Source organism: Scytonema sp. HK-05 (genome assembly GCF_963872035.1).
GTDB lineage: Bacteria > Cyanobacteriota > Cyanobacteriia > Cyanobacteriales > Nostocaceae > Kalymmatonema.
Window position 1 is genome coordinate 1 of sequence record NZ_CAWMYC010000115.1, and the last position, 57,671, is coordinate 57,671.

Annotated in this window: 43 protein-coding genes and 1 pseudogene (1 of these 44 running past the window's edge); 16 read left to right on the plus strand and 28 right to left on the minus strand. The window is 43.2% G+C overall.

The genetic code is table 11. From position 1 onward, the window contains the following. The first annotated feature begins 700 nt into the window (after positions 1 to 700). On the plus strand, positions 701 to 1,906 hold the full coding sequence (locus AACT52_RS23600; RefSeq protein WP_073633507.1) for an HhoA/HhoB/HtrA family serine endopeptidase: 1,206 nt from the start codon (positions 701 to 703) through the stop codon (positions 1,904 to 1,906). 73 nt (positions 1,907 to 1,979) lie between these two features. Here AACT52_RS23600 and AACT52_RS23605 read toward each other — a convergent pair whose 3' ends face one another. The 3 genes from AACT52_RS23605 to ispD all read right to left on the minus strand — a co-directional run bounded on the left by AACT52_RS23605 (position 1,980) and on the right by ispD (position 3,936). Next, positions 1,980 to 2,327 carry a DUF760 domain-containing protein gene (locus AACT52_RS23605; protein ID WP_073633508.1) on the minus strand — a complete coding sequence of 116 codons (348 nt, stop codon included), beginning with the start codon at positions 2,325 to 2,327 and terminating at the stop codon, positions 1,980 to 1,982. A 109-nt stretch (positions 2,328 to 2,436) separates the two neighbouring features. Next, on the minus strand, positions 2,437 to 2,967 hold the full coding sequence (gene scpB, locus AACT52_RS23610; protein ID WP_073633509.1) for an SMC-Scp complex subunit ScpB: 531 nt from the start codon (positions 2,965 to 2,967) through the stop codon (positions 2,437 to 2,439). Between the two features lie 279 nt (positions 2,968 to 3,246). Continuing rightward, positions 3,247 to 3,936, minus strand: a complete 690-nt coding sequence (gene ispD, locus AACT52_RS23615; RefSeq protein ID WP_073633510.1) for a 2-C-methyl-D-erythritol 4-phosphate cytidylyltransferase — start codon at positions 3,934 to 3,936, stop codon at positions 3,247 to 3,249. A 218-nt stretch (positions 3,937 to 4,154) separates the two neighbouring features. On the opposite strand from ispD, the gene AACT52_RS23620 reads away from it, so the two are divergent. The 3 genes from AACT52_RS23620 (at position 4,155) to AACT52_RS23630 (ending at position 7,194) form a co-directional block, all read left to right on the plus strand. Beyond that, entirely contained in the window at positions 4,155 to 5,114 is a 960-nt protein-coding gene (locus tag AACT52_RS23620) for a glycosyltransferase family 9 protein (protein ID WP_073633511.1), read from the plus strand. Beyond that, complete coding sequence (locus tag AACT52_RS23625) at positions 5,107 to 5,694, plus strand: D-glycero-alpha-D-manno-heptose-1,7-bisphosphate 7-phosphatase (RefSeq protein WP_073633512.1); 588 nt, start codon at positions 5,107 to 5,109, stop codon at positions 5,692 to 5,694. The genes AACT52_RS23620 and AACT52_RS23625 overlap by 8 nt, the downstream gene beginning before the upstream one ends. A gap of 732 nt (positions 5,695 to 6,426) precedes the next feature. Continuing rightward, positions 6,427 to 7,194, plus strand: a complete 768-nt coding sequence (locus AACT52_RS23630) for a hypothetical protein (protein WP_073633513.1) — start codon at positions 6,427 to 6,429, stop codon at positions 7,192 to 7,194. Between the two features lie 315 nt (positions 7,195 to 7,509). Here the strand turns inward: AACT52_RS23630 and AACT52_RS23635 are convergent, their stop codons facing one another. Then, entirely contained in the window at positions 7,510 to 7,983 is a 474-nt protein-coding gene (locus tag AACT52_RS23635; RefSeq protein ID WP_073633514.1) for a CRR6 family NdhI maturation factor, read from the minus strand. Between the two features lie 438 nt (positions 7,984 to 8,421). On the opposite strand from AACT52_RS23635, the gene AACT52_RS23640 reads away from it, so the two are divergent. Then, positions 8,422 to 8,871, plus strand: a complete 450-nt coding sequence (locus tag AACT52_RS23640; protein WP_073633515.1) for a Fur family transcriptional regulator — start codon at positions 8,422 to 8,424, stop codon at positions 8,869 to 8,871. On the opposite strand, the gene AACT52_RS23645 is transcribed toward AACT52_RS23640, so the two are convergent. Together AACT52_RS23645 and AACT52_RS23650 are read right to left on the minus strand one after the other, a co-directional pair. Then, on the minus strand, positions 8,831 to 9,613 hold the full coding sequence (locus AACT52_RS23645) for a hypothetical protein (RefSeq protein ID WP_073633516.1): 783 nt from the start codon (positions 9,611 to 9,613) through the stop codon (positions 8,831 to 8,833). The two genes, AACT52_RS23640 and AACT52_RS23645, sit on opposite strands and share 41 nt — an antisense overlap. A 292-nt stretch (positions 9,614 to 9,905) precedes the next feature. Then, on the minus strand, positions 9,906 to 10,076 hold the full coding sequence (locus AACT52_RS23650; RefSeq protein ID WP_158054750.1) for a hypothetical protein: 171 nt from the start codon (positions 10,074 to 10,076) through the stop codon (positions 9,906 to 9,908). 143 nt (positions 10,077 to 10,219) lie between these two features. Here AACT52_RS23650 and AACT52_RS23655 point away from each other — a divergent pair, with 143 nt between their 5' ends. Continuing rightward, positions 10,220 to 12,028, plus strand: a complete 1,809-nt coding sequence (locus AACT52_RS23655; protein WP_073633517.1) for a DUF3685 domain-containing protein — start codon at positions 10,220 to 10,222, stop codon at positions 12,026 to 12,028. Between the two features lie 352 nt (positions 12,029 to 12,380). Here the strand turns inward: AACT52_RS23655 and AACT52_RS23660 are convergent, their stop codons facing one another. The 10 genes from AACT52_RS23660 to htpG all read right to left on the minus strand — a co-directional run bounded on the left by AACT52_RS23660 (position 12,381) and on the right by htpG (position 24,357). Continuing rightward, positions 12,381 to 13,262 carry a glycosyltransferase family 2 protein gene (locus AACT52_RS23660; protein ID WP_073633518.1) on the minus strand — a complete coding sequence of 294 codons (882 nt, stop codon included), beginning with the start codon at positions 13,260 to 13,262 and terminating at the stop codon, positions 12,381 to 12,383. Positions 13,263 to 13,444: 182 nt separating this feature from the next. After that, positions 13,445 to 13,594: a ribbon-helix-helix protein, CopG family gene (locus AACT52_RS23665; protein WP_143172862.1), complete on the minus strand. Its 150-nt coding sequence runs from the start codon at positions 13,592 to 13,594 to the stop codon at positions 13,445 to 13,447. Between the two features lie 402 nt (positions 13,595 to 13,996). Then, positions 13,997 to 14,833, minus strand: a complete 837-nt coding sequence (hpsJ-B, locus tag AACT52_RS23670) for a hormogonium polysaccharide biosynthesis protein HpsJ (protein WP_073633519.1) — start codon at positions 14,831 to 14,833, stop codon at positions 13,997 to 13,999. Positions 14,834 to 15,160: 327 nt separating this feature from the next. Beyond that, positions 15,161 to 15,802 (minus strand): TIGR04282 family arsenosugar biosynthesis glycosyltransferase, encoded by a 642-nt coding sequence (locus AACT52_RS23675; protein ID WP_073633520.1) that lies wholly within the window; start codon positions 15,800 to 15,802, stop codon positions 15,161 to 15,163. Positions 15,803 to 15,834: 32 nt separating this feature from the next. Then, the gene (locus AACT52_RS23680) at positions 15,835 to 16,422 is read right to left on the minus strand and encodes a GspH/FimT family pseudopilin (RefSeq protein WP_083630495.1); all 588 of its coding nucleotides are present in this window, start codon (positions 16,420 to 16,422) and stop codon (positions 15,835 to 15,837) included. Then, complete coding sequence (gene hpsC / locus AACT52_RS23685; protein ID WP_073633521.1) at positions 16,349 to 17,317, minus strand: hormogonium polysaccharide secretion pseudopilin HpsC; 969 nt, start codon at positions 17,315 to 17,317, stop codon at positions 16,349 to 16,351. The genes AACT52_RS23680 and hpsC overlap by 74 nt, the downstream gene beginning before the upstream one ends. Before the next feature lie 32 nt (positions 17,318 to 17,349). Continuing rightward, complete coding sequence (hpsB, locus tag AACT52_RS23690; protein ID WP_073633522.1) at positions 17,350 to 18,024, minus strand: hormogonium polysaccharide secretion pseudopilin HpsB; 675 nt, start codon at positions 18,022 to 18,024, stop codon at positions 17,350 to 17,352. 49 nt (positions 18,025 to 18,073) lie between these two features. Further along, positions 18,074 to 21,721, minus strand: coding sequence for a hormogonium polysaccharide biosynthesis protein HpsA (gene hpsA, locus AACT52_RS23695; RefSeq protein WP_073633523.1), 3,648 nt, complete (start codon positions 21,719 to 21,721; stop codon positions 18,074 to 18,076). A 218-nt stretch (positions 21,722 to 21,939) separates the two neighbouring features. Continuing rightward, a complete protein-coding gene (gene rpmB / locus AACT52_RS23700; protein WP_073633524.1) occupies positions 21,940 to 22,176 on the minus strand; it encodes a 50S ribosomal protein L28 in 237 nt (78 codons plus the stop codon). A gap of 198 nt (positions 22,177 to 22,374) precedes the next feature. Next, a complete protein-coding gene (gene htpG, locus AACT52_RS23705; RefSeq protein WP_073633525.1) occupies positions 22,375 to 24,357 on the minus strand; it encodes a molecular chaperone HtpG in 1,983 nt (660 codons plus the stop codon). 125 nt (positions 24,358 to 24,482) lie between these two features. Between htpG and AACT52_RS23710 the strand changes: the two genes are divergently transcribed. Further along, positions 24,483 to 24,620 (plus strand): hypothetical protein, encoded by a 138-nt coding sequence (locus tag AACT52_RS23710; protein ID WP_158054752.1) that lies wholly within the window; start codon positions 24,483 to 24,485, stop codon positions 24,618 to 24,620. 126 nt (positions 24,621 to 24,746) lie between these two features. Here the strand turns inward: AACT52_RS23710 and AACT52_RS23715 are convergent, their stop codons facing one another. The 6 genes from AACT52_RS23715 to AACT52_RS23740 all read right to left on the minus strand — a co-directional run bounded on the left by AACT52_RS23715 (position 24,747) and on the right by AACT52_RS23740 (position 31,650). Further along, positions 24,747 to 25,082: a XisI protein gene (locus AACT52_RS23715; RefSeq protein ID WP_073633526.1), complete on the minus strand. Its 336-nt coding sequence runs from the start codon at positions 25,080 to 25,082 to the stop codon at positions 24,747 to 24,749. Continuing rightward, positions 25,070 to 25,489: an element excision factor XisH family protein gene (locus tag AACT52_RS23720; protein WP_073633527.1), complete on the minus strand. Its 420-nt coding sequence runs from the start codon at positions 25,487 to 25,489 to the stop codon at positions 25,070 to 25,072. Before AACT52_RS23720 ends, AACT52_RS23715 begins: the two co-directional genes overlap by 13 nt. A 111-nt stretch (positions 25,490 to 25,600) precedes the next feature. Then, positions 25,601 to 28,270: an ATP-dependent chaperone ClpB gene (gene clpB, locus AACT52_RS23725; RefSeq protein WP_073633528.1), complete on the minus strand. Its 2,670-nt coding sequence runs from the start codon at positions 28,268 to 28,270 to the stop codon at positions 25,601 to 25,603. A gap of 176 nt (positions 28,271 to 28,446) precedes the next feature. Next, positions 28,447 to 30,408, minus strand: coding sequence for an iron uptake porin (locus AACT52_RS23730; protein ID WP_233154054.1), 1,962 nt, complete (start codon positions 30,406 to 30,408; stop codon positions 28,447 to 28,449). A gap of 23 nt (positions 30,409 to 30,431) precedes the next feature. Then, a complete protein-coding gene (gene gloA / locus AACT52_RS23735; protein WP_073633529.1) occupies positions 30,432 to 30,866 on the minus strand; it encodes a lactoylglutathione lyase in 435 nt (144 codons plus the stop codon). A 154-nt stretch (positions 30,867 to 31,020) separates the two neighbouring features. Next, complete coding sequence (locus AACT52_RS23740; RefSeq protein WP_073633530.1) at positions 31,021 to 31,650, minus strand: 4Fe-4S single cluster domain-containing protein; 630 nt, start codon at positions 31,648 to 31,650, stop codon at positions 31,021 to 31,023. A gap of 501 nt (positions 31,651 to 32,151) precedes the next feature. On the opposite strand from AACT52_RS23740, the gene eno reads away from it, so the two are divergent. Beyond that, entirely contained in the window at positions 32,152 to 33,432 is a 1,281-nt protein-coding gene (eno, locus tag AACT52_RS23745) for a phosphopyruvate hydratase (RefSeq protein ID WP_096549544.1), read from the plus strand. A 193-nt stretch (positions 33,433 to 33,625) separates the two neighbouring features. Here eno and AACT52_RS23750 read toward each other — a convergent pair whose 3' ends face one another. Both AACT52_RS23750 and argC read right to left on the minus strand, forming a co-directional pair. Continuing rightward, entirely contained in the window at positions 33,626 to 34,204 is a 579-nt protein-coding gene (locus tag AACT52_RS23750; RefSeq protein WP_073633532.1) for a Uma2 family endonuclease, read from the minus strand. 352 nt (positions 34,205 to 34,556) lie between these two features. Then, positions 34,557 to 35,615, minus strand: coding sequence for an N-acetyl-gamma-glutamyl-phosphate reductase (gene argC, locus AACT52_RS23755; RefSeq protein ID WP_073633533.1), 1,059 nt, complete (start codon positions 35,613 to 35,615; stop codon positions 34,557 to 34,559). A gap of 238 nt (positions 35,616 to 35,853) precedes the next feature. Between argC and ribBA the strand changes: the two genes are divergently transcribed. After that, positions 35,854 to 37,542: a bifunctional 3,4-dihydroxy-2-butanone-4-phosphate synthase/GTP cyclohydrolase II gene (gene ribBA / locus AACT52_RS23760; protein WP_073633534.1), complete on the plus strand. Its 1,689-nt coding sequence runs from the start codon at positions 35,854 to 35,856 to the stop codon at positions 37,540 to 37,542. Positions 37,543 to 38,334: 792 nt separating this feature from the next. Here ribBA and AACT52_RS23765 read toward each other — a convergent pair. Continuing rightward, the gene (locus AACT52_RS23765) at positions 38,335 to 39,090 is read right to left on the minus strand and encodes a DUF928 domain-containing protein (protein ID WP_073633535.1); all 756 of its coding nucleotides are present in this window, start codon (positions 39,088 to 39,090) and stop codon (positions 38,335 to 38,337) included. 435 nt (positions 39,091 to 39,525) lie between these two features. On the opposite strand from AACT52_RS23765, the gene AACT52_RS23770 reads away from it, so the two are divergent. The 3 genes from AACT52_RS23770 (at position 39,526) to AACT52_RS23780 (ending at position 46,905) form a co-directional block, all read left to right on the plus strand. Continuing rightward, the gene (locus AACT52_RS23770; protein ID WP_073633536.1) at positions 39,526 to 42,813 is read left to right on the plus strand and encodes an FHA domain-containing protein; all 3,288 of its coding nucleotides are present in this window, start codon (positions 39,526 to 39,528) and stop codon (positions 42,811 to 42,813) included. A 159-nt stretch (positions 42,814 to 42,972) separates the two neighbouring features. Next, positions 42,973 to 44,640 carry an FAD-binding oxidoreductase gene (locus AACT52_RS23775; RefSeq protein WP_073633537.1) on the plus strand — a complete coding sequence of 556 codons (1,668 nt, stop codon included), beginning with the start codon at positions 42,973 to 42,975 and terminating at the stop codon, positions 44,638 to 44,640. A gap of 144 nt (positions 44,641 to 44,784) precedes the next feature. Beyond that, positions 44,785 to 46,905 (plus strand): CHASE2 domain-containing serine/threonine-protein kinase, encoded by a 2,121-nt coding sequence (locus tag AACT52_RS23780; protein ID WP_073633538.1) that lies wholly within the window; start codon positions 44,785 to 44,787, stop codon positions 46,903 to 46,905. Positions 46,906 to 47,043: 138 nt separating this feature from the next. Here the strand turns inward: AACT52_RS23780 and AACT52_RS23785 are convergent, their stop codons facing one another. From AACT52_RS23785 to AACT52_RS23795, 3 genes are all read right to left on the minus strand, one after another. Next, positions 47,044 to 49,854, minus strand: a complete 2,811-nt coding sequence (locus AACT52_RS23785) for a CHAT domain-containing protein (protein WP_073633539.1) — start codon at positions 49,852 to 49,854, stop codon at positions 47,044 to 47,046. A 465-nt stretch (positions 49,855 to 50,319) separates the two neighbouring features. Next, positions 50,320 to 52,074 carry a ShlB/FhaC/HecB family hemolysin secretion/activation protein gene (locus AACT52_RS23790; protein WP_096549367.1) on the minus strand — a complete coding sequence of 585 codons (1,755 nt, stop codon included), beginning with the start codon at positions 52,072 to 52,074 and terminating at the stop codon, positions 50,320 to 50,322. Positions 52,075 to 53,165: 1,091 nt separating this feature from the next. Then, entirely contained in the window at positions 53,166 to 53,867 is a 702-nt protein-coding gene (locus AACT52_RS23795; RefSeq protein ID WP_073633542.1) for a tetratricopeptide repeat protein, read from the minus strand. 573 nt (positions 53,868 to 54,440) lie between these two features. Here AACT52_RS23795 and AACT52_RS23805 point away from each other — a divergent pair. The 4 genes and pseudogenes from AACT52_RS23805 to AACT52_RS23820 all read left to right on the plus strand — a co-directional run. Then, positions 54,441 to 54,868, plus strand: a pseudogene (locus AACT52_RS23805) (hypothetical protein); the annotation flags it as partial. A gap of 227 nt (positions 54,869 to 55,095) precedes the next feature. After that, positions 55,096 to 55,257, plus strand: a complete 162-nt coding sequence (locus AACT52_RS23810) for a hypothetical protein (protein WP_158054754.1) — start codon at positions 55,096 to 55,098, stop codon at positions 55,255 to 55,257. A gap of 23 nt (positions 55,258 to 55,280) precedes the next feature. Continuing rightward, positions 55,281 to 55,988: a hypothetical protein gene (locus AACT52_RS23815; RefSeq protein ID WP_073633544.1), complete on the plus strand. Its 708-nt coding sequence runs from the start codon at positions 55,281 to 55,283 to the stop codon at positions 55,986 to 55,988. Positions 55,989 to 56,000: 12 nt separating this feature from the next. Then, positions 56,001 to 57,671: the 5' portion of a zinc ribbon domain-containing protein gene (locus AACT52_RS23820; RefSeq protein ID WP_073633545.1), read on the plus strand. 87 nt of this gene lie beyond the right edge of the window; 1,671 of the gene's 1,758 nt are visible here — the first part of the coding sequence; it begins with the start codon at positions 56,001 to 56,003; its stop codon lies off the right edge, out of view.

Genomic DNA, 57,671 nt, shown 5'->3' on the forward strand with positions numbered 1-57,671 from the left:
GTTCGTTTGTGGACTCTTCAAGAATCCCCCGGCTTTTAGCCGTGGGGAGTATCAAAACTAACAACTCACAATTAAGAACTAAACAACTGACTGATGAGTAATTCATATGTCAGGTTTCGACTTGCTTGACTAAACTTATAAATTAGGCATCTGCATTGCTGACCTTGAGCGTCATGATTGTCAACAACCCAGGTCTAAAGACACTGGGCTTCTAGCCTAAGTTTTAGACAGTAGTTGACCAGCCTCAGTATCTTCGGATACTACGTTAACGGCAAGTGTTAAAGTTCCTACCTTGGGATGCTTTCGCTAGTTCCAAGCTCTAGAAATCTAGGATTAAACAGATTTATTGGGTTAAGTCAGTGTCCTAAATATAGTTACCGACCGTTAACATTGTCGTTCGCGCAGCGTCTCCCCTTGGGAGAAGCTAACTTTACTCCCTTTTGGGAAGGCACATCGAGTGCAAAACCATTATGCGTACAGGTGAGTCCAGTCCTGAAGGCGGGTTTCCCGCCGTAGGGAACTGGCTCTCCCGTTGGGGTGAAAGGTATCAGTTCGTAATTGCCCGAACGAAAGTAGATTGCAAAACTACACGGTATTGAGTAACCCCAAGGCGGTAATGGAGCAAGGTGACTAAAGTCACTCGTGTCGTTTTCCTCTCAGGTCTAAAGACGCGCTCGTTTCCCACATCCCGCGAAGTTTTATGAAATTATCATTAAAGCAACTGATTATTTATCTATCGTTATTGGTTATTGGCGGCGGTGCAGGCTTGTTGGGTAGTCGCTATCTCCCGACACAAAATCGCTTGTTTCGCGAGTTAAGAAGTGTAACAGCGTCTTCGCCCCCAGAAATTGCACCTGCAAATCCGGTTGGTGGACAAGTTGCAGCTCCTAGTGCCGATAATATGAATTTTATTGCTACTGCTGTTCAAAGAACTGGACCTGCGGTCGTGCGAATTAATGCAACCCGCAAAGTGGCTAATCCTATTTCTGATGCGTTGAAAAATCCCCTTTTACGGCGATTTTTTGGAGAGGAAGAGCAGCCATTCCCCAAAGAACGGATAGAGCGTGGTACAGGGTCTGGATTTATTTTGAGTGAAAATGGACAAATACTAACAAACGCTCATGTTGTCGCGGATACAGATACAGTACAAGTGACCCTCAAAGATGGTCGGACTTTTGACGGTCGGGTCGTTGGAGTTGATTCAGTGACAGATGTGGCTGTTGTAAAAATTTCAGATTATGATCTGCCAACAGTGAAACTAGGCACTTCACAAAACTTAATACCAGGTCAATGGGCGATCGCTATTGGCAATCCCTTAGGTTTAGATAATACCGTGACAATCGGCATTATCAGCGCGACAGACCGTACCAGCGCTCAAGTTGGTGTTCCAGATAAGCGAGTCAGCTTTATCCAAACCGACGCGGCTATTAATCCGGGTAACTCAGGCGGACCTTTATTAAACGCCCAAGGCGAGGTGATTGGCGTTAACACTGCTATCCGCGCCGATGCTCAAGGGCTGGGTTTTGCCATCCCCATTGAAACAGCAGCCCGCATTGCTAATGAGCTTTTTACCAAAGGGCGTGTGCGACACCCGTTTTTAGGGGTTGAAATGTCGGACTTATCTTCTAGCAAGAAACAGCAGATCAATCAAGACAAGAATCTCAACATTAAACAGGATGTTGGGATAGCCATTACAGGAGTCCTGGAAAATTCTCCAGCACAACGAGGAGGACTCCTTGCTGGCGACTTGATTCAAAAAGTTAACGGTAAGCAAGTAAAAACATCTGCTCAAGTACAGAAGCAGGTGGAGTCTAGCACCGTAGGTGACATATTGGAAATCGAAGTCAACCGCAACGGGAAAATTCAAACATTTAAAGTACAATCAGGGGCTTATCCCCAGAAGTAGTGATTAGTCCTTTGTCGTTTGTTCTTTGTCCTTTGTAACTAATGACTCATGACAAATGACTAATAACTGTTAACTAATGATTGTTACTCAAATGATCTAACTGCATCCGTTGTTCCATTTGGCGGAGAAAATAACCTGTCATCATAGCCGAGGCTAAAAGACCAGCGAGATTGTCTCGGTCTGTGGTAATTTGCACGTTAAAATTTTCTGAAGGTAACATCCCGACAAGCCCTTGGACGTTTTGCGAAATAATTTGTTTAATTTCGGGGCTGACAGATTGGGCGACGCGGGCTAGGACTTCAGGTGGCTGGTGCTGTAGATACTTGAGTAACTGATTAGGAAGTTCCTCGAAGCTATCATTCAGGATCTGATTCGGGTGTTCCTCAGGGTAGTCATTCAAAAAATTAGGATCAAACACCATTGGCTGTTTTTTTAGCTGAGTTGCTTATTCTACTCTAAACCATAGTAGAAGGGTGAGACATATCACTACCTCTTTCTGGAGTACTAGCATTCCTCAAAAGCAGCAGTACTCAATCTGGTTGTGGTTGTGCTGTGAGTTCTAGCTCTAGCTGTTTTTGCTCTTGGCTATTGGATAATAATTGGGGAAGTTGCTCAATTTGGAAATATTGCTGAAATTTAGGGGTGACTTGTAACGAATACGAGCGAGACTCACTATCTCGGCGTTTTTTGACAAAACCGAGTTCGACGAGTTCGGAAACGTGTTGATACGCACCAGAACCCCGCAAGTTGATCAAGTCGCTTTGCAGTATTGGACTATTTAGGGCAATGGCTGCCAAAGTCCGCAATGCTCCCAGACCCAATTCTACTGGAATCAGAGTTTGTACCAAGTCATGAAAGTCTGACCTAAGTTGCAAACTATAACCATCTGAAGTTTCTACGACTTCTAAGGCGCTATCGCGGCGGGCATACTCATCAATCAGTTCGATTATGCCTTCCTGAACTGTGGTGCGATCGCAAAGGGCATACTCGGCAATTTCACTTATGGACAGGGGTTTACCCTTCAAATACAGAATTGCTTCTATCTTCGTCGATGCATTCATCACGGCATTATTCATCAGTCATCAGTCATTAGTTATTGGGAGGCAGTGCGGTGGTGAACCAGTGCTGCGGGAGGGTTTCCCTCCGCAGGCAACTGGTGAAAGGGTTTCCCGGCATAAAGCACCTGCCGTTCATTAGTCACTTGTATAAATAAAAAATGATGAATGAAGGATAATTACAAGTGTTTGGCACCTTAACATAATTTTTACCAAAAGTCAATAATTATGTTGAAAATACCAAAGGTGAGCCTTCGGGATCTTCAAGAATTGTTATAACCCACCTCAGTGCTGATCCAGTCTAGTTTTTAGGATGAATTCAGCGATCGCCAAATCTTGTGGAGTGGTCAACTTCAGATTGGTCTCTTCTCCCTCAACAATTCGCACACTATAGCCGCATTTTTCAAACAAAGCAGCATCATCAGTCACTTCCCAGCCCTGACGGACTCCTTCGGCGTGGCACTTTTTCAATAATTTAACATCAAAACCTTGAGGAGTTTGTGCCGCCCACAATTGCCGTCGGTCGGGTGTGCTTTGAATTATGCCATTTTCATCTACGACTTTGATAGTATCCTTAACTGGTACGGCGGCAATTAAACCAGGACAATGTCGAATAGCTTCAGCACAAGAGTTGAATAAATTTGGTGTGGCGAGGCATCTGGCTCCATCATGAATTAACACTTGCTGTGCGGAGCTTGGCAGTGCTTGCAATCCATTGTAAACCGATTCTTGACGGGTAGAACCCCCTTGAATCAGTTCCACTGGCTTAGTTAGCTTTAGAGAGGCAAGAATGGTCTTGAAATCTTCCCAGTCATAAGGTTGCGAGATAATGCCTATCCAACTGATTTGACTTGCTGCTTGAGCGGCAAGAAGAGTCCAAGCGATAATAGGCTGTTCGCGTACCACAAGCAGGAGTTTATTGCGGTGACTCCCCATTCTTCTGCCTGTTCCAGCCGCTGGAATTAATAAATGCACAGAATTCCTCAAGTTTGATAGATATTAGGGACTGGAGACTAGAGACTGGGGACTGGGGACAGTTATCAGTTATCAGTTACCAGTTACCAGTTATCAAGTACCATGCTGGTACTGTTCACTGTTCACTGTTCACTGTTGACTATCCCTAATCCTCAATCTCTAATTTCCAATCCCTATCTTCCCCTAAAATAATGAGCGAGTAAGCGTGAAGATATATTATGCGAATAGTAGCCCTTGTTCCTGGCGGAATTGGTGACCAAATTCTCTTCTTCCCGACCCTAGATGACCTGAAGCGCTATTACCCCAATGCTCAGGTAGATGTTGTTGTCGAACCCCGTTCAAAGGCTGCTTACCGGGTGAGTAAGTCAGTTAATGAGGTACTGGCGTTTGACTACAAAGACCGTAACAGTATGGCAGATTGGGGCAACTTGGTAGGCTCGATACGCGATCGCGAGTACGATATTGCCATTGCCCTAGGGCAAAGCGCTTTAGTGGGTCTTTTCCTCTGGTTAACCGGAATCCCCACACGAATTGGCTATAGGAGCAAAGGAGCTGCTTTTCTCACCAATCCAGTTCCTCTGAGAACAGAACAGTATGCTGCTAGTATGTACCATGACTTGCTGCAAGGGTTGGGTATTAACTCCTCTTGTCCAGAGTTAGCAATCAATGTGCCAAAACCAGATATTGACTGTGCAATTGTGGAACAACAACGGTTGGGGATAAAGGAAACTGGTTACATTTTGATTCACGGTGGTTCTAGCAAGCTAGCCCAAACCAAAGGTCTAGATAAAATTTACCCTGTCAGGAATTGGCAGCAAATTATTCAAGACATCCAGCAAAAGCAGCCGGAAATGCCTGTGGTGGTTATCCAAGGACCAGAAGATGAACAGTTTGTGCGTAGTCTCAAAGAGTCCACACCCAATATCAAAGTCACTTCTCCTGATGATATTGGCAAGTTGGCGGCGATGATTGCTGGGGCAAATTTAATGCTGTGTACCGACAGCGCCCCCATGCACTTGAGTGTGGCGGTACAGACTTATACCATTGCCTTATTTGGTCCAACAGACCCAGCGAAGTTATTGCCCAGAAGCGATAAATTCCTTGCCATCAAATCCCCCACAGGTAAGATGGCAGATATCGCGCCTAACACTGTGTTGGAGAAAATTTGGGGTGGCTAAACCTGCTGTATTCCTTGACCGCGATGGCGTGTTAAATGTTGAGGCTGGCTACATTCGCGACCTAGAAGATTTACATTTAATTCCCGGTGTTGCACTTTCGGTGCGCCAGCTCAATGACCAAGGTATTTTTTGCTGTCTTGTTTCCAATCAATCTGGACCAGCTAGAGGTTATTATCCAGACACTCACGTACAAGCGTTACATGACCGACTTTGCCAATTATTGGCACAGGAGGCTGAGGCAAAATTAGACGCTTTGTATTATTGTCCCTACCTCAGTCCACCAGAAGGCGGTAAAGACCCAGCATACACTCGCTGGTCTACCTGGCGCAAACCAAACACAGGAATGTTGGTCGCGGCGGCTTGGGAACACGATTTGGATCTCAGGCACAGTTTTATGGTGGGAGATAAAGCGACTGATGTTGATATGGCACACAATGCTGGTTGTGTGGGAATTTTGGTGCAAACAGGGTTTGGCGATCGCGTTTTGGCTGGTGATTACCAGCACCACACAAAACCCGATTACATTGCCAAAGATTTGGCTGTAGCTGTTAAATGGATTTTGCACCAGCTACAAATTTAAAAAAAATACAACAAATCAAGCGCTACTGAGCTTCACCTCGGTACCACTTGTAGCAAAACTTTTGCGATCGCCTCTTGGGGCGATCGCTATTTAAAATCTGAATCAGGCAATCCTAAATTATTTCTGAACAACAAAATTCCCAACTACTTCAAAAAGTCAGGAATTTGAGCGAATTGATTTTCACAAGTCTTGACTTTTAGCTCCCCTTACCGGTTCTGTATACAAATTAAATATCTAACAGGTGAGGAATTTAGAAAAAAAAAGATTTTTTGCTAAAGGCTAATATAAATCAAACTTTTATGTAAAATTTTGTAAATAACAAATCACTATGTGTAGCCTACTACACATTAGTTGTGTCCTATGATAATTAGGTATAGGTTGGAAGTTAAGCTTGGGCGCAACTTCGAGCCTAATTTTTGAAGGTAACACTGAGTTATTGAATAGAAAACTTGACAATAGCTCTTGAAAATCAAAGAAACAGGGAGTTTAAAGCTTTGTTACCAAACTGATCAACTGCAACTAAAAATTTACGTTAGAACAAAGATTAGTAACCTCAGTGCAGCAGGCTGAGGATTCTCGGCTACTTGGCAGCTACTTGTTGCCATTATTATTAGGTGTGAATAGCTTACGGCTGGATCTAGCACGCCATATTATGTGTTCCTTCACTTCCCTCTTGCTGTCAGGCTGGTGCATCAAAAAAAGAATGTGAAGAAAGATTATAAGGAAAAACAGATGGCGATTCGATTACATAGCTTTGTGAGCAGTGGAAAACGTTACATCCAAGTAGAAAGCCAACCTCACCACATTACTGGCATTTTTAGAACGCTCATGCGCTTTTCAAAAAATATGCATCACTGTACGTTAACAGATGTAGAAAGTGCATATTTTAGGTGTGAAGAAGATGGAACAATGACCTTCTACCAAGCTGAAAGTTCCGATGTTGGTAATTCAGGAGGAATTTGGACGTATCTTGTCTATGAATGTCCAGAAGGTGAGGAAAAAGTTTTCCCTGACTCATGTATTGATACAAGTGCAAATTCTTTAAAGCAATTGTTTGCTGGTTACAAAATAGTTCAAGTCGCTGTAGATATAAAGGAGTATCTTAAATATCAATACGTCGAAGATGAATATCTGGATGTTCAACTACCCTGTGATTGGAATACTCTAGAAGGAAGAAAAATCGCCAACCTTCTGTTAGAAGAATTTCAGGCGTTAAAATCATCTCCTGTGTTTGCAGAACGTGCTGGTAGAGAATACATGAAAGCCGTTTTGAATGGCTTTATTAAAGCTGGACAAGAAGTATTGGAAAATGGTGGGTTCCTGAGAGATTTTGAATCGGCTCAATACGATGTCCTAAAAAAGACCAAAATTGATGAGATGGCAAATTTGATTCTTGAATATAATGATTATCGTATCTGGAAGGCGGCATTACCGAGTAAATCGAAAGCAGTTGAATACGCTTTTAGTACAGCATTAAAACTTATATGCCGTATTAAGTGATATTAAGTTGAAAAATTGGTAATTAGAGACGCGCCATGGCGCGTCTGTATATTGTTGGTTGTGTAGAGGCGCTCTCATGAAAGCGTCTCTACACAAGAAGCACCACTTACCACTAACTAATAACTATTACCAATTAAGTAGGTCGGTACAAATAAAGTTAACAAGTTTTGGCAGTCAGCAGTCATTAGTCATTAAAAGCCAGTACTTGATGAAGGTTTCCCCAGGTAGGTATCTGGCGTTTATTGGTAAAGGTTTGAGAGGCTTTTACCTTTTTTAACGTGAGTTCTGTTTATTTCTACTTATCTACTTACCTTTTCAAAACATCTCAAATAAGGCATCATCTAACTCATAACCCAGAAGTTGCGCCATCGACTGGAGGCGAGATTTACTTGGAATGCCTTGCTGTTGTAACCAGTCGTTTAAAACAAACAGCTTGTGCATCAAAAAGATTTCTAAAGCTTCAGGATTATACTGAATACCTTCTCTGGTGCTGAACTGGTGGGGTACGAGCATAGCTGCATAACGAGCGAATTCCCCAGCCTTCCAATCTAGTAGAAATGGCAACCAGGGATAGCGAGTATCCAGGCGGATGAACCACAGGCGCACTTCTGGGATTTCTGACAGTTCCCGTGGATCGCCTGGTTCCAAGACATAATCTATATCAAAACGCAGCTGCTGCTCTTCGGATGCGATCGTCCCCTCTTGCAACAGTTTTTTAATCTCTGTGACTACAGGGGACAGATCCAAGGAGTTAATGTGGTCAGTATTGATTGCGATGGTGATTGTCATCGAGTCAAAAAATAGCCTCGACAATTCATACTACTCTTTTCCTGCATACAAATCACAAAATCAGTCGGCACGTATGCTTGGAACCAGGGCTAAGCACTCAAGGCTTGTGGAACTGGGGAGTCATGGGGGGAATAACTCAAGGCTCCTAACTAAAAGCAAATGAATCATAAATCGTGGCTCTTGACAAGACAAAAGCCTTCAGGTAGACGTTGGCAACCATTTTAAGCTAAAGTTGTAATGAGTTTGTTTTAGAAGAGAGTGTGTGAGAGCAGTAAAAAATCATAACCACCCCTTACACCAACCTGTGATTTCCCCAAGCAAAAAAGCAAAAACACAGCCAAAGCGGAACGTGTAGGGTGCAAAACCTTTGGATATATAAAATAACAAACAAACATTCAAAAGGGAAAATTAGCCCATAAGTTAAGAAACTTATAAAATATGCAAAAGCAAGAGATATCTACAAAACCAATTCGTTCACTGGAAGATGCTCTTGAGCAGTGTCAGGCACTAGGTATGCGCGTGAGTCGTCAGCGCCGCTTTATTCTGGAACTGCTTTGGGACGCAAGAGAGCATCTTTCCGCTAGAGAGATTTATGATCGCCTGAACCAGCAAGGCAAAGAGATCGGACATACTTCTGTTTATCAAAATTTAGAAGCGTTATCCAGTCAGGGCATCATTGAATGTATTGAACGCTGTGATGGACGTTTATACGGCAATATTAGTGATTCCCACAGTCATGTTAACTGTTTGGATACAAATCAAATCTTGGATGTTCACCTAGAACTACCAGAAGAATTTCTCCGCCAAGTTGAAGAACAAACAGGGGTGCGGATTACTGACTACAGTATTAACTTTTACGGTTACCGTAACTCACAAGAAAGCAAATGATGGTTGTAATCAGTTGCGCTGCTGACGGGATTCGGCGATGGCGCTTTTCTCTGGCTGAGTCCAGAGGGCACGCACTCGCGTTGGCTGCGCCTGCGCGAGTGCCCATCGCTTCTTGCGTGCGGTGAATATGAGCCACTCCCCACCGCATAAGCATTGTTTTGATGCTACCAGTTTGAGCATAACCTAACAGCCATCGACTCAGGCGATGGTAAATTTCCCACAGCAAAGAGGCATTTCTAGTGTGCTGATTTCTAGCTGTGAACTGCAATATTTCCTTATGTAGCAGTTCATCACGGTGCAGAACACTTAACAAATAGAGCATAAAAGGTTGGCGGACAAGAGCGGAGATTTCCGGGAGCTTAGATTTTGCGGAAAATACCCCTGCCTGTTTTAAGAATATAAAGAAATTTTGAGATATGGGCAAAGATTGCACTTTTGCCCACTGCTGAAACCATTGTTTCAACTCTTGCTTATCCCACGGCTCGATAGCAATTCGTTTTAATTGCTGTGGGAGTTCTTGGGCGATATTTTGCAATGCTGTTGACCGACTGGTCAGGAAAATTTTATGTTGGCTGAGAGATTGAAATTTCAGCAGTTGGTGAAGAAAAATTGCTTGTATCCTTTTGCCCTGACGCGAAGGCGTTGTATAGGCATTTATGAAAAATAAAGCATTAAATTTAAGAATTTCGGAACGCAAATTAAATAAGCTGCGTTTATACTCAGCCTGGAAAGATAAAACCATGACTCAAATCTTGAGGACTTCATTGACTCGTTGCCCATGCCGGAGATAGACAAAAACTCCTTTCCGTTGCCCTCTCTCCCGCGCTGATCGACGGTCAACATAGGTCGGGGCGGGGGTACTACACGCGCGAAAATAGTCCAGCCTTATTACTACGAATACTCGTCATCACCCACAGATCAACCTTCACATTGGCTGGCCTATCTTAGGGGGACAATGCGTCGGGTGTACCTCGTTTTTGTCCCCTCTTTCCTTCCACACCTCCTGAAGGGTAGGAGGTGGGGCTTCTCGCGGGTTAAGCTAAAATTTCTGCTAAGGTACAAATATCAAAAGGCATAAGGCTTTTGACTTCCATATCCTGAATAATACGGAATGCCAAGCCTGCTATCTCCCCTGGTGAAAACTCTCTTATTTGCGGTATTTCAATGTAGTGTTCTGCTAAGGTGTGCCGAATACTCAAAGTCATTGAATTAAAGGGTAAATGCCTGCCTATGGCAATTATGATTCATTTATCTGTTTACGGAAACAACTCCTAATGAGGTAACAAAGCTAATTTGTCAAGCTTATTTGTTACCAAAGGAAAAAAAAGCCTGCGTTTTTAAGCTGATTATGAGCGATCGCCCTTTAAAACTATTGTTAGTAGACCAGGACCCCATCTTCCGGCTAGGGCTACGAGTGGCTTTGGAAGAATTTCCTAATGTACAAGTGGTATCGGAGGCTCAAACAGATACTGCTGCATTGCAGATTTTAGCCAAAGCACAACAAAACCCTAACCAAGTTAATTTAGTGGTTTTGGAATTGGGGAATGGTCGCTCTCTCTCTAGCCAGCAGCTCGGTTTACAACTTTGTCGCCATTTGAAAACCCAGTACCCCAATCTGCCATTATTGCTCCTGAGTTCTCCCCAAGAACAAGGGCTGCTTTTAGCAGCAAGAGCTGCTGGGGTTAATGGTTACTGTCCCAAAGGTACGCCTGTTTCTGAATTAGTTACCGCCATGCACGAGATAGTAGCAGGTGGCTCATACTGGGATGGGCAGATGGGAAAAGAGGACACGGGGATGCAAAGACGCCCAAATGCGGGGAATGTTATTGAAAACCTCTCCGCCTCTTCTCGACTTCCTTTCGCTCAACTGCGGAAGCATCTACGCTTATCAGGAATTGGTTACATTGACGCCACCTTGGCAGAAGTGACGGCACAATTACAAGTCCCCGGCTTACCTTTACTTGATAAAGCAGTTTTAGCTGGGCAAAGACGAGAATTGCTAGCAGCTCGTTGGCTGCTGAATCGATTATTAGCTTCAGCAGTGGAAAGGCGGGAGGTACCACGTTGGCGTAGCGTTCCTGGAGGGAATAATTTCGCGTCTGCACAATTGCAGCCTCCTGCAAATCCCGCACTCAGTACTTCTATTTCCAAATCTGACTCACCAAACAAGCAAAATACTCCTTCTCTACTCAGCCCGCGATCGCTGCAAGCGGCATTATTTGCATCTTGTATTACCAAACTTCAGCTTCCTTTACAAAACTTGACAGCTACCCCTCTGGAAATTGATATTTTACGTGAAGACAAAAAACGTGATTTACTTTATCTTGTTCTCCAAAAAGTTGCTGATACCCTAGATGAAATACGAGCTTCTCGGGTAGAAATCAACCAATTATCCGAAATAAAAAATACCTTACTTATTGATGCTTGGGAAGCTGCAACTACAGAGTTTTTTGGAAAATTTACAAGGGTAAGAGTTGGCAATAACAATTTAGAAATCGTTAATTTTCTACTGCAAAGTTCTGCAATTGTGCAAGTAGAGATTTTTCAGAAAATTCCTCTCGTAGAGGAGTTATTTTCTTATCTGTTATTTCAAACAGATTTGCATATTGACAATGCCTCATATCCAGCAGGTGGCTCTGAAGCAAAAGAGTACGCAGAAATGCTGCTAGAGAATTTGTTGATTCAGATAGCAAATGGTGTAGTACAACCGCTGCTCAACTCTTTAGCTGATGTCGAAGAAATTAAACAAGGTTTTTATGATCGCCAATTGATTTCTACGCGGGAAATCGAACGGTTTAGAAATAATTTGTCGTGGAGATATCGCCTGAGGAATTATGTCAATGAGCCTCAGGCAATTTTTGAAAGCCGCTATGAGCTATTTGTTTTTGCACCTCGTGGTATTGCCACAATTTCCATTTATGCGCCGCGTGGACAAGAGTTAGCTCAACTTTCTGGTATCCCGCTAGTGATCACCCTAGCGATAGAATTTCGTGATGCGATCGCTCCTCGGGTACAATCATTATTATCTTTTTTAGGAAGTGGTGTTGTTTTTGTTCTGACGCAAGTTATTGGACGTGGTATAGGTTTGATTGGTCGTGGGATTCTTCAAGGAATTGGCAGTGTTTCTTTAACCGAAAAAAAGAATAAAAAGTTATGATTTGGGTATCAGTAAAAATAAAATTCTTGTAGGGTGTGTTAGGCGCACCGTTTCGATGTGATTTGTAACGAAAAACATATGAAAAGCGCCTAACGCACCGGCATATAACATGGTGCGTGATAGCAAAGCCGTAAGGCACCCTGCTTAAGATTTACTTTATAAATCAACTCTTACAAAAGCCATAACATGATATTTGAAACCACAGATGGACACAGATTAACACAGATGCACACAGGTAAATCATCTTTGTTAATCTGTGGTTTCATTTTCATCAAATTAACTTTTGCCAGAGGCTTAGCCACCATACGCGCACTTTTTTTGTATGGTCAGTTGAAGAAAATTTTGGCTATCACTAATCAACAGAATTTGAGATTAAATGCGTAGCTTCGCTTGCAGGTACTTTTGCATCCAAGTTGGGTGCAGGGATATGCTTCATTTCCCAAACTTTTAGCAGAATCAGGTATTCGTAGAAAGCTTGCAAGGTACACCAAGCAAAACCAGCGCGTCCGTCTAAGCAGCCGCCTAAAAGAAAATACATATACAAAAAACGTGTGAGTGGTCTGGCTGGTAAGCGTAAGGACAAATCTTTTAAAGCGCGGCGTCGTTCGACTTCTGACTTGCCAAAAAATAAGCTGCGCCAGCTGACTGTTCCATTCTCTAATTGATGCAGAGTTTCTTTGGCTTCATCTGTGGAGTAACGATTGTGCTTTTCAATCCAGCGGCTTAAACCCTTGCTAGAAGTGTAATGGGGATATGTTTCTTTTAAAAAGCCTGTTGAACCGTCACAAACTTCTCGTTCTGTGTGACCGTAGTCTGTAAACCAAACTTTACCGTGGCGGAAAAGGCGCAATTGGTAACGGGGATACTGGGTACTGCGGCGAATCCAACTATTCATGAAAATCACTCGTTCAGCGACGTAGTAACCGATGTAGTCTGGATTCTGACTTGCTTTTTCACATTCTGCGAACAGTTCTGGCGTCATGCGTTCGTCAGCTTCTAGAATGTAAACCCATTCATGCTTGGGTGGTATATTTTCTAGCATCCAAGTACGCTGACGACCGTGGCTTTCAAAAGGGTGCTGAACGACCCGAACTGGGTAGCGACTGGCGATTTCGACGGTGCGATCGCTACTACATGAGTCCACAACAATAATGTCATCCGATAGCATCGCCGACTCAATACAAGCCGCAATATCTATTTCTTCGTTATAAGTCAATATGTAAATTGAAAACATTCCCAACGTTAGTCATATAAGTTCTCTTGTGCCAGATTATACTTTTTTATCGTGAATACCTGCAAGAGATACGAAATGATTTTCATCAAGGAATGAGTCAAAGTGGCAGTATGAGCTGCGTTAAATTTTTAACGAATTCCGCGAAATTCTCCATCCGCCATGCGGTGGAGATGGATAGCGGGCTAAAATTGGGGGTTCGATGCCCCCAATTTTAGCAAGTACTCTCTGACGGCTTCACGAACCAATTCATTGATAGAACGTTCTAATTGCTGGCTCGCTTGTTGTAAGTCTTTGTGTTCTTTATCAGAAAACCGAACGTTGAGTGCCTTCATGTTGACATTAGTACTATTTTGATACTATTATAGTACTGGTTGCGACCCACCCACTCGACTCATAACAAACGGTCACAGTAGTGGTCATACGCTTACCAAGAATAAGAGCGAGAGAAAAGGGGAAAGATCCCGGTCACTGGTTAGCCCATAGGCTGTAAAAGATAAGCCACACAGGGATGTACGAGAGAACAATTACTGCCTGCGGGAGGCGGGCGGCTGCCTGTGGACGCTGTGTAAGACCAAACTATACACGGGTATGGAGAGGCAACGGCGGTTGAGACGGGAAACTCCGAAGACGAATAAGACCGTCCTTGTTCTAAATCTGAATTTGGGAAGCCCCATCTTCAGCCGAATGCAAGATGGGGTACTTCACTGCGTCGTACTGCCTTTGAGGATAATGAACTAGCGTGCAGGTACTTTGGGTTTTGCACTTTGGAAAGCACCCATACTTCTTAATCCTGACCAGCCGATAATGATGTAAGCAACAGACAACAGCAAACTATTCACGACAATCCTTAAACCAGGCTTCCAATTTTCTTGAGCTTGTTTTTCCAGTTCTTCCCGGCGAGTGCGAATTTGGGCTAGTCTTTGATTGGCAAGTTGCTGTGGATCTGTTTGTTGGGCGATAAATTTGTCAAGCTCCTGAGGATTTGCCTTAAACTTCTTAAGTAAATCTTTTGTAGCTTGGGGAACATTTGGGTTATTCAGTGCTTGGTTGTAACGCTGCTCATCTTGAAGCAGTTCACTGTACTGAGTTTTGACTTGAGCTCTCTGCTTTTCTACAGCTGCTTTGACTTGATCATTACCCAGTTGAGCTTGCACTTGGTTGAGCTGGGTTTTCAATTGGTTTTCTGCTACTTGCGCATCTTTGCTGATTTGGTCCACCACTTGAGTTCTTTGGTTAATAACATTCATAGCGTGGACAGGAGCAATAATCAAAAAGAGTAACCCCAAGATACTTGATATGATCAGAGCCGGCATTCTAAAGTCTAGGGGCTGGGATTGATTGCCATCATCAAAACTGTCAATCCAATACCCAGCCAATAGCATACCTAAGCCAACCAATGGCACGACTCCCCGCTCAACCATACTTGCTGCCCATCTAAGTTGCAACTGTTTATCGGTAGGGCTGAAGTCAAGGCTGAGAATGATAAAGTCAATCAAAAAGGACAATATTAAGATTACGCCAATTACTTTAAGTGTACGGGCGGCGATCGCAGCAGCAAAACGGTTATTCATAGTTTTTTGTCTCGTAGTTAATCAGAGTGAATATTCTATATAAAGGTACTGGAATATTGTTTCCATGACGCTATCTATTGTTTATGATTCCAAGATTCTTTTTTGGGTGATATATTTTCTACCCTTTTGGTTGAGCTACACCACGGTAGCATCTGTATTCTAGCTTGTCTTCCGGAAATCCTTGTGTTAGAAAATACCAGATATAGATTGACACCATTGATAGCCGTAGTAAATACTCCATTAGAGGGGTTTCGTATGCATTTTTATCCTGTATGAGGTAGGGTGTGAGCAAAGAAATGATTACACACCCAGCTACCACACACAAGTTTAGTGCGTAAGTCCGAGAAGCTTTTCCCAAATTGGCAAATCCTCCGGACGATCAATATCAGCCAACAAAGGCAAGTAATTTACCAATAAATTAAGCGTCTGGGCAGTATCTATAGTCTGTTGCAATACTTGAGAGGTTCCCCAATCTATATTGATAAATAATTCTGGGACGGAACGCTGCAAACCAATCAAGTAATAGCCACCGTCTACCGCTGGACCAAGTACAAGGTCGCACTGCTGAAGTTGCTCAAAAGCTTCTGCTAAAATTTGGTCATTGACATCAGGGCAGTCAGTACCGATAGTCAGGACTTTTTCTGCACCTGATTGAAAAGCATTGTAGAAAGATTGTGCCATCCGCGAACCCAAATCTCCCTCACCTTGAGGTTGGTAAGCGATGTCATATCCCAGCCAGTCTTGCATCAGTTGCAAATGACCGCCCGCAAACCGCACCTCAAAAGAGATGGCAGAAGTCTTTTGCAACTGTTTCACTTGAGATAAGGTGTGTTCCGTCATTTGACGCTGAAGATTTGCCGCGCCTTCAGTTCCCAAAGCAGGTATGAGTCGGGTTTTCGTTTTACCTGGTTCTGGATAGCGGGTGAAAATAATGAGATGCTGTTTTGCTGTTTCTGGTAGATTTAGCACAGGATACCTTATTTAAATTAACCAGAAATATATTAATAGCAATATTTACCTTCTTTGTCAGGTGTATCCTGTTCTTTTGCGGTTCGCATTGCGCCTAAAATTGTAGAAATATAGACGCAACGCTTAGCTTTACCACCAGACTTACTAGATAAAGTTATTCGTCCCAACGGCAGTTTCCTAATATTACCTCTATCATCAAATTGGATTTGCCTAAAGCCATCCTTTGACTGTTCTAAGGTTGTTTCCGTATCTAAGCGCACATTTGGATCTAAGCTATTCCAGATAGATGGCTTTATTCTTTCAGAATGAACCGCCCATTGTACAATGCCATTTTCTTCGCGAAAACTAACTTGCCAGGTTAATTTGTTTTTGATGGCTTGGCTTTGAGCCTGGCGCATAGCAAGATAAACTTCTTGTTGTGCAGTGTTGAGGCGCACAGTATTAACAAAACCTAGCCAACTTGGAACTGTGATAGCAGCTAAGATACCAATGATTATAATAGTCACCAAAACCTCTAGCAGCGTGAAGCCACTGCTAGAACGATTATTAATTCGTAAATAAGAATCGATTTCCTTGGACTCGTGTGCTTGCTTGAGGAAAATATGTTTTATTACTGCCATTGAAATTTATATTATTGTTTTGAAGACGAGCAAGAGCATTACCACGCAAATAAATTTCTGCGACAACGTTTTGTGAATCTACACAAACGTAAAAACCTCGGCTTTTTACCAGAATAGTGGCAACAGAATCTCCACTCTCCGAAAAAATTGGCACCTGTTGACCTATTTTGCAATTAGGAGGTGCTGGATTTGTATCATTGTTTATTAGAGTTTTATCAATGTAATCAACTAAAGGTACAATATCTTGTGTGTAAGACTCGCCACTCCTTTTTGTCCATTGATTCATCTTACTTTTCAGATTACCTAAATTTTGCAGGTTAAACATCTGAAAACCTTTGTCTCGTTGAATTTTTTTATCACTGGTTTCAGTCAATTCATAGCCATTGCTTATTTTAAATCTACCAATTCGAGCAGCTTTAGACCATACAGAGTCTTTATCATCATCTTTAATTAAATAATAGGCAACTAAAGAGTAGACGAAGGTATCATCTTTCAGTTGTCTATTTTTAGAACTATAAATAATAAGTCCATCGGAAACAAACTGCCGCTTCCAAAATACAAGAACAGGAAAGAAATTATTTTTATCTTTATCATCGTATTTTGGTAGTTGCTGTCTAATTGCCTGAATACCCTCAGCATCATATATATAGATTGCCTGCTGCAAGTCTCGTGCAATATAATCAAGTGCTGCTTTAATTTCTTGCTCAGTGGTTGCCTTGGCTTGCTCTTGTCGGTCAGTTGTCATAATATTGAGCATAAATCCTAGCAAAGGTGTGACAACAAGGGTAGCGATGACGATACCTACCAGTAACTCAACTAAGGTAAAGCCATCATATTTCTGTTTCACCCTAAAGAGTTTTAACAGCTTCATGAAAAGCCATTTGAGCGGACTCATAAGATTGATTTGCCGAGAAAATTTGTGTAAATTTAGCAATTAGATTGAGGATTAGGATTACTGGCGGTCGGTTTCAGACGCGCACAGAAATCACTAAATGTCGTTACTTTACTTGATATTTCTGTAGTTGTTTCTAGTAAAGGCGCTTTGCGATCGCCCACTCTTCCAGTAAAAATCAATTGTTTATTTGGTGCTTTTTCTAGTAGGTTTGTGCCGTCACTAGCAAACCCATCTGCCCTGTAGATACGTATTCCTAACTCGTAGTCGTCTTGAGGAGCAGTAGAGCTTATGTTACGCCGAAAAGCTTGAATAACTAAGTCTCTGACGCTGCTAATTGTACAGCCACTTCCATCAGCATCACCATCGACACAGTATAAATTAGTTGCTGGTGCCGAGCAGTAAGTATTTGCGGTGTTACAGGTCAAATTTCCTACTGTAGGAGCAGGGTAATTTCCTGAGCTGTCAGTAGTGTCGGTGATAGGAGGAGGTGGAATTGTTCTTGATCTAACGCCATCAATATAAGTTTTAGCAGCGTCAGTTGCCAACTCAACGCGCCTTGCTTGCACACGTGTGGCGACAGATAAGACAATGACAGGAGCGATCGCTGCTAGTAAAATGCCAACAACAACGATTGCTACCAATGACTCAATAATGGTAAAACCTGACTGACTGGATTGGATGAATGGTTGTTGCTTTTGATGAATCATATTTTAGCAATCAGATGTAAGCTTCTTACAGAAGAGGAACTCAATCAAATCAAGGGCATGTACCGCGCTGGTCGGAACTGATAGCATAGTTACCATTAGCTTCTTGAGCACATAGCAAAGTTTTCACCCAAGCATCGTCTCGCCCGACTTCCCTGTAAAACTCACTCGGCTGTTTTGTGGATGGTGTACTGAAGCGTTGAGTAAATAAGTCAGGTGGCTGACTTAGCAACGCTACATCATAACTCCAGAAACGGTTAGGCGTAGTGTCATTATCAGAAGGAGCTATGGCATAGTTACTGTGTTTAAACTGGATGAAAGAACCAGCGACTGTGTGACTTTTGCCTTCCCAGCGTTCTAAGTAACGCACAAAATTTTCTAAACCACCATTTGTTTTATTAGGGCGTCCTGGTGTGTTACCTTGAGCGAATATGAGGTTTGTTTCTGTGTCTTCTGTGGCGATCTGTATGTTGTATGGTTTCTCGTCACGGAAACTGAAGCGGAAATTTTTAGATAAAACTGTAATTGCATCAGCAATAACTACTGCTGAACGCCAAGTTTCACCAACGTTGCAATCAGTAAATTGACCTGGGCGACAGCCAAAGTTGGGATTCAGTGATTGACGTGCATAAAATTTATTACTCCAATCTTTTTCTCTTTTTAAGGAGTTGTCTAGAAACTCTTCTTGCGTGTGAAGGTTGAAATCCCCTTTGATGTAAACTGGCAGATTAGATACCAAAATGAGTCCCTTCTCTTCTGGCTTGTAGGTAGTGTTACGGCTTAAGTCCCTGCCATTAATTAGCACGATGGCATTAGGTCGCCGAGTTGGGTCTAATTTGAAGTCAGTAGCACTAACATCTAAATTGTTTAATTCACTTTTGTCGGGTAGTGCATCATCACGAGTGGCGTAAATAATCCCACTATTTGGAAATAGAAAGTCTCCATTAGTTTTTGATTTTCTTCGTAACAAATCTAGATCCAAAATAGTGGCACGAATTTCTAGAGTCTGAGGCAGTTCAACATCTAAATCGGAGCTTCTTGCAGTTGATGCAGGTTTGTCAATTTCTTTAATATCCCTTGCATCCAGAAGAGCGGTTTCCATGATAGCGCCATGAGGAATGACGGTATCAGTAGGAGCGCCAATAGAGCCATCCCATATTTTCAAGGCGCACATGGCAGAATCAACTGCTGATTGATCTGCAAGGCTAAGAGGCTTGCTATCTGTGATTTTTTTCAAAGCATTTTGAAGTGGTTTATTTACTGGTCGTCCGTTAGGGTATTTCAGCTTTGCTTGGTACTTAAGTGGTTCTTGATAACCTGTGGTTGACAAAGACAAAGCCGAATAAACGACACCATTAATAGAATTTCCTGGATTATTAATAATATTGGGTAGCCCAGTTAAATTTCTATTGGGGTTAGTTAATTTTGTATCTCTTAAACTAATATCTGGAAGATTATTAAGACCGAAGTCTTGTGTTCTATTCCTAGGTGTTGTTGCGTTTGTGGGATCATAGTAGCTGGCAATACAGGCAATTGGTCTTTGGTAGTTGGTTGGGATTTTTGGATCGTAGGAATAATCTTGGTAGTGATACACCACTGTAGCCCGCATTCGTAGATAAGGTGTATTGTCATCAGGTAAGCCCTGGCTCTTACTAGTAACACCTATTGGCATCGAATCCGCCCAGACTGTTTCTGAATCTGTGATTGCAGGAGCAAATTGAGAAGTTCCGCCACTGGGAGTATAACGGCTAGACAAGTAAATTCCTGCACCGGTGACGACTCGCAAACCCCCAACGATATCCAGAGGACTTTGAGGTTTTTGTGCTGCTGACTTTTCCCAAAAGCCGTCTCGGTTGGCTCCTAAATCTTCTAATTGATATGCTTGCGAAAAGCGCTCACGAGTGACAGTGCTATTATTTCCATTCTTATCAACATCCCATTGCTTACCAACAATGGTCTGTCCTTGTGGCGAACTCACAAATCTGTCTTTGGTTGTGTCAAACCACAATTGCGGTAAATTATTGCCAACCAATATGCGATCGCCAATTTTTTGTTCTCTACCTGCTTTTGCTTGTTCTACTGGTTCTGTAGCAGATAGATAAAGTTTACTACCATTTTCTTTAATGTCTATCTTGGCATAATTAGTAGCAGTTTTTCCATCAGCAGGATCATAAGGAAATATCCATGCATCTACTGGTCTTAGTGAGTTACCGCTTCCTTGCAGAGGGCTGTTTGTCTTAAAGTCATAACTTCCATAGACAAGAGGTTCATCACCAGATACGATTTCAGGAACTTCAGCGTATGGAACGCGGCGTGTTCGCTTTCTAAAGTAAATTCTTAACTTTTCATTACGAACATCATCAGGATTTAAAGTGGAGTCAGCATCTAAATCTCGGTTTATTTGCTGTTGAACCTCATCTGGGAGATATGCAATATTTGTTGCTTGCACTAACCGGTCAATTCGTTTTGCATATGCCTCATCGTTATAAGCTGCTGTATTTCCATAAACAGATGTAGGTACAGTTTTATTTGTGTTATTTATAAATTCACTTCTAATTATGCTGCTAGGCGTATAAGATTGGTCAAATAAATCTATCTGTACATTATTACCCCCATAAGTTCCTGTAATCCTACTATCTATTACATTTCCAGCGACAATAATCTTGCTGTTTTCTTCTTTGAAATAGCAAGAGTTAGGACTACTGATTAGATAATACCTAATAGGATTTCTTCCCGCTTTTGTTAGCAAATTACCATTAGTGAAGACGCGACCATTGAGATTGATACCTTCTTGCGAAGCAATTTCTAAATCATCTTCATAGACAACGGCATTATTAATAAGAGGTATTCTTGCTCGGTCTTGCTGATATTCTAGAGCTATAAAACCGTTGTTACCTGTAAATTTTTCATATTTAGAAGTATCTAGCCCTGTTAAATCTGTAATTGGTACAGTTGTGGTAAAAACAAAAATGCTTTTTTTTAGCTTATCACCGACTTTGTACCAACCTTGAGTACTGACCAAGTTTCCACTAGTGGTAAACAAGCTCTGACATTGAGTACTAAAACTACTCTCGTCCATCGGTGGTGTTCTTGCTTGTAAAACAGTTCTGGCTCTGTTAGTAGTTGGAGTCCGAAAGTAAATGCCATAGAGAGTGTAACTATCAATTTTACTGTTATTATCCGTATCTACGGGATATTTCCAAGCACTTTTTAAAGTCTCTTCATCTTCTTGAATATTCGTTTTACCGTTAAATTCTTTAACAATTTTTAACTGTATTTCATCGCCAAAAGTGAACTGGTTAAGATTTTTGTTGATGACTTGAGCGAGTAAATCGTCTGAGGGGGTTGTGCTTGGTAATCTCGGGTCTCTAAATAACTGTTCTATTTTTGCTTTTGCTCTTTCAAGGGCTGGTGATGCTGCGTTTAAAACAGCCTCATTCACTCGGACATTACTAGCATTTTTTGCACGTTCAAAAGACCGAAATAAAATAGCAGTTGTCAGTAGCACAACTACGAGTGCTACCATTGCCACAGTCGGTAAGACAAAACCAGCATTCGCACTTGCTCGTCGTCTTCTTTTAGTGACCAACAAAGTCCTTAACAGCCAAATAATTTGCTTTTTAATTGCAGATACATTTTTTTTTATAATTTCTCTATAAATTTTATCTATCTTGTTTAATATCCGACAGTGGTGAGACATAGTTGCTTCCCTGGCAAGTTTTATAATGATAAAACAAGAGATAAACACAGATGGTCAACTTATAGTACCCACTTGTTAGATAAAACGTATCAATCACAAATTAATATTAGGTAAATAAAAACCTCCCTGGAATCGGGAGGCGTAAGAGAAAATGAAAATTTGAAACAATAACAAAGCCCATCTCCTACTAGGAGATGGGTTGGGGAGAGATTACAGTGTTAGTAATGATTCAGGTTAATTCCAGCTTCTTTCGCCATTGCTTCTAACCCTTTAAGTTGTAGGGTTTTGATTGCTTTAGTAGATATGCGCAGTTTGACCCAACGCTTTCCACTTTCCCACCAAATGCGCTTAGTTTGCAGGTTCACTTGCTGAAGACGCTTGGTGCGGCGGTGGGAGTGGGAAATTGCAAAGGCGTTATTTGCCTTTTTGCCTGTTAATTCACAACGACGAGACATTATTTGAAACTCCTATTTTTTTCTTTAGCACAATCTCTCATTATATAAAATTGCCTTCCAAGCGGGATGCAATTTATCCTTTTGCTAGGCTGAGCCGCCGCAATGCATTTTCAGAGGCTTTGCCTCCTGTTAAGATGAGGGGGAGCCTCAGTGTAGGCATTCCCCGGCGGAGCCAGGGAACGAGAGAGTATGGTTCTTTTACTTTGTAGCCTCTTGGGTTAGCTTGGTGAGTACCTCATTGGAACGCTCAACGAATGATTTCATTCCTTCAGCGTCAAAACCTTTTTGAGACATCAACGCCAAATCATATATATGTTGGCAAACCAAGTTCACGAGCTGTCCGCTTGGCGATTGAACATCACCTTGAATAATACTACCTTGACTCAGATCCGCTAAATTTTGAATCAGTGGGTGAGCAGTATTGACTAGGAAAATGTGGTCTTCGGGAAAGTCTGCTGTTTGCTGCTGCATTAAAGCGTTCATTTCCCGCAGGCGGCGCAAAATCTCTGGTAAAAGCACCATTGCAGGCGGTGTTCCTTGCGGATCGTCGGCTTTCAAAGCTTCGGTGCGGATATTCAGCTTGGGTTTGTTGAGGGCTTTCTCAAATAGCTCTTTGATCACCTCAGTTCTGGTTTTATTCGTCTTGGGATCAACAATTTCCCCAGCTTTGTCTTGATCCAGCAGAGTGCTGTCTAAGTCGGAGTCTACCCGGGTAAATTTGACATCCTGATGTTCCCTCTCCAAGAAGTTGATGAAGTGGGTGTCAATAAAGGAGTCTAGAAACAGGACTTCTAAACCTTGATTTTTGTGCAGTTCTATGTATGGAGCTTGCGCTGCTTCATCGGTGGCGTAGAAGACACGGTTTTCGTGACGTTCTTTATTGCGTTCTAGGTACTCCTTCAGGGTTGTGTAGGGCAATTTTGGAGTGTCTTCGTTTGCTGAAGTTACATCTTGCCAAACATCCCCCTCTTGAGATTGTACCTCAACTGCTGGGGTAGCCGTTGACTGCGGAGTGCTGCTCGGTTGATAGGTGCTGCGGAAGACGATGATATCTTCGACTTGTTTTTTGAATTTCTCGTCGTTGAGAACGCCGAATTTTACGAAGGTACCCAAGTCTTTCCAAGCGCTGATGTATTGTTCGCGGTTGTCGCGGTAAAGTTCTTTGAGGCGATCGCCCACTTTCTTGGCAATGTAGTCACCAATTTTCCGCACAGTGCGATCAGTTTGCAAGGCACTCCGCGATACGTTGAGGGGGATATCTGTGCTATCAATCACACCCCGCATGGGTAGAAGAAATTGTGGGATAATTTCCTCGCAGTGGTCACTCACAAAAACTTGGTTGGAGAAGAGCTTGATTTGCCCCTTGGTGACATCGACATCCGGTCGCATTTTGGGGAAATACAGAATACCGTTGATGATAAAGGGATAGTCAGTATTCAGATGCACCCAAAGCAACGGCTCTTCTTGGAAAGGATAGAGGTAGCGGTAAAACTCTAGATAATCTTCTTGACTCAGGCTATTAGGAGTCTCTCGCCATACTGCTCTTTGCTTATTTAACACCTCGCCATCAAGTTTGATGGGTACTGGCATGAAGTCGCAGTATGTTTTAATAAGCTGCTTAATACGTGCTGCTTCTAAATACTCCTGTTCTTCCTCTTGCAGAGTCAGGGTAATCGTAGTACCACGAGTTGTACGAGAAGAATCTTCTAGGGTGAACTCTGGAGAACCGTCGCAACTCCAGTGAACCGCTTGCGCACCTTCTTTGTAGGACAAGGTATCGATTTCTACCTTTTGTGCCACCATGAAGGAGGAGTAGAACCCAAGACCAAAGTGACCGATAATCGGTTGGTCTGATTTGCCTTCGTACTTATGTATAAATTCCTCAGCACTAGAGAACGCTACCTGGTTAATGTATTTCTTGACCTCCTCTGCCGTTAGTCCGATACCATTGTCGGTAATTGAGAGGGTCTTTTTGTCTTTGTCTATAGCAATTTGAATTTCCGGTTCGCCGATTTCACCGGAATACTCTCCAGCGCGAGATACCATTTTCAACTTTTGGATAGCATCTACAGCGTTGGAAACCAGTTCCCGCAAGAAGATTTCATGGTCGGAGTAGAGGGACTTCTTGATAATCGGGAAAATATTCTCAGTATGAATACTGATTGTGCCTTGTTCTAGCATAACTGATAATCTTCAATGCAAGTATCTGAATGATAACTGAGGCAAAACCCCGTAGCACCCCTATCTACACCTAAAGCCTAATTTAGGTGGTTGGTTAATAACTACCCTCATCTGAAAGGGCAGATATGGGATTCTACCCATTAGGATTTTATGGTGCGTCTAAGGGCGATCGCTCATACTTTACAGCATTGATTACCCGATATCAGCGATTCGGATTTCCCTACCAATTTGCTAAAGGTCGTATCCGCGTAGGATTTGTCTAAATAAGGATTTTATTGTTCATCCCTACATAGGCGCAATCATAAGTAGCCGCGAAGCGCCATAGGACGGGGTGTCCACTCTTTGGGCGATCGTCTCTCAAGCGACTCCATAGCCAACAGGTTTGTGATTCAAGATATGGCGAAGCCTGTATGTTGACGTAAATTCTCCGGATGAAAACCCAAAACAATGTCTTCACGAGGGATACCAGCTTCCATGAGTGCTTCTGCGACTGGGTAAGAACTACCGTCATACTGTATCCAAACTTTATCACCAATAATGTCGATATGCACCGTACAACCATGTACGCGACGGATTCCATCCCAACCTACCTGTAGGACTTGGTAACGATCGCGTTCGGAATCTATAATAGCTCCAACATCAATTTGACCGTGATAAGGCTTGTGGGTGGTATATTCGGATATAACTTTCCGCACTATTTCACGATACTTTGCTAGTTTATCCATCGCACAATCCTCGCTTGTTGCTCATCAAAAACAATTAAGCAAATTTGTATCCGATTGAGGATTAACTGACCAAAGCGTTCTGAAAATAAACTTTCATACACTCGCTGGGGAATTGCCAGATAAAGTAAGCGTTCTGATTCTAATTCTAAAAGTACAGTGCGATAGATATCATACTGTCCCACTGCCTCCTGAAGGTCACGTATTGGCGAAAGGCTGAGAAAACTCTTAATTTCAACGGCGATTTTTTGAGAATCTTTTTCAGCAGCTATCGTATCACGTTCTGCACCGAGATCCACATACAAATTTCGACCCCCATAAGCTAAATACAAGGGGTCATCGGTAATTGTCCAGCCATCCGCTATCAGTGCTTGCACAACTACATCATGATATACATCTTTTGCAGGCATTCGTTTGCGAAGGTTGTTTGCCTCCTAAAATACAGATTAAAGTAATGTAGCTTATATCACGGATATGCAGGATGTGAATTAAGCAATGCGCCTCACACACCCTGCGACTACTCACACCTCTTGGGATGCCTCAATTAAGAAGGTCTTATTTGGCTGGGCTGGCACTTTAACCACGACTTTCTTACTAAATGTCAAACCGTGATCCGTCTTGTCAATCACAATCGTGTCGCCAAGGACAAAAGTATTCTCTAATAACTTGGTAGCGACGGGGTTTTCGACTTCTCGCTGAATTGCCCGTTTGATAGGACGTGCGCCGTATACTGGGTCATAACCCACTTCCACCAAGTAATCGCAAGCGGCTGATGATATTTCCAATGAGATTTTCTGTTCTCGTAGAAGATTTTCCACCCGCTTAAGTTGGATGCGGACGATTTGCCGCAATTCGGTGCGGTTGAGGGTGTGGAAGAGAATGATGTCATCAACACGGTTGAGGAATTCGGGGCGGAAGTGCGATCGCAAAGCATCCATCACCCGGGTGCGCATTTTTTCATACTTGGAGTCATCACCAGACACATCCAGGATATATTCGCTACCGATGTTACTGGTCATCACAATCACAGTGTTCCGAAAATCAACCGTTCGTCCTTGCGAATCAGTAATTCTGCCGTCATCCAAAACTTGCAAAAGTATATTGAACACATCGGGGTGAGCTTTTTCCACTTCATCCAGCAGCACCACCGAGTAGGGACGGCGGCGAATCGCCTCGGAAAGTTGACCGCCTTCTTCGTAACCGACATACCCTGGAGGCGCACCCACCAAGCGGGAAACCGAGTGTTTCTCCATATACTCGGACATATCCAGACGCACCAAGGCGTCATCGGAATCAAAGAGAAACTGTGCCAAAGCACGGGCGAGTTCCGTTTTACCGACTCCCGTCGGTCCCATAAACAAGAATGAACCAATTGGGCGACCAGGGTCTTTCATTCCTGCACGGGCGCGACGAATTGCCGCGGAGACAGCAGAAACGGCTTCCTCTTGTCCAATAACTTTCTGGTGGAGGTGATTTTCAAGTTGCAGCAACTTTTGCCGTTCAGATTCCAGTAGCCGATTTACAGGAATTCCCGTCCATTTAGCGACAATTTCAGCAATATCTGCTTCTGTCACCTGTTCTCGTAGCAAGGTTTCCCCTTTACTTTGAATTTCCAGCAACTGCACTTCTTTTGCTTCGCGATCGTGCAGGACACTCTCCAATTTGCCAAACTTTAACTGTGCAGCTTTGTTGAGGTCGTAGGCGCGTTCTGCTTGTTCAATTTGCACCCGCAGCTTTTCTTCTTCTTGCTTTAATGCACTAATCGCTTCCAATAGCTGCTTTTCACCTTGCCACTGCTCATTAAATTCCTGCTGTTTTTCCGTCAAATTGGTAATTTCTTGCTCAATTCGCAGCAAACGCTCTTTCGTCTGAACTGTAGCTTTCTCTTCTCCTGCCAAGGACAGCTTTTCCATTTCTAGCTGCATCAACCGTCGGTCGATGGCTTCCAATTCCGCTGGTTTGGAGGTAATCTCCATTTTCAACTGCGCCGCTGCTTCATCGACCAAGTCAATTGCCTTATCTGGTAAGAAACGGTCGGAAATATAACGTGCAGACAGTGTTGCTGCTGCTACCAGCGCGGAGTCGGAAATTTTAACATTGTGATGGACTTCGTAGCGTTCTTTCAAACCCCGGAGAATGGAAATTGTATTTTCCACACTCGGCTGATCGACAAAGACTTGCTGAAAACGCCGTTCTAAAGCCGCGTCTTTTTCAATATATTTGCGGTACTCATCCAAGGTGGTTGCGCCAATACAGCGCAGTTCTCCCCGCGCCAGCATGGGTTTGAGCAAATTCCCTGCATCCATCGCCCCTTGTTGGGTGGAACCAGTTCCCACAACCGTGTGCAGTTCATCAATAAACAGCACAATTTGACCGTTCGATTCTGTGACTTCTTTGAGGACGGATTTCAAGCGGTCTTCAAATTCACCCCGGTATTTTGCCCCAGCAATCAAGCTGCCGATATCCAAAGCCATGAGTTGGCGATTTTTCAGAGATTCTGGAACATCACCATTGACAATACGCTGTGCCAATGCCTCGGCGATCGCCGTCTTACCTACCCCAGGTTCACCAATTAGTACAGGGTTATTCTTGCTGCGACGGGACAATACCTGTATAACTCGGCGAATCTCATCATCTCTTCCGATAACGGGGTCTAGCTTACCAGCTTTTGCCTGTTCTGTCAAGTCTCTGCCAAACTTTTGCAAAGCTTCATAACGAGATTCTGGGTTTTGGTCTGTCACCTTTTGACTACCACGAACGGTTTTAATACTAGCTTCTAGCTTTGCGGTGTCTAGGTTAACGCTTTTGAATATCTTTCGTCCGATGCGTTCATCCTCAACAAAAGCTAAGAGTAAGTGTTCAATAGATATGTAGGAATCTTTCATTCTAGCTCGAGCTTCTTCAGCTCGGTCTAGCAATGTGTCTAAACTACGACCGAGGTAGAGTTGATCGGCTTTACCTACTTTGGGCTGACGTTGGGTAAATGCTTCTAGTTGCTGTTGCAAGCGCAAGGCGTCAACTTCACAACGACCGAGGATGCGTGTTGCTAGCCCAGTAGGTTCTTCTAATAAAGCAATCAGTAAATGTTCGACATCGAGTTGCTGTTGTTGATACGCTCGGACAATATCCTGTGATTTGACAATTGCTTCCCAGGCTTTATCAGTAAATTTATTTGGATCTGTAGGCTGCATCTTTACAATTTTGGATTTTAGATTTTGGATTTTAGATTTTGGATTTTAGATTTTGGATAATGGTATTTGTTTCAAATTAATATCGAATCATTATTGAAGTCTATCTGCTTGTATCTGCGGTTGCAATTTGGGGATAATTTGTAGTAAGCGCTGCGATCGCTTACTACAAACCTACTCTAAAATGAAATAACTGTTCTGAAGGTGCCTTGCCAAATAGTGTTGTTGGAGCTATCGTTATCTGCATTTGTCACCACCGAAAGCGTGGGGGTAATACTAACATTGTCGCTTAGCTCCAGATTATAGAATGCCTCATAATTTATCTGAGTGGCATTTCCCAAACCATCAGTAATGAAAGGTTGACCAACGGCGATACCCCCAACAGTACCGGGAAGCAGGAGGTTACGAATACCAAATCCTACCGCCCAACTAAAGGGATGTAAATCTAAATCCTGGTTAATGGCGTTGTTGAACCCTTGGTAACTACCAAATCCCAGGCGAGTAAAAATCCCTATGTTTCGATTAAGGGCATATTCGGCATTAACCCCAAAGGCGTTAATGTCGGTGTTGTTGATTTCAGCTTTAGTATATTGTAGTCTTAATGCAAACTTATTGCTAAGTGAGTATTCCAGTTCTGCACTTGCTTGATATCTATCTTTAAATAAGCCACCGCTGGCGTTTGAGTTGACAAGATTTGCATCAGCGGCAATGTAAAGAGAACGTAAAGTCAATTGACCACCGCTTGGATTCCAAGCTACCGCCACTCCTGCACCCCCATTTCGGTCAATTTGGTTTTGGACAATCAGAGGGTTATTCAGAAAAAAACTGGAACTAAAATCAATTGCCTCGTTGTTAGCGTATCTGTTACGGTCAATAAAATCGCGTGGAGACATTTTTGCCCCAACAGTCACAGCCAAATCTGACACGGGATGAAACGAGTAGTACAAGCGTCTGAGTTTCAAACGATCGTCAACTTCCGCATAATCAAGTCCGCCACCATTGGCGATTAAACCAGTCGTTCCTAACAGGTTAAGGTTCTTCTTTTGTTTTCGACTAATAGCATCATCGCCATTGTTACCAGCTTCTAGCTGAGTCAGGAGTAAATCTTTGCTGTCGAAGCTTGTTAAAAGATTTAACCGTAGGCGGGCGACTATGGTAGCGTTTGCATGACTACCTTGTGTTGAAGCAACAATAGCTTGACCTTGGAGTTTTGTTGTGGTAGAAAATTGGTTTGCTTCGAGTTGAGGGACGCGATCGCCAATTCTGTTGACACTTTGCTGCAATTCATCCAAGGCGGAACGATATTCTCTTTGTAACCGTCGTAAAGTCATCAAGTCTTGTTGAATAAACTGATCCCCAATACGATTAGCAATCAAGCTATCGACTTTATCTAAGGTAGCCGCCAAGCCAGCAGCAAATTCATAACGAGACACAGGGCGATTACCACGAAAGGTGCCATCCTGATAACCAGAGAGGACACCATAACGTTCCATGAGCGATCGCAATGCCTGGTAAGCCCAGTCTGTGGGTTGAACATCAGACAATTCAGAAACCGAAGGCTGCTGAGGTGATGTCTCAGCATTTGGAGCAACATTACCAGACTCGTTTACCGAAGGTTGCTGTTGTGATGTCTCAGCATTTGGAGCAACATTACCAGACTCGTTTACCGAAGGTTGCTGTTGTGATGTCTCAGCATTTGGAGCAACATTACCAGACTCGTTTACCGAAGGTTGCTGTTGTGATGTCTCAGCATTTGGAGCAACATTACCAGACTCGTTTACAGATGGGGACTTTGTATCAGAAGTCGTGGATTCTGCTTGCGATGTAACAAATGGTTTATCTGTTACTCCTGTCATTTCATCTTTTGCCACATCCGTTACCACAGATGCGTCTGGAAATTCTGCTGGTACAGTTAAGCCAGTAAACTGTTCTAATTTGTCTAGTATCTTGCCATCACCGGGGTCATCCTCGGCATGAGAAATTGCAATAGCAGTTTCTGGCTGCTGTGGAGAAGGCAAAGAATTCGCTGCTTTTGGAAAGCAGATAACTTGGCTGAGAATTCCACAAATGAGTAAATTCCTAGCCAACAATTTTCGAGAACGAATTCTTTGCCGTAGGCATTGCTTTAGGCTGAACTCCATCACACCCATGTTTTTAGTTAGATTTACTGAGCAATCATTTGCTGTTCAGTTTCTTGTTTAACACTAGAACTGTGAGTACTCACTTGGATAAGTTCTACCTTATATCCATTTGGGTCTTCCACAAAAGCAATGACCGTAGAACCGTGTTTCATGGGTCCTGGTTCGCGCACAACTTTACCACCAAGTTTTTTGATGTTCTCGCAAGTGGCATAAATATCATCAACACCAATGGCGATGTGACCGTAAGCATCGCCCAAGTCATACTTTTCCACACCCCAGTTATAAGTAAGTTCTAGCACCGTATGATCACTTTCGTCACCGTAGCCAATAAAAGCCAGAGTAAACTCTCCCCCAGGGTAATCTTTTTGACGCAGTAGCTTCATTCCCAAAAGATCACAGTAGAACTTCAGAGATTCCTCAAGGTTACCTACCCGTAGCATCGTGTGCAGGAGTCGCATAATTATCTCCTTTGGCTTAATTTTTTGTGCTTCCGCTCAATATTGTAATCTGGTAACCGACTCCATATTGGGAGGATGAGGCGAATGAGGAGGATGAGGGGGAATCATATCATAATTGTTCTTTTGCTTACCCTGCCCCCTGCCCCCTGCCCGCTTATCCCTCGGACAACTCCAACCCTCCTCGGTAGCCAGTGATCAGACGGCTACCATCTTTGAAAATATGAACCTCTATTTGGTCGCTTGCCCAGGTAATCTGGTCTTCTAAGCCGGGATTAAAGACGTGAACCCTTTGATTGCTGGACGAAACAGGAGAATCAGGTGAGTTAATTGCTAGCGACTGGATGTAAGGACCATCAATCAGGATGTCCAACTGCTCCAATAAGTCTTGAGCCCCAGCTGGCGGATACTGGGATTGTAACTGTTCCAAAGTAAAACCAGAAAAAGACATCACATTCAACCCACCGGCTTTTACCTTGCGTGCAAGAGCAGCCAATGCAGGGGCTTGCCAAAAGGGTTCCCCTCCAGAAAATGTCACTCCTTGATTGCGAGGATTGCTGAGAATTTTTTCGGCAAGGTTGTCAACGGATATCAGTTGATTCATTTCAAATGACCAAGATTCAGTATTAAAACAACCAGGGCACTCCCGTAAACACCCTTGCACCCAAACAACAGCACGACATCCAGGACCATTCACCTCTGATTCATCGATATAGCCCATAATGTTAAGGTATCCGGCGGGAATTTCGATCAAAGCTGTGTATGGGTTAGTTTTCTGTTGGGTCATTGTTTTTCTCTCTCTATGTTGGGGAAGGATTTACTTGCAGGCTAGAGGGAAAATTTGAGGAACTTTTGAGGGACTAGAGTAAAATCGGCATTCCTTACCAAGCAAGGTGTAGATATAGTGGGCAGTGCCTAGCCTAGGAAAATTTCATTCGACTGGTCGCAAAAATCCGCGTTTAATATTTGCAACCACAGATGGACACAGATAATTTATCGGTGTTCATCTGTGTCCATCTGTGGTTTGATAGACAAAAATCTGCTTTTCCAAGAGGGGTTGTGCCTCACAAGCCCATATTTTTTCTACCAATCTCCTGTTGAGCATAAACTTGCATAAACCATATCGCTGGAAATCTTCGTTAATCTCAGCCTATAGAGTCACTTAAACGCCCTATGCTAGATTGTCGGGTTAACCATTGGACTGTTAACCATTTGTCATTATTCCTTAACAAAAGACTAATGACAAACGACGAAGAACAAAGAACAAATGACAAAGGACGAAGAACAAATGTTTGACACTGCCATAGAAGCTATTGTCGCCCGCGAAATTCTTGACTCTCGCGGCAGACCAACAGTTGAAGCAGAAGTGCATTTGGTCAACGGTGTTGTAGGATTGGCGCAGGTTCCCAGTGGTGCGTCTACTGGCACTTTTGAAGCGCACGAACTGCGCGATCAGGATAAGGCGCGTTACGGGGGTAAGGGCGTACTCAAGGCGGTGCAAAATGTTAAAGAAGCACTTGCTCCAAAATTGATAGACTTGGATGCCCTCAACCAGGAACTACTAGATCGCACGATGATTGCCTTGGATGGTTCTCCCAATAAATCGCAGCTTGGCGCTAATGCGATTTTAGCGGTTTCCCTGGCAGCAGCCAAAGCCGGTGCTGAGTCCTTGGGAATTCCCCTCTATCGCTACTTAGGCGGTCCACTAGCGAATTTGTTACCAGTGCCGTTGATGAACCTGATTAACGGTGGTGCGCACGCAGCCAACAACGTCGATTTTCAAGAGTTTATGATTGTCCCCGTTGGCGCACCTTCTTTCCGGGAGGCGTTGCGCTGGGGTGCGGAGGTGTTTGCCACCCTCAGCAAAGTGTTGGATGAGAAAGGATTACTCACTGGCGTGGGGGATGAAGGCGGTTTTGCCCCCAATCTTGAGTCAAATCAGGTGGCGCTAGAATTGCTAGTTGCAGCGATTGAGAAGGCTGGGTACAAACCGGGTGAACAAGTGGCTTTGGCGTTGGATGTTGCTGCAAGTGAGTTTTACAAAGATGGGCAGTATGTCTACGACGGCAAACCTCACTCTCCTGCTGAGTTTGTTGACTACCTCGGACAACTCGTTGACCAATACCCCATTGTGTCAATTGAGGATGGCTTGCATGAGGAAGATTGGCAGAATTGGCAGTTACTGACTCAAAAGTTGGGTTCCCGCGTGCAGTTGGTCGGGGATGACTTGTTTGTCACCAATGTCACGCGCTTGCAAAAAGGAATTGAGACCAAAGCTGGTAACGCGATTTTGATTAAACTTAATCAAATTGGTTCGCTGACAGAAACGCTACAAACAATTGACTTGGCAACTCGCAACGGTTTCCGGTCAATCATCAGCCATCGTTCTGGAGAAACAGAAGACACAACTATTGCTGATTTAGCAGTTGCAACTCGTGCCGGTCAAATCAAAACGGGTTCCCTCTGTCGCAGCGAACGGGTAGCAAAATACAACCGTTTGCTACGAATTGAGGATGAACTTGGCGATCGCGCTGTTTATGCTGGTGCTGTGGGACTAGGACCGAAGTAAGAGCAAGGGGAGCAGGGGGAGCAGGGGCAATACAGTTCGGATAAGATCCCCCCGCCTGCGGCACTCTGAAAAAGGGGGTAAAAGAGGGTTATAAGCCCCCCTTTTTAAGGGGGGTTGGGGGGATCTCCCTTGACATTAACAAGCTAACGGAACCGTATTGACGTATCGCCAATAAGCAAGGAAAACATTTTTGCTAACTAAACACAACTTGTAAATCTAAAACAAACCCAGGTAAAACATCTTCTCCTGATAAACTTGTTGGATTATCCAACACTTCCACTGGCTGTAAGGCGCGATAAATTTCTACTTTTTTATTTTTTGTATCAATTAACCAACCCAGACGCAATCCATTATCGATGTATTCCTGCATTTTTTTGCGTAGCGGTTCCATCTTGTCACTTTTGGAACGTAATTCAATCGCAAAATCTGGACTCATGGGTGGAAAGGAGTCTTGTTCTTCTGGTTTTAATGCATCCCATCTGGCTTGAGTCACCCAAGCGGCATCGGGAGAACGTTCTGCACCATTGGGAAGTCGGAAAGCGGTTGAAGAGTTAAAAGCAACACCAAGTTTGGATTGGCGGTTCCAATACCAAAGTTGTCCTTCAATATCTATATTGCGCTTAAGAGTATTTCCTCCCGTAGGGGGCATAATAATTAATTCTCCTGTGGCGGTTAGTTCTAGCTGTACGTCTCGGTTCGCAGCAGCGAGGAGTACGAATTGCTCTTCGGAGACTTTCAGGTTTGCGGGGATGTTGAGAGGCAAGTTGCTCATAGACAATTAAACATAAAAAATGTCCACAATATATATTGTCATTGACTCAAGATTCCTTCTGGTGCGAGACGCACTCGCGTTCGGAACCTCACCCTGCCCTGTCGGGCATCCCTCTCCTTAATAAGGAGAGGGAAAAATTTTTGCGTAGCAAAAAGCGAGGGTGAGGTTTTGAGCGAAATGACTCAAAATTCCTTCTGGTGCGAAACGCACTCGCGTTCGGAACCTCACCCTGCCCTGTCGGGCATCCCTCTCCTTATTAAGGAGAGGGAAAGATTTTTGCGTAGCAAAAAGCGAGGGTGAGGTTTTGAGCGAGATTTGTGTACATGGTAGCCCCATCTCCCCTTATCCCCAATTACGGATAAAACCCCAGCTTCGGCAACCCCAGTGTCTCATCCCAGCCCATCATAATGTTGAGACACTGGATGGCTTGACCTGCCTGCCCTTTGATTAAGTTATCGATTGCTGACATGACGATCGCCCGACCAGTACGCGGATCAACTTCTATGCCTATGTAACAAAGGTTACTACCGCCTGCCCATTTGGTTTGGGGGTAAACGCCTGGGTCACAAACTGTTACCCAAGGAGAGTTACGGTAAAAGGCTCTATAAATGGTGATTAAGTCATCTCGCACCAAACCAGGGTCCCGTAGCGTGGCATACACTGTTGCTAAGATGCCCCGCACCATCGGAATTAGGTGTGGTGTAAATTGAATGGTGACTTCGTGCCCGGCTAAGTCACTGCAAATCTGCTCAATCTCTGGCGTATGGCGGTGACGGGCAACATTGTAAGCACCCAAGGAGTTATCTGCCTCGGCAAGTAACATATTGACTTTCGCTTGACGTCCGCCGCCAGATGTGCCTGACTTGGCATCAACTATGGCTGTTTCTGGGACGATCAGCCCTTGCTTGAGGAGTGGTGAAAGTGCTAGGAGGCTAGCGGTGGGGTAGCAACCAGGACAGCCTATGAGTTGTGCTTCTGCAATGCGATCGCGGTACAGTTCTGGTAATCCATAAACAGCCTGTGCTGCGGTTGCCAGATCTGTTCTCTGGACACCATACCAGCTTGTGTAAGTTGTTAAATCGCTAAACCGATAGTCCGCACTCAGATCTAGGACTTTACATCCTTTTTCCAAGAGTTGCGGAGCCATTTTGCAAGCCAGACCATTTGGCAGAGACAGAAAAACTACCTCACAACGCCCTGCAATTGTTTCTGGGTCAACAGCCTCAATCTGTTGGTTAATTATATGAGCTAGATGGGGGTAGAGATCCGCCAACGGTTTTCCCGCGCTACTCTCTCCACCTAAGTAAACCAGTTCGACTTCTGGATGATCCATCAATAGTCGCACTAACTGAACTCCGCCGTAGCCTGACGCGCCAACAATCCCAACGGGTACGCGTCTCAAATTACCCATAACTATGAAATCCTTTTTGAATCTGGAGAACTGTCATTACCAGTATTCTGCCGCTAAAGGCTTCTTGCTGTTTCACTGTTACTGCCAAGAGCGATCATAAATCCTACTTTAGCCGCAGATATTTATCGGTATGTTACCGAATCTTTGCTTCTGATGCTTCTGGAATATTCCAAAAGAGCTACAATCAAAAACAAGGATTTATTAAAAAAAATTTACGTTTGGTAGCTGGAAATTCTCTGTGTCGCAGCTTAACACCACCTTAAACCCAAGCTTTGTATTTGACTCGATTGACGCCGCCTTGGCTGACTTGAAAGCTGGTCGCCAGATTGTGGTGGTGGATGACGAAAATCGAGAAAATGAAGGCGACTTGATTTGTGCTGCCCAATTTGCTACCCCTGACATCATTAATTTTATGGCAGTGGAAGCCCGAGGGCTAATTTGTCTGGCAATGACGGGCGATCGCCTGGATGAATTAGACTTGCCATTGATGGTGACCAACATTACGGACACCAACCAAACTGCTTTCACGGTGAGTATTGACGCTGGACCTCACCTAGGGGTAAGTACTGGCATTTCAGCAGAAGATCGCGCCCGGACGATCCAAGTTGCTATTAACCCAGCAACACAGCCTTTAGATTTGCGTCGTCCCGGTCATATTTTCCCCATTCGCGCAAAGGAAGGAGGCGTACTCAAACGGGCAGGACATACAGAAGCTGCTGTTGATTTAGCCCGATTGGCTGGATTATACCCTGCTGGCGTCATTTGTGAAATTCAAAACCCTGACGGTTCGATGGCGCGATTACCCCAGTTGATTTCGTATGCCAAACAGCACAATTTGAAAATTATTAGTATCGCGGACTTAATTAGTTACCGCCTCCAGCACGATCGCCTGATCAAGCGCGAAACCGTTGCTGATTTACCCACCCAGTTTGGTCTTTTTCAAATCTACGCTTACCGCCACACTCTAGACAATACAGAACACGTTGCAATTGTCAAGGGTAATCCTGCTGAATTTGAAGACAACCCAGTTATGGTGCGGATGCATTCCGAATGCCTGACTGGAGATGCTTTGGGTTCTTTACGCTGCGACTGTCGGATGCAGTTACAAGCAGCACTGAAAATGATTGAAAATGCTGGACATGGTGTTGTAGTTTACCTGCGGCAAGAAGGACGAGGAATTGGGCTAATTAATAAGTTGAAGGCTTACTCGTTGCAGGATATGGGATTGGATACTGTAGAGGCGAATGAGCGATTGGGATTCCCCGCTGATTTGCGAGACTACGGTATGGGAGCGCAAATGCTCATGGATTTGGGAGTCCATAAGATTCGCTTGATTACCAATAATCCCCGTAAAATTGCTGGATTAAAAGGCTACAAGTTGGAAGTTGTGGATCGTGTGCCGTTGTTAATTGAAGCAAACGACTACAATTCTTATTACCTGACAACAAAAGCGAAAAAGCTGGGTCATATGCTGTTGCAGACTTATCTGGTGACAGTAGCGATCAACTGGCAAGATGACCCAGAAGCAGTGACGGAACGTTACGAACGCTTAGAAAAACTACGGCATTTAGCGAAAAGTCATGACTTATTGTTACAGGAAGAAGCACGTCCCTTGGCGATCGCCCTGTTTGATAAGCCATCGTTAATCGTACACTTAGGTTTCGACCAAGCGAACGTTGCAACACACGATTGGTATCAGCAGAAAGGTCATCCTTACGTACAGGCGATTAGTCAAATTTTGGATCAACTCGTTAGTTTACCTGACATCGAAAAGCTAGAATTTTTGATGTCACCAGGGGTTGATCCTTTGAGTAACCTGCAAGTGCAATTGGATCGACAGACGTTCCCCCTAGGGACATTGCCTTCGTCTATTTGTTGTGAGCAGTTGGGCACACAAAAGATTTATAGTTTTAGTCGCTCTTATTGAGATGTCGCTGCCGTAAAGGATAGTGTTGCCGCTAATAACGTAGTAGGGTGGACACTGCCCACCCTACAATAAGAAGTTTTCATAATTCGCCGACAACCTTTTATACCATTTCACTTTCAGGTTGCTACAAATCGGTAGCAGGGAGCAGAGGAGTACAACAGCACAACAGCAGGGGAGAATTATTTGTAGCCGTTCTACAACACTTGGACAACGCGCTTACAAAGTTTAACTTTGTTAGACACTGCCCGGATTGCTTCCCGTTTCATCCTGGCAGTGTCGGCACTCACCAGTCCACAGGCTTAAATTCGGATAAAACTTACCCTATCTGTAAATTATTTTTGACATTGAAAGATGAGAAACTTTGCTACTCTATCCCATTATTTTCAATCCTATTAAGGTTTCTGGACTTCTCAACCGCCTTATTACAGGTAGGATTACTCTTAAGAGTTTTGTACAGGATCTCAAGCCTTAATCTTTTTCGCTTGGTTTATGCCTACGGCACGCTACGCGAACGCGTTAACACTACTGTAGCAAATTTGTTAGACATATGTGGGTATTAATGTCTAATTTTGTCCAACAATTAAGTTACAGTTTCTAACCCTAACTTAAGGAATTGGTATTAGGAGGAGAATTCAAGCCTGCCTAATCAAAGATTTAAGACAGTGGTTAATAACCAATACACTTTGATTAACCGCGTCTGTAATCTGAGCATGATGCTTTTTCGATTTGCTGCTACGCGAAAAGCAGCTGCTTTGCAGCATCGTTCCTCACAGTCTCACCTTCGCATTGCCCCTACCTCCGCGATTTAAGTTGTGGTGCTTCCTCCCCTTGTAGCAACGGCGCACTAACCACTTCAGCTAATTCTGCACCCTGTGTCCTTAACAATGCTTCCCAATCAGCTTTTAATTCTGGATCATTGGGACGAGAGGTAAGCAAACTGGCTAGGGTAGCAATACTGTCTTGCCAAATTCCAGCTTGTGCATAAACATGGGCAACTTGTTGTGGGCTAGCATTTTTGAGCTGTGTTGTCAGTTGAGCTTCAGGTTGAATGCGTTTGATGGCTCCTTCGACTACGCGATCATGAGAACGTGCTTTAGGATTGCAAATCACTGAGAACGACCAACGATACTGCTTGCCTACTTCTAGTGACGCCGTAGTTAGGGGAATACTGACAACTCCAGCTTTGCCACTCGGTTTATAAGACTGCTTAGTTACAACATTATTTTTATTCTCGTCCAAGATTACCAGTTCTAGTCCTGCTTGCGTAGAGGTTTTAGGAACATAAAATAGCAACACGGGATTTGCTACTGTTGTTAACCCTACGTTCGCCTGAGGCATTATAGCTGTCAGACGCTTACTACCTGTATCTGCTAAGCATTGACTGTCCCGCGCAGCACCAGCCACACGTCTACCTGGTACTCCTACAGATGGAGCCTTGAATGTTATCCGAGCTTCTGCAGGCGTAAAAGCGATGAGGACAGACGATAACCCTAAGGCGGCAGTCAAGGTGGCTGCTGTTAAAGAGCGGTCTTGTAAAAAGGTCTTCATAAGAATCACTCGTAAGGTGAAAACCTTGGTGGTAGATGCTTAAAAAAAGCTTACCCCACCATACGTTTTTTCGCTAACAATATTATTAGCTATAAGTATTATACGGGGAGTCCCTTAGAGATTATGCATCTCAAACTTTTGCTCGCTATGTCTCCCAAAGCTTACTATGGCTTGTTCGTATGGAATTTTAGCAACAATTTGTAGAAATTCAGGAATATTCATGAATAACTATTAAAAGATTTATACTTTACTGTCCACAACGCAACTTGACACGTAAGAGAAATTGCGGTTAGTTAACCGTAATATGTACAATATTAAACCCTCACACCTTTCCCGCCTCTGAATTGATTTCTACCGGGCAGCGTTGGCGCATTCAAAGAGGGCATTTTTGATGGGTGATTAGTACCAACATAGCTACATATAGAAGCCAAAACAATGATTAGTCAAGTTTCAGAAACAAAGATGCACTTCATCAGGTGGCTGCTTGCTATCGGCTGGCTGATGCTAATCTTCTCTTTATTTTACGATCCAATCTCACCTTGGTTGACAAATCTCAGTGGTTCCCTTGGTTCTGTTGATCTTGATGCCAACAAGTACGTAGATGCATCAAATTGCTTGAAAGTTCAGGGAGCGTGTTTATTAAAACAACCCAACAGTATCGGCGCACGCATCTTTTGGACACTCGTTATTCCAAGTGCGATCGTTATTTTGCTGGTGTTCGGTCATGAATTTTGGCGGCGGATTTGTCCATTATATTTCTTCTCCCAGATTCCACGGGCGTTAGGAATCCAACGTAAGCGTAAAACGGTTTACTCAGATACAGGTAGCGTTCGTTCGGAATTGGCAGGTATAGAAAAAGAGTCTTGGCTGGGTCGCAATTACCTATTCCTGCAATTTGGTTTGTTGTACTTGGGCTTGAATATTCGCATCCTGTTTGTCAATGGCGATCGCACGGCGATGGGGCTTTTCCTGCTATTTACGATCGCCTCAGCCATTACTGTGGGTTTTCTTTACAAGGGAAAAAGCTGGTGCCAGTATTTTTGCCCAATGGCACCTGTACAAATGTTTTTTACAGGACGACGGGGCTTGCTGGGGACTGAAGCTCACCTCCAGCCGCCACAGAGCATCACCCAGTCCACTTGTAGGACAGTTGATAGTTCTGGTAACGAGAAGAGTGCGTGTGTGAGTTGCCAATCTCCTTGTATCGATATTGACGCAGAGCGTTCTTATTGGGAGGGAATTACCAGACCAGATCAGAAGCTAGTCTTTTACGGTTACTTCGGTTTGATGGTGGGATACTACGTCTTCTTTTACTTATATTCCGGCAACTGGGAATACTATTTTTCTGGTGGATGGCTGTATGACAAAAACCCGTTAGGCACACTCTTCGGACCGGGATTTTACATCTTTGATCGCCCAATTCCGATTCCCAAGATCATTGCAGCTCCCCTCACCCTCGCTGTTTTTTGCGCCGCTAGTTATTTAGGATGCCAATTTTTAGAAAGACTTTATAGAGCTTATCTCAAAAAGAAAAACAAATACCTCAATGAAGAACAAGTCCTACACGTCTGTTTTGTGTTGTGCACTTTTGTATCGTTTAATGTCTTTTTTATCTTTGGCATTCGCCCCATTTTAAACCCACTGCCAAATTGGGCAATCATCGGGTTCAACATTCTCAGTGTGCTGGTCAGTAGCTTATGGCTGGAGCGCAGTTTGGCGGGTAGCAAAGAGCGTTATGCTCGTGAAAGTCTGGCAAATAATTTGCGCCGACAGTTGAACAAGCTCGCAGTAGACTGGTCTAAGTTGCTTGAAGGACGTTCATTGCAAGACCTAATTCCCGATGAGGTGTACGTTTTGGCGAAAGTCCTGCCTGGTTTTAGGCGTGTAGACCAAGTGCGAGTTTACCAAGGAGTTTTGCGTGATGCCTTAGAAGAGGGGAATGTGAGTTATGCAGAAAGTTTACACGCCCTCAAGGATTTGCGAAACCAATTGAACGTCACTGATGAGGACCATTACTCTGTTTTAGCAGAACTTGAGGTGGAAGATCCAACCTTACTCACTCCGCAAAAGCAACCCAGCCGCGAAAATAAATTACGTATTGAGAGCTACCGCCGGGCGTTAGATTTGCTGATCCAAAAACTGGTGGAAAAAGGGATACCCCTACCAGAGGCAATTGATCGCAAGCAAAAGCAAATCCAGGCATTGAGACAGGAGTATGCCATTACTGTAGATGAACAGGAACAAGTTTTGGCTGAGATGTTTAATCAAAACGGTGTAATACTGCGGACAGCAGAAACACTTTTGGCTCAGTTGCAAGAATTGGCAGTACGCGATCAGATCCTGTACAACTCAGTAGGAAACCCCCAAGCATCTGTTTATATTTTGCTGCGAAAAGCAGTGCAGGAAAAGAAAAAACTGATTGCCACCCAGTTACTGCGGATCTTAGAATTATTAAAAGAATCTCCGGAAGCTCTCAATATTGCTCGCTCAACAGCGGTACTGGCAGCAAATGTGATTGCAGAAATTTTGGAGGTGAACGATGAGCAGCCAAGCTGGCAAAAGCGTTTAAATGCAAGAGTTCTCGCTTCATTACGACAACAAGACCAGGTCAATCCGCCTCTACAAATATCAACGCAACTTGGTATTGACGCAACCATTCATCATGGCTCAGAAAAAAAACGCTATTCTCTGGATGTGACCAATCCTTTAACGAATATGCGTCTACCTCGTTCAGAAGCAGTTCATCAAGTCTTGGTCGAACTCCTAGAGGACTTAGATCCCTTAGTTCAAGCCGCCAGTCTTTATGCGCTGCATCAGCATAATCATGCTATTGGTATGCAGTATGCTCGTCAAATACTCAATCTTAAGCAAAATAAAGATTCGCTGGTACAAGAAACAGCTCGAAGCATTCTTGGTCAGAGTCAGCACCAGAAGCAGCCTGATCATGTACCGACTTTGATTGCTCAGATCAAAGCAATGGGACGCACAGAAAGACGGGTTTTCCAACAGCCGACAATTCAAGTCGGACGAGGACACGAGAATGATATTGTGATTTTGGATAACCGTGTTTCCCGACAGCATGCGATATTTTATTTAGATGAAACAGGAGTCAGTGTTAAAGATTTGGGAAGCAGCAATGGTCTGCGTATTGGTAAAGAAAATATTCACGACCAGCAAAAGCAACTCAAACAGGGAGAAATTATTCGCCTCAGCAGTGGAGACGACTTGGTTATCCTTGTGCAATGGCAAATGCAAGCCCCACAACAGGCGATCGCCCACTCAGCAGGAACTCTAGAAAAGCTGTTATGGCTTTATGACAGCAGTTTCTTCCACGGGCTGAAGGCAAATGTCTTGATTGAACTTGCTCGCAATGCAAGCGTGCGGGAATATCACGGGCAAGAAGAAATTTGCCGAATGGGAGCAACTGCTGTTGAACTCATAGTCCTGATTGATGGCGAGGCAATGGTAGTCTCAGGCAATACAGCAAATAATCAGACTATCTTGCCTGGGCAAACTATAGGTGAACTCGAAGTCCTGACCCACAGCTATTATGTGGTAACAGTCGTAGCACTAGGGGAAAAGACTCGAGTCTTAGCTATCAAGGCAAAAGATTTTGAGGCGGCGCTTTCACATAATCCACCACTTGCAATTAATGTCTTAGAAATGGTAAGTCATCGTCTTCAAGAAAGTTTAGGGCAAGCTGCAGCTGTGACTCAACTTTAAAGATATTGCCGCCGTTCAAAGCCGATGCTTTCACCCTGGACTTTGGACGGCGGCGTTTTTGATCGAGTCACACGAGCTAGGGTGGATATAAGTATATTGCTTCATACAAAGAGAATTTATATTCATTATTAACATTAACGTTTTTAAATACATATAAGTATGCTTAAAATCAAGTTAATAGATCCTAATACGCCAGAGCAGCTAAAAGACGTAGATTTAAAGCCAGAAACCAAGCCGAATCAAGAGTGCCTGATTGGTCGCTTTGTGAACTGCGATTTAGTTCTAGACAGTGCTGAAGTTAGCCGGATGCATGGTAAAGTTTCCATGAAAAATGGAAATTATTATTTTGCTGATTTAGGTAGCAGGGGTGGTTCCCGGATTAATGGCGAAAAGGTGCAAATTAATCAGGATTATCTCCTCAACCCAAGCGACACGATTCAAATCGGTCGGTTTGTCCTGATGATTTCACAAATTGGGTCACAAGAAGACAAAACAGTTGTTGAAAAAAAAGGAGAACAACTCAGCGTTCGTCAGCCGAACTCTCAGGCAGTACCACTATCTTCTCCTGTCTCTGCCAAGAAATATATGCCCCTGGCGATGCTAGAACCAAGCGAGTTGCAACGCTGGGTGAAGGGAGAGTTAACAGTGACCTGCATAAGTGTTATCGATGAAACACATGATGTCAAAACCTTGCGCTTTGTGGCAGAACCTCCGGTGTTGTTTACTTATAAGCCAGGTCAGTTTGTCACCCTCAAGCTGGAAATCAATGGCAAACAGGTTTCGCGTTCCTACACCATTTCATCAAGCCCCTCTCGTCCCCATACCTTAGAAATCACCATCAAACGTATCCCTCCTTCTTCCGCTTCGCAATTGGCTGAACCAGAGGGTTTAGTTTCTCAGTGGCTGCACGACCATATCACCGTTGGCAGTAAAATGAAGCTCTCAGGACCACTAGGGAAGTTTACCTGCTTCACCAACCCCTTCCCAAAAATTTTGCTTTTAAGCGCAGGTATCGGTATCACACCAATGATGTCTATGTCCCGGTGGCTGTGTGACACTGGTTCTGATTGTGATATGATATTTTTTCACAGTGCCCGCACCCCGCGTGATTTCATTTTCCGGCAGGAACTAGAACTGATGTCAGCACGACATGGGAATTTTCATGTGGCTGTTTCCACGACTCGTAGAGAACCCGGACAGACATGGTTTGGTTTAACTGGCAGGTTAGATGCAGCCATGCTGCAAGTTGTTGCACCCGATTTTCGCGAGCGTAGTGTGTATGTCTGTGGTCCGCACGGTTTTATGGAAAATGTCAAAGCGATGCTGCAAGCTCTTGGCTATCCAATGCAGAACTACCATGAGGAAAGCTTTGGATCTGTGCGTAAGACTGCCAAATCTCCTATTTCCACACACAAGCAGACTGTGGTGAGCAGTTCGAGTCATATTGTCAACCGTGATGTTGAGTATAACTCAAAACAAAACTCAAAACAAAATTTTATACATTTGCCTCGAGAAACTGTTTCTGACTCAAGTGTGAGCGATGCTGCAAGGTTTCCCACCAGTCAATGTTGTGTTCTTTTCTCTAGGTCGGGAATAGAAGTCAGCAGTGATGGGGAAGAATCGATTCTCAATTTGGCTGAACAGCAGGGGTTGAAAATTCGCAATAGTTGCCGTTCTGGAGTGTGTGGTAGCTGCAAGAAGTTGAAGTTACACGGACAAATCGATTTAGAAGGCGAACCTGAAGGCTTGGAAGAGAGTGAACGTCAGGAAGGTTACATTCTGACTTGCATCTCTTACCCTATTGGACGAGTTGTGATTGATGCATAATGATATGGAACAATGGAAACACGGAAACTCTACAGAAGGAAAGCTCATCTTCCTATGACCCTGTAGGCAATCGCACTTTTGTTAGAAATTTATAACAGTCAAAAAAATATAATAATTTTTTCTATATTAAATTGATAATTGCTTATGCTTGCCAGTTTAAGAAATCTACTGACACAGCCTGCGGTTTTTACTAGCGCAATTGTAGGTGTGTTGCTGGTTACGGCTCAACAGTTGGGAGTACTAGAGCACCCAGAATTAATAGTTTTCGACCAGATGATGCAAAGGCGTGCAGATGTGAATCCAGATCCTCGCCTTCTGATTGTGGCATTTACTGAAAATGACATCCAAAAATTAAAGCAATCATCGCCCAATGGCAATGTTTTGAGTACAGTCTTGAGCAAGCTAGAGCAATATCAAGCAAAAGTTATCGGTTTAGACTTTTTTCGTGATGTACCAGTGGAGCCTGGTCACAAAAAGCTCCTGACACGCCTAAAACAGAGTTCGCGCATTGTAAGTATTTGCAAACTTGGTGATGACAGGGAACCTGCTGTACCACCTCCACAGGGTGTAGCACCGGAAGCCGTAGGATTCGCCGATCTCTTGGAAGATGGAGATGGGGTGATTCGGCGGAATCTACTCATTGCTTCACCCGATCCCAAGTCAAAGTGTGCAGCCCAAGCTTCCCTTGGATTTCAACTGGCTATCAACTACCTAAACGTTGTACCAAAATTTACTGAAAAGGGAATGCAACTCGGTAAGACCGTGTTTCAACCTCTAGAACCTCATTCTGGGAATTACAGGAATCTTGATGACCAGGGTTTCCAAATATTACTAAACTACGGTTCTAGGAAAAGCATTGCTCAAGAAGTCAGTTTCACAGATGTGCTGAGCGATCGCATCAATCCTAGTTTGGTCAAAAACCGTATTGTCTTGATTGGCACAACTGCACCCAGTTCCCAGGATATCCGCGTCACACCTTATAGCGGTGGCAACAAGCAGAACAATTCTGGCAAAATGGCTGGAGTTGTCATCCATGCTCACGTAGTGAGTGAAATTCTAGATGCGGTTTCAAACAAAAGACGACTGTTTTGGTTTTTCCCTGAGTGGGGAGAAATTCTCTGGATGTGGGGCTGGACTTTGGTGGGTGGAGTTGTGGCGTGGCGCATTCAGCATCCACTCGTTTTGGGGCTAGCAACGATCGCTTGCGTAGGGCTACTGGTTTTAAGCTGTTTTGCTATCTTGACTCAAGCAGGGTGGGTACCAGTGGTATCTCCGATTTTAGGGTTTCTTGTGGCCGAAGCGGGTGTTGTTGCTTACACTGCATTCCAAAACAAGCAACAGAAAGAAAAAGTTGCCCTTCAGATTCAAGAGCAAAAGGAAACCATCTCGTTATTGCAAGCGTTGCTGCGGGACGGTGGAAGTCAGGGAACGCAGACACAAGCGGAAATTGGCGATGGGTTACAACTACAAGCAATCCTGAATAAGCGTTATAAAATCGTTGAATTGCTCGGTTGTGGTGGATTTAGTTATACCTATCTGGCTGAAGATACTCATCGCCCAGGGAATCCTCAATGTGTGGTCAAGTACTTACAACCTGCTCGTAAAGATGAGGTCTTTTTAGATGTAGCTAGGCGTCTTTTCAAAAGTGAAGCAGAAATTTTAGAAGTTTTGGGTCAACACGAGCAGATTCCACAACTCATGGCTTATTTTGAAGAACATAGCCAATTTTACCTTGTACAAGAGTATATTCAAGGGCATTGCTTAAATGAAGAACTGATTCCCGGTAAACGCTTTTCTGATGCTCAAGTGGTGGATTTCCTGAATGATGTTTTGCAGATATTAGAGTTTGTTCATAGTCACGGTGTCATCCATCGAGATATAAAACCTAGCAACTTGATGCGTCGAGAAAAAGATCAACGAATTGTGCTAATTGACTTTGGCGCTGTCAAACAAATTCAGCCTCAGCACCCAACAGAGAACCCTACAGTAGCAGTGGGTACTGTGGGGTATGCACCTCCTGAGCAGTTTATGGGACAGCCAAGGCTCAATAGCGATATCTATGCTTTGGGAATGATTGCTATCCAAGCTTTAACTGGGACACCTGCTAAATACCTCGAACGAGGCTCTACAACAGAACTTGTTTGGCGACATTTTGCAGAAACTACGCAAGAATTAGCTGGGGTTTTAGACAAAATGGTGTGCTTTGACTTCCAAAAGCGATACCAATCAGTAGAAGAAGTTTTATATGCTCTGCAAAGTTTCTAACCGGACTTGGGACTGGGGATTGGGGACCACCCCTTCGGGGAAGTCAAAATTCAAAATTCAAAATTCAAAAAAAGAATTTTACTTTTGACTTTTGACTTTTGAATTGTTTGGTCCCTAATCCCTAACCCCCAATCCTCTTTATAGCCAGTTACCTACCAAAACATAGGGTGCCCAATAATACGGATGCTCGTACGAAGGATTCTTCAACAAGGACAGTTGAGCATCCTTTAAGGCTTGTGCTTTAGTGATATCGGGTCTGCTTAACTGTTTGTAAAACTCACCCATGATGTCAGCAGTTGCTTGATCATCTACAACCCAAAGCGACGCTAATGTACTACGTGCCCCAGCCTGGATAGCAACTCCAGCAATCCCTAATGCGGCTCGATTGTCTCCTGCAGCCGTTGAGCAAGCACTCAGAACAAGTAGCTCAATTGCACCCCGTTGGTTGGTTGCTCTAGTTTTGAGTAAGTCACTCAACTCGTTGACCTTGACGCGACCATTAAATGTCAAAATGAAGGTATCTTCTGCCTTAGAACTAAACTGACCATGAGTTGCCAGGTGAACTACCGGTGCATTCAACGATTTAACAGCCTCTTTAATAGCTTCGGTGGTAAATTTCTTATCAAGCAGTACCTCACTTTGACGAACTGTTGATTGGATTTCCTTAAGTTCGCGTTTGACAGCAGGGAGTGCCGGAAAGTTTGGCCTAGCTTCGCTGAGTCCACCCGCAATAGTTCGCCGTTCAGTGCGTGCAAAAGGTTGGGGGTTTAATAGCTCTAAACCTGGTGTCAGAGCAATGTTATATTTCTGGACAAGATAGCTCTTTCCATCATACAACGCCGCCATAGGGATGCTTCGCATCGGACCATCCAAGACAAACACCAAGTTTTTGATTTGGCGTTTTTCCAATTCCGATTCAATTGGTTGAATGATCCATTGATAAACTTCTTGGGACGGAACCAGAAACTCTGGAGTCTGGCGGGTTTCTAATTTTTGCCGCAGATCCTCAAGCTTTTGTTCGACTTCGTTTTGGGATAGAATCTTTGTGTAATGACGTAAGTCCTGATTCTGATTCTGTTTCTGTTTAGTTGAGGAGGAAGGCAGGGAGACGATAACTTCCAGGCGATCGGCTAAAATCACTGGATAAATGACTGCTGCTGTGCGATCAATTTGGTCAATCTGGACGGGTGTTGCGTCTACACAAGCTCTGCGGAAGAAGTTGTCTAATTCTGCTACTTTGAGTGATTCTATGACATTTCTAGCTGTGCTAAGGTCATCTTGGCTGGGTTGCTTGTTTCCTGACTGCAACAACAAACTCACCAGTTCGCGATAGATTGGCTCAACTTCCTCTTGAAAAGAATATTCCACCTCACGCATGGCAACTAAATCGCCGCGTATAGACTTGAGATTATTAACAGCTTTGGTGTATGCTGCTTTCGCCCCTGTCTGATCTCCTCTACTTTTCAGGATACGACCCAACTGCCACTGCCAACGATAGCCAATATCCGGTGCTGGAATATTTTCAGCTAGTGCCGAGGCTTGCTGGGTGAGTTTTTGTGCATCATTCCACTGCTGAGTCTGCTCGTAAAGTCCCCCCAGAGTCCCCAAGGCATAAGCCTCGGCACGCTTGTCTTCCAGACTTTTGGCTTGCTCAACAGCTGTTACCACTATTTGGGCGATCGCCTTCCATTCTGGAATGTTGTTTGTTGTGATATTTTCTGCCGATGTCTCTTGTTTCGGGCAATTTACATTTACTCCATTTATTGCCGTTCCTCTTGCCTCAGTTTTTTGCCTAAGACAAGCCAGAGTTTGGGCGAAGTTAATCCTAGCATAAACCGTCTTGCGACTAGGTGGTAAGCTGTCAAGCTGAGATTGAATTTGAGGCAATAAACTTTGCTGCAAATTTTGGTAAGAATTTTGGGCTACTTGTTTTGGCTGTTGTTGTGGTGGCTCTTGTAGAGATAACCGCAGTTGATTGATTTGCGCCACCAGCCGAGTTGTCGGCGAAGCAGAAGGCGCAGCAGCTTGTCGGTAATAATCCATCGCTTCATTAGTTCTTTGCAACGCTTGGGCTGCATCAGTTCTTCGCAACGCTTGGGCTGTGTTCCCCAAACTCAGGTAAATTTGTGATACTAGTTCCCCAGAGTTTAGTTTAGAAGCGACTGCCAAACTTTGCTTTAAGGCTTGTTTGGAACCAAAATTTTCTATTTGCTGTGGCTGTGGTTGTTTCTGTTCCTGTGGTTGTTTCTGTTCCTGTGGTTGTGTCTGGTCTAAAACTCCCACGACTCGTAGAGCATTACCCAAGCTCAACAGTCCGTTTGCCTTCAGCAGAGAGTCGGGTTGCGCCTGTAGCAGTTTATTTATATCTGTTAAGTTTAGGCGAGCGCGACGGTAAAGCCCCAACGCTTGCAGTGCCTGAACTTGGTTAATTTTGCTACCAATCTCCCCTTCCTTATCCCCGTTTTTAGCGTAAAGGGCGGTTGCTTCCTCCCAGCTGGCAAGAGCTTTTTCAGATTTCCCTTCGGCTAGTTGAATCTGACCTTGGTTGTTAAGTGTCTGGGCGCGAATTTTTATGTATTCTTTAGAATTTCCCCGATTTTTTTGTAACAGTTCCAAACTCTCTGCTATGGCTGTGTTTGCTTGGGGTAACTGTCCAAGCTGCTGATATGCCAATGCAACATAGTTCAATGCCAAGGCTTGATTCAGGAAATCGCCTTGAGTTTGAAATGTTTTAGCTGCTTGTTGTAAAACCTGCACAGACCTTGAGAACTGTTCTGTCTGGTAGAGTTGCAAGCCTTGCTGCAACAGTTGTCTGGCATCCCTTTGCTGTACTACTTGGGTAGGCTGACTTTGTTGAGTGTGGGGATAATTGGCGCTATCAGCTGCCACAAGTGGGCTTGTAGCAACTGCAATTTGGGCAATTGCAGCTAGAAGAATAAGTCTAGACATAAGCTGTTAAACATTGCATTTTTATAGTGGTGGTTATGATTCAACCAAGTACCCAATACTTTTCGGATAATACTTGATCCCCCCGAGCAAGCCTTAAAAAGGGGCGAACTATCTGCCCCCTTTTTAACAGTTACCAGTTATCAGTTATCAGTTATCAGCTTCATCCTTTGCATGTTTCAGTCCCCCACCAAGAGCACCGTTCGTCAAGAGACGTGCCGTAGGCATAAGCGTTGGTGGCTCTTTTAAATCCCCCAAAGCGCCCGCACTGCGGCTGGTACTGCGGCTGGTACTGTTTTAAGGGGGTTGGGGGATCTCCTAGAACGGAACATCACTCACCGAAATGTATTGACCAAGTATCAGCCGCCTAGTAGGTAGTAAGTAGCAAAAAGAACTCGAATACTCGCGCTCGTCGCAAAGCGTCCCGTGAGGGATACGCTCTCTACCCATCTACCCAACTGATAACTGTTAAAATGATTGGGTATAAACGATGGAAAAATATAGTCCCTTCTCTTGTAAAGTTTCATCATTGCGTGATCTCACATATACAAGAGGAATGCCGTAGTCAAATCTGGCAGTTAAATTATTGCTTTGCCACAGTAATCCTACTCCTACAGAAGCGAGGTCGCTAACTTCTAAATTGGGGTTTCCAGACCGATTCGATGCTGTTCCATAGTCAACAAATGGAGTAATTTGTAATATGCCACCCACTTCGGGAATTCGTAAAATAGGATACCTTAATTCAGCAGAAGCTAAAAACGCATTATCTGTTAACAGCAGGTCTTGACGATAGCCGCGTACCGTGCGTTGTCCTCCCAAACCAAACTGCTCTAAAGGAACTAATGGTCTGTCGGCTAATTGAGCATCTGCACGGAGTAGCACTATGGTATCTCGAGCTAAAAGCCGCACCCACTGTGCCTGTCCTCGCCAGGAAAAAAAGGTACCATCTGGTCCGCTGTTGTTGCTGGTAGCATCGAAGACATCTAAGCCAAAGCTAAATTGCGATCGCGCCGCTAGCACTTGTTGACTACTGCGCTGAGTCCACTCTTGAAAAAACCGCAGTATTGATAAGCGAGTTTCTCCATCATCATTAGCTCCCGGTTGGGGAAATCCGATGCGGCGACCAACAAGCGATTCCAAAAAGCCAACGTCACTTTCCCGCCGATTTATACTCAGCCCGAGGGCAAATTCTTCGGTGGGGGTTTGCACAATCGGTTGACGTAGTGTTAGAGCAAAATCTTGTGAGCTTCCTTCGATATCTAATTCATCAAAGGGTTCTTCAATAACACTGCTGTCTGTATAGTTATAGGCAAATTCCAACGTTCCATTGTAGGCATTTATAGGATACGTATAGCGAGCTTCGACATCGTTGCTACCATCAGTATTGGCGTAGCCGACACTTAAACTATCTCCCTGTCCCAGCAGGTTGGCTTGGTTAAGTTGGATTTGCCGCTGAAAGCTGCCAATACTCGGGTTACGATTGTTGTCTAAGCTAATTTGGGCAGACAATGTTTTTGCCTCCCTCACCGTAACGTCTAGCACGTTACCACCAGGCGTTGAGCCAGCCGCAAGTTCCGCAGAGATATTTTGAATTAATGGATTGAGCTGAAGCAGTCGCAGTGCTTCTAGCAATCTATTCAAGTTCAGGGGTTTACCTGTGGCGATCTTTAAACGGCTGCGGATATAGTTGGGGTTCAACCGCTTCAAACCTCTAACCTGGATATTTTCCAAGCGACCTTCCACGACCTGAATTTTGACGACACTTCCTTTAAGGTTGTAGGTTTGCTCTGCTGGAAGGAAAGCCGCAGAGGTGACGTAATCTTTGTCGTTGTAAAGTTTTGTTATTGCTTCAGAAGCTTGGAGCAATTCAGCAAAGGTAATCGGTCTGTTAATGAATTTTTTGGTAACCTCAGCTAGTTGTTCACGGCTGAATACAGTGCTGCCAATTACTTCAAAACGCTCAACTTCGATAGTTCCAGGAAACGCATTCGGAACTCCTTCGGGACTGGGAGGAGTTTGGGGAGGAGATGGAAGTAAGTTTTCTGGAGGTGGGAGGACTGGAGGTGTTTCGGGTACTAGGGGAAGATTTTCTCGTTCTGGTCGGTTGAAGATGTCTGATGGAGGTTCGGTTTGGGCAGTTTCAACTTTTGGCTGAGGAACAGCCAGCGTATTCACCGTTTGTGCTGACAACGGCTGTTGCTGCCAACTGCTAAATAGCATCATGGTGAGTATGAATAAGCTGGACGAATGCCAGTTGTAATAGAAACTTGAAACCCTTTTATTTAGCATAACAACAAGCAGATGCCGGAAAGTCAGAGAGATAGACGGTTGTAGCAAAGTTGGTCATAAGGACGCATTGGCTTTCTTTAAAAGCCCAGCCAGTCGTTGCTACAGTTAGCGCAACATTAGGATTAGAGATGTTCTCAATCCTAAAGGGGTTTTTGAGGAAAGCTTCTTTGCTAATGAACGCAGAAAAGTGCTTAAATATGCTACTTAGTGTGAGGTTTCTCTACACTAGATCAGTCGTTTTACCTGTTGCACAAACAGCAGAAACGATAGAAATAATGAGTATAGTGTATTCCAAAAGAATGCAGTTTCTTGTTAAAGAAAATATGAACAATCTTACTCAATAGGGATGGAAATTCCTTAAAAATCAGCTTAACGGTAGTATCTTACTGCTAAAAGCAGAATTACGCAATTCTACCGTGTTAGACACCAGGCGAACCTGCTATTTTCAGGGCTGTATGCAACTAGTACAATTCGTCAAAAGGCGCAAATGCTATCGATATAAGCTTTTTATGTCTTTTTAACGGTGAGATTATTTCCGTACGCGTTGTACTAGTGCCGCTTTTTTAGAAGTCAAAAGTCTCGTTGCCTTTAGCTTTCGACTTTTTTGACTGTGGTCAGTTACTTCTGCGGTTTCTACACTAGTAAATCTCAAGTTTGCCTGCATTTCTTCAGACTAAACTGGTAGCAGAGATACTGACTCGATATGAGTTAGGTTTTCTACAACGCTTCAATAATTTTACTTATTATCAGAGCTTGAGGAAATTCCTACGTGCAACCGTTACAAGTAATACTTTAAGTATATTTCCAGAAAAGCAGAATTATTGTTACAAATATTGAAGACTCTTCCAAAACAATCCTTAGATGTAGATAGGTGAAACATCAATAAGTTTTATGGATTTAGCTTTCCTCTTTATCTAAAAAGTGGTTCATTTACTAGTAGTAATACGTTAGTTTCATGCAGTTAATAACACCTGCAATATTGGGGAGGGTGCTATGTCCTCACTGTTGACTGATAAGTGATTCGCTCAGCGTCTTACTGAATTTACGCTTGTTGGCGAAAAGTGATATACGGTATCGTCAGGGGCAAGACGAATAGCTGTGTTATAATCTGTCATAGCTTTTAAGATATCCCCTATTTCATGGTAAAGCTGACTACGCCAAAGGTAGAAAAGGGCATTGTCAGGATGGAGATGAATAGCTTGGGTATAATCCTCAAGTGCGCCCTCTTTGTCCCCTAGATTTTTGCGACGAAACTTAGCTCGTTCGGTATAGAGGTAAGCATTGTGGGGATGAAGACGAATTGCATTATTCAATTCAGCAACCGCTTGTTGAACATCTCCTTGTCGCCACGAAGTATAAGCTTTTTCAATGTATGTAGCAGGAGTAATCTGTTGACTACCAGATGTGGTATTTTCTGTAGTAGCTCTACGTTTCTCTTCTCCTGTACGCACAGAATCGGCAGTGCTTGAAGAAGGCTTGCTCGAATTAAGAGCTTTCTGTACTACACAAACAGTCGAGCCTAGGGCTAATATAATTCCAACTGTCACAAGTACTGCTGCAAAATCATTCCCAACACTGCTACTAGAGCTATGAAAGTCTTTTATATATTTTCCCACTGTAGGGTTTTCTTCGACTGTAGTGGCTTCTGCCGGTTGGAGAACACCTGTACCAATTAGTCCTGCTACAGTTAGCACTGGTTCGGTAGCAAGGATTTTTTGCTTTATCATCTGGTGTACTCCACTACATTGCACAGCTTTTGAATAAGTAACATAACGAAAAAATAATTGATTTGATAAAAAAATACTTTAGCCAGATTACACTTGATTTTTCACCAAGCTCTTTATGCGGTAGGTCGCCATAGCATCTTATTCTCCCAAAGTCGGTCTTATTTGACTTCTGTAAATCGAACTAGTCCGAGGGAAAAACCATGACTCTATCTAAGGTAAGCTCTACCACCTGAGGGTAGGTACCACAGTATAGTCCTTGATAGACTATTATAGAAACCTAAGAGTTAATAAATAAAGTGCATTATAAATATATAGGGTGCGTTAACATCGTTTCATGCATCTACTAAAATGGTGTATTATGTGCCTGGAAAGTCACTTCATAAGAAAAACTCGCGCATGAAAGCGCCCAACGCACCTTATAAAAATTTAACTTTTATTTTATAATTTTATAAATGATCGGTTAAGAAAAGATTGAGTTCCAAGTTTAATCTCATACCAGCTTTGTATATAGGGGTTCTCATTTGCGTTGAATACAGTTTGTGTGGGGTGGAGCGGACAGGCATAGATATCAAGTTAGCGAAAACTCATGATTTGTTGTTACAGGAACAAGCGCGTCCCAGCAGCGATCGCATGACTGCGGGCACTCCGTGCGATCGCCCCTTGCGCGGTTCCTTTGGAGCATCGACTTGTTTGATAAGCCATCCTTAATTGTACATTTAGGTTTCGACCAAGCGAACGTTGCAACATCCGATTGGTATACACAGAAAGGTCATCCTTACGTGCAGGCGATTAGTCAAATTTTGGACGAACTCGTCACTTTGCCTTACATCCAAAAGCTAGAATTTCTGATTTCTCCAGGTGTTGAGCCCTTGAGTAACCTGCAAGTGCAATTGGATCGACAGACGTTCTCAGCAGGGACATTGCCTTCTTCTGTTCCACATTTAACTTGCATTATCTTGGCGGGCAAGATGCCCACCCCACAAGAATTTGAAAAAATTTAAATATGCAAGCTTATTTGTGCTTTAGCTTATTGAGCATCCGTGCCATAGATGAGCAAGGTTAAGGTGCATGTACGTTCTTCGGCAAGCCTTCCCTGACAATCAGCCGTCTCGTTGGACTTTTATACTCAGCTAGTTGCTTTTGCACTCGGGAAAATTACCATGTAAAATGTACAACTAGTAACAGTGTGACGCCCCTAGATGCAAAACTGCAAAACAGGAAATCCTGTATGCCTCATAGCAAATTGAGACAAAAGTATCAAAGCCTGCATTGTACGGTTATCATCACTGCTATTCCAGAAGAATATGAGGCTGTTCGTACTCATTTTAGCGACATTGACATTGACAAATGGCAGTTACTCTTTTGGATACAAAGACAAGCGCACTTATAAGGTAGCATCAGCATTATCATCTCATGGATTTGAATCACAATATAGAACTAGATTCAACAAAAGTATTTCGAGACCTTCAAGATAAATTTGAAAACAACTTGAGATTTTCTCTTCTAGAAAACCTAGAGAAATTATCTCAAGTAGAACTCAAGGCACGTGCATTCGCAATTCTAGGACAAATTTTACGTGAAAGCCCAAATTTATCTCGCTCTCACAAGGAAATTACTGCTATTTTTGATGAATTGTTTACCGATGTAGTCATTTCAATATACTTAGCTGGATGTTCTTTGGATAAACCTGCTCAAACTTTACTTCGTAGAGTCTTAGAACTTGGGATTGCCGTTATTTATTTGTGGAATATGCCACATCACTTTTGGGGATGGAAATGCCACGATAAAGATTTGAATTTCAACGAAATGGTTGAATGCTTAAATAGTGCTAGCTATAAATCCTTTGTTGCGTCCGAAAATACTAATTTTTCTGATAATTCGTTGTTTGATATCAATGAAGCCAAGAAAATCTATAGAAATCTTAGCAATACAATACATGGAAAAATATCAACATTTGAATCAGTTTTGCCAGAACGTTTTACTTATAATAAACCTGATTGGGAAGAACATTTGGAGCTTGTAATACGAGTTCAAAATCTACTACTTCAACTCTGGAAACATAGATTTAACGATGTTTTTCAAGAGTTAGAAAAAAGAATGCCTTCAATTGCACGAATATAAGAGGATTAAATAATGTCTGATGACAAGCAAACTTTGGAACTGATTCAAGCCGCAAGATGTGAAGATTTGGTTGACACACAAATTTCTAGCTTAACAGTTGTAGGTGATTTTGAACGTAAAGTTATAGATACCATAAAAGGAGTTGGTGCTCATCTGTTAGAAGGTTCCCGTGGTGTTGGAAAGTCCATGTTGCTAAGACAAGCAGAAATAGAAATGGACAGAGAATTTTTGAAGAATAGAAAGCTAGCCGTATATATTAGTTTCAAAACTAGCACTTTGCTAGAAGGAGTTAAAGTTGGTGAAAGAGATGCTTTTCAAGCTTGGGTTGGGGCAAAAATTCTTGAGGGTTTACATGAAAAACTTCTAACTCTTGATTTGATTACTCATGAAAGCATAATTGATCCATATCATGAAATGTTTGGAATTAAATCACCTAAAACAACAAGAACATATTTGCAGGAAAAAATTCATGATTTACAAAAACTCTCAACTGCGTCAAATAAAGAAGAAATTGTTCATCAAATAGGCAATGCTTTTTTAGATAAAGTTAATGATATTACTTCTTTACTTGATGCCGTAAAACATATAATATCACAATTTAAGTTATCAAAAATAGTCTTTTTATTTGATGAAGCTGCTCACACTTTTATTCCAGCACAACAAGAGATTTTTTTTGAAATATTCAAACTTTTACATGGAGGAGAAATAGCTGTTAAGGCGGCTGTTTATCCTACTATTACTTCTTACGGAAGAAATTTTGAAGTAGGTCAGGATGCAATACGTATATCGATGGATAGATTTGACCATAGTATAGAAGGTAGGAATGCAAATAAAGACCTTTTCAGAAAAATGCTAATGAAGCGAATTCCTCAAAGTAGCTCTTTGCATAAAAAAGTATTTTCTAAGGGTCATGTCCTGGATCTTTGCGTTTATCTCTCAACAGGAAATCCACGTGCATTCTTACACCTTTTGAATGGTTCATTAGAAAAATCACAACAATTAACAGAGGGTTTTTCTGAAAGAGCAGTTGTTTTAGCTGCTCAGGAATTCGTTGATAAAGAACTCATACCCTATCATCATAACTTAGCTAAACGACTTCCTAAATTTTCTTCTCATGTTAAGATTGGAATTAATTTATTAAGAAATTATGTTATTCAAGAATTAAAAAATAAAAACGATAGCCCGAAGAAAAATAACGATCAGTCAGCTTTCTTTACTGTGCGGCGTGATATGTCGCCTCATCTTAGCTTAGCATTAAATATTCTCTGTTACTCTGGCATATTAGCTGATAAAGGAACCGTTGCAGTTTCGGGCAAAAAAACTGGAAATAGATACATGGTTCATCTCGCACTTATGGCTACGGAGAAAGCATTTTCTGCTACTGACTTAACTGAAGCAATTAAACTTCTAAATGTTAGATATACAAAAGGTTTTGTAGGTAATGACCCAAATTTTGACAACTACTTGAGTGACCTTAAAGAAGCTTCTGAACAATGTGCAAGCTGTTCAGCATATTTACCTCCAAATGCTAAGTTCTGCCCTGAATGTGGTTCAAAAGTTGAGATTACACCTATAGTAAGTGCCTTACTAGACGAATCTATTGATTCTTTATCGATTAGTGAAAAAATTAAAACTCGTATTAGGAATGATTTTCCATTAATTCGTGATATCCTTGAAGCTACT

Coding starts and splice junctions, on each gene's coding strand:
- AACT52_RS23780 (WP_073633538.1), top strand. CDS start 44,785: ATGCTTGCCAGTTTAAGAAATCTACTGACACAGCCTGCGGTTTTTACT.
- argC (WP_073633533.1), bottom strand. CDS start 35,615: ATGGGTAATTTGAGACGCGTACCCGTTGGGATTGTTGGCGCGTCAGGC.
- htpG (WP_073633525.1), bottom strand. CDS start 24,357: ATGCTAGAACAAGGCACAATCAGTATTCATACTGAGAATATTTTCCCG.
- AACT52_RS23635 (WP_073633514.1), bottom strand. CDS start 7,983: ATGACAATCACCATCGCAATCAATACTGACCACATTAACTCCTTGGAT.
- AACT52_RS23710 (WP_158054752.1), top strand. CDS start 24,483: ATGGGATTCTACCCATTAGGATTTTATGGTGCGTCTAAGGGCGATCGC.
- AACT52_RS23750 (WP_073633532.1), bottom strand. CDS start 34,204: ATGAGCAACTTGCCTCTCAACATCCCCGCAAACCTGAAAGTCTCCGAA.
- AACT52_RS23815 (WP_073633544.1), top strand. CDS start 55,281: ATGGATTTGAATCACAATATAGAACTAGATTCAACAAAAGTATTTCGA.
- AACT52_RS23810 (WP_158054754.1), top strand. CDS start 55,096: ATGCCTCATAGCAAATTGAGACAAAAGTATCAAAGCCTGCATTGTACG.
- AACT52_RS23650 (WP_158054750.1), bottom strand. CDS start 10,076: ATGACTTTGAGTATTCGGCACACCTTAGCAGAACACTACATTGAAATA.
- AACT52_RS23655 (WP_073633517.1), top strand. CDS start 10,220: ATGAGCGATCGCCCTTTAAAACTATTGTTAGTAGACCAGGACCCCATC.
- AACT52_RS23680 (WP_083630495.1), bottom strand. CDS start 16,422: ATGGCAGTAATAAAACATATTTTCCTCAAGCAAGCACACGAGTCCAAG.
- AACT52_RS23600 (WP_073633507.1), top strand. CDS start 701: ATGAAATTATCATTAAAGCAACTGATTATTTATCTATCGTTATTGGTT.
- hpsB (WP_073633522.1), bottom strand. CDS start 18,024: ATGATTCATCAAAAGCAACAACCATTCATCCAATCCAGTCAGTCAGGT.
- AACT52_RS23740 (WP_073633530.1), bottom strand. CDS start 31,650: ATGACCCAACAGAAAACTAACCCATACACAGCTTTGATCGAAATTCCC.
- eno (WP_096549544.1), top strand. CDS start 32,152: ATGTTTGACACTGCCATAGAAGCTATTGTCGCCCGCGAAATTCTTGAC.
- AACT52_RS23785 (WP_073633539.1), bottom strand. CDS start 49,854: ATGTCTAGACTTATTCTTCTAGCTGCAATTGCCCAAATTGCAGTTGCT.
- hpsC (WP_073633521.1), bottom strand. CDS start 17,317: ATGAGTCCGCTCAAATGGCTTTTCATGAAGCTGTTAAAACTCTTTAGG.
- AACT52_RS23665 (WP_143172862.1), bottom strand. CDS start 13,594: ATGAAGGCACTCAACGTTCGGTTTTCTGATAAAGAACACAAAGACTTA.
- AACT52_RS23765 (WP_073633535.1), bottom strand. CDS start 39,090: ATGAAGACCTTTTTACAAGACCGCTCTTTAACAGCAGCCACCTTGACT.
- AACT52_RS23645 (WP_073633516.1), bottom strand. CDS start 9,613: ATGGTTTTATCTTTCCAGGCTGAGTATAAACGCAGCTTATTTAATTTG.
- hpsA (WP_073633523.1), bottom strand. CDS start 21,721: ATGTCTCACCACTGTCGGATATTAAACAAGATAGATAAAATTTATAGA.
- scpB (WP_073633509.1), bottom strand. CDS start 2,967: ATGAATGCATCGACGAAGATAGAAGCAATTCTGTATTTGAAGGGTAAA.
- AACT52_RS23605 (WP_073633508.1), bottom strand. CDS start 2,327: ATGGTGTTTGATCCTAATTTTTTGAATGACTACCCTGAGGAACACCCG.
- AACT52_RS23715 (WP_073633526.1), bottom strand. CDS start 25,082: ATGGATAAACTAGCAAAGTATCGTGAAATAGTGCGGAAAGTTATATCC.
- AACT52_RS23640 (WP_073633515.1), top strand. CDS start 8,422: ATGCAAAAGCAAGAGATATCTACAAAACCAATTCGTTCACTGGAAGAT.
- AACT52_RS23630 (WP_073633513.1), top strand. CDS start 6,427: ATGGCGATTCGATTACATAGCTTTGTGAGCAGTGGAAAACGTTACATC.
- AACT52_RS23790 (WP_096549367.1), bottom strand. CDS start 52,074: ATGATGCTATTTAGCAGTTGGCAGCAACAGCCGTTGTCAGCACAAACG.
- AACT52_RS23770 (WP_073633536.1), top strand. CDS start 39,526: ATGATTAGTCAAGTTTCAGAAACAAAGATGCACTTCATCAGGTGGCTG.
- gloA (WP_073633529.1), bottom strand. CDS start 30,866: ATGCGACTCCTGCACACGATGCTACGGGTAGGTAACCTTGAGGAATCT.
- AACT52_RS23775 (WP_073633537.1), top strand. CDS start 42,973: ATGCTTAAAATCAAGTTAATAGATCCTAATACGCCAGAGCAGCTAAAA.
- AACT52_RS23620 (WP_073633511.1), top strand. CDS start 4,155: ATGCGAATAGTAGCCCTTGTTCCTGGCGGAATTGGTGACCAAATTCTC.
- AACT52_RS23660 (WP_073633518.1), bottom strand. CDS start 13,262: ATGTTTTCAATTTACATATTGACTTATAACGAAGAAATAGATATTGCG.
- rpmB (WP_073633524.1), bottom strand. CDS start 22,176: ATGTCTCGTCGTTGTGAATTAACAGGCAAAAAGGCAAATAACGCCTTT.
- clpB (WP_073633528.1), bottom strand. CDS start 28,270: ATGCAGCCTACAGATCCAAATAAATTTACTGATAAAGCCTGGGAAGCA.
- AACT52_RS23720 (WP_073633527.1), bottom strand. CDS start 25,489: ATGCCTGCAAAAGATGTATATCATGATGTAGTTGTGCAAGCACTGATA.
- AACT52_RS23795 (WP_073633542.1), bottom strand. CDS start 53,867: ATGATAAAGCAAAAAATCCTTGCTACCGAACCAGTGCTAACTGTAGCA.
- AACT52_RS23730 (WP_233154054.1), bottom strand. CDS start 30,408: ATGGAGTTCAGCCTAAAGCAATGCCTACGGCAAAGAATTCGTTCTCGA.
- hpsJ-B (WP_073633519.1), bottom strand. CDS start 14,833: ATGAATAACCGTTTTGCTGCTGCGATCGCCGCCCGTACACTTAAAGTA.